A 52500-nucleotide genomic window follows, 5' to 3' on the forward strand; every position below is an offset into this window, starting at 1 on the left:
CGGGCCGTGGCGAGGAGCCGCGCGCCGGCGGCGGTGAGCGCGACGCCCCGGCCCTTGCGGCGCACGAAGAGCTGCTGGGCGAGATGGTGTTCGAGCTCGTCCAGCGCCAGGGCCAGGGCGGAGGCGCTGACGTGACAGCGCTCGGCCGCCGCCGCGAGGGAGCCGCCGCTGGCGATCGCGTCGAAATATTCCAGCTGCCGGAGCGTGAAGGGGAGGATGCGCATAACCCAGCTTAGCCTGGGTGTTACGTCAAGAAAACATGTTTTACATCGGACTTGCCGCGCTCCAGACTGACATGCCGTCTTTTGAAGACCGGATCTGGGAGGAACTGACCATGGCACGAAATCTGGAAGAGGCGATCGCACAGGCGGGGAGCCCCGTGAAGCTGTTGTGGGAATCGCAGACGCCGCCGGCCGTGGTGCCGCGGCTGGTGCAGGAATTCACCAACTGGCGCGACGAGCAGCTCGCCTGGCGCCGCACCGCGGTGCTCTACGACCAGTCGCACCACATGGCGGATCTCAACATCAAGGGGCCCGACGCGCTGAAGCTGATCTCCAGCCTGGCGGTCAACAGCATGGCGACCTTCCCGGTCGACATGGCCAAGCAGTTCATCGCCGTCAATCACGACGGCCATGTCATCGGCGACAACATCCTGTTCCATCTGGACGAGGACGAGTACCAGGCCGTCGGCATCCCGCCGTCGATCAACTGGCTGCACTATCATGCCGAAACGGGCGGCTACGACGTGCAGATCTGGCGCGACGACAACTCGCTGGTGCGCAAGGGCGATCCGGTGCTGTACCGCTACCAGATCCAGGGCCCCGGCGCGCTCGACGTCATCCGCGACGCGACCGGGCAGGAGCCGCCGAAGCTGCGCTTCTTCCACATGACGCGGTTCACGATCGCAGGCAAGGAGGTGCGCGCGCTGCGGCATGGCATGGCCGGGGAGCCGGGCTTCGAGATCTGGGGGCCGTGGGAAGACAACGACGCCGTGCATTCGGCGATCCTCGAGGCGGGCCGTGCGCACGGACTGGTCCAGGTCGGCGGCCGCGCCTATCACACCAACGCCCTGGAATCGGGCTGGCTGCCCCGTCCGCTGCCCGCGATCTACACCGACGAGCGCCTGGCCGACTATCGCCGCTGGCTCAAGGGCAATGCCTACGAGACCATCTCCCCGCTGGGCGGCAGCTTCCACTCGCCGAACATCGAGGACTATTACTTCACGCCCGACGAGCTCGACTACGGGCGGATCGTCGCCTTCGACCATGACTTCATCGGCCGCGAGGCGCTGGAACGGCGCGCGGCGGATCGTGCCGGCGCGCGCCGCAAGGTCACCTTCGTGTGGAACGGCGAGGACACCGCGAAGGCCTACGGCTCGATGTTCCACCCCGGCCCGGGCGCCAAGTTCATCAACCTGCCGATGGCGCTCTACGACACCTTCCACTTCGACCGGGTGGAGGCGAACGGCAAGACCGTGGGCCTGTCGACCTGGACGGGCTACTCCGCCAACGAACGCGCCATCCTGTCGCTCGGCGTGGTGGAGCCGGAATTCGCCGAACCGGGAACCGAGATCACCCTGGTCTGGGGCGAGGACACGCCCTCGTCCAAGCTGCAGGTCGAGGACCACGTCCAGGTGAAGATCCGCGTGACCGTCCAGCCGGCGCCCCTCGTCGAGAAGGCGCGCACCGTCTACCGCGCCAACGCCTGACGGCGGGCCTCCTTCGACCGATCGAACGAAAGCCGCCCGCGCCCTCGATGGGTGCGGGCGGCTTCGTCATGGACGGATCGTCTTCAGGCCTTGGCGAACCGGCCGGCGGCCAGGAAGTCGGGGTTGCGCCGCGCTGCGAAGGCCTGCATGGCCTCCACCACCTCGGCGCCGCCGACGAGCGAGGCCTGCGCGTCGCGCTCGGCATCCAGCTGGGTGTCGAGGTCGCTCACGAAGGCCCGGTCGAGCAGGCGGCGGGTCGCGACCTGCCCGGCCACCGGCCCGGCGGCGAGGGTCGCGGCAAGGTCCAGCGCCTGGCCGAGCAAGGCCTCGTCTTCGGCAACCGACCAGATCAGCCCCCAGTCGAGCGCCTGTCCGGACGAGAGCGGCTGGCCCGTCAGGAGCACACCCAGCGCCCTTGCGCGGCCAAGCGTGCGCGCGAGCTGCCAGGAGGTTCCGAGGTCGGGCACCAGACCGAGCCGGGACGTGAAGGTGAGGACGAAGCGCGCCGACCGCGCCGCGATGGCGATGTCGCCCGCCAGCGCCAGCCCGACACCGCCGCCGGCCGCCACGCCGTTCACCGCCACGACCACCGGAAACGGCGCGTTGCGGATGTCCCGGATCAAGGCGTGCATCAACCCGTCGAGCACGGATGCGCAGGCTTCGCCGCGCTGTTCCGGCGGCAGGTGGCCACCCATCATCGGGTCGGACAGATCCGCGCCCGAGCAGAAGGCGTTGTCGCAGCCGGTCAGCACCATGGCGCGCACGTCCTGCCGCGCCGACAGCCCCGCGATCACGGCGCGCAACTGCTCCAGCGTCTCGCGACGCAGCGCATTCTTCGTCTCGGGACGGACGATCGCGACGCAAGCCACGTTGCCGTGGTCGGTCACAGCCAAATCCGAAAACTGCATCTGCGCTCCTCTCGCAATTCCACCGTGCGTGTGCCGCGCGGCGCCTGTCACCCGCTGCCGATGCCGGGCGGGCAGGCGGCGCCCACGACTTTCGTTTGATTAACAGATTTATTAATTTCAACCACCCTCCCGTGCAACTTGATTTTCCGTCCGCCTTGCGGGAAGACGGTTGACAGCAATCATCCGGGCGGCATGAGCATGGCGGCATACGAGCGCAGGAAGAAACCGGTCCAGGCGCATCTGACGCGGGAGCAGGTGGTCGAAGCCCTGCCGCTTTCGATCGTGCGCGCGCGGGAAAGCGTGATGGGCAGCTTCCGGTCCGTGCTGCACAAATATGGGCTGACGGAGCCGCAATGGCGGGTGATCTGGACCATCGAGACGCTCGAGGAGGTCGAGATGACCGAACTCGCGCGCATGACGGCCATCCTGTTTCCCTCGCTGTCGCGCATCGTGCGCGAACTCGAACAGCGCGAGTACATCAACCGCCGCAACGATCCGTCCGACCTGCGCCGGATGCTCGTTTCGCTCAACGATCGGGGTTCGGGGCTGTTCGAACTCGTGGCGCCCGAAGCGCGCGCGGTCTATCGCAGCATTCGCGACGTCATGGGGACGGAAAAGCTGCGCCAGTTGCAGAACCTTCTGGTCGAGCTGGACGAGAAGGTGTCGGGCCTGACCTTCTCTCCATCCGAAATCCAGGGCCTGCCGGCCGATCTCGTCCCGCAAACGCCGCTCAAGGCGCGGGGGCGTCCGCGCAAGGTCGCGAGCTGAGGCATCGCACCCGGTTCCTTTCCGGCATGTGGCGGCGCCCCGGGCGCGGAGTGTCGGACATGGAAACCGGGCCGGCCGCCAGCGGGCAGGGCTCCGGCGGCCGACGCAATCTTGTCCTACGGCGATTGACCTTCGTTATTTAACTTGTTTAATATCAACTCCATTCCGACCAGCGATGGCGCCCGCAGAGGAGAGGCGCCGTCCTGCCGGCCGGTCCGGCTACGGATCGGACGGCGGCAGTCAATCGGAACGGGAGGAGATCGATGGCAGCCTATCTCACGCAGCCGCTCAAGCGCGCCGCGCTCGTCAACAGGAACGGCCTCGCCACCGTGGACGGCGACCGACGACGCACCTGGACGGAGGTGCGCGACCGCGTGGCGCTGGCCGCCGGCGGCATCGCGGCCCTGGGCATCGGACGAGGCGAGCGCGTCGCGCTTCTGGCGCTCAACAGCGACCGCTATTTCGAGCTCGAATTCGCGCTGCCCTGGGCCGGCGCCGCGATGGTGCCCATCAACACGCGGCTGTCGCCCGCCGAGGTGGCCTATGTCCTGCGCGACAGCGGCGCGGTGGCGCTCATCGTCGACGCCTCGCAGCGCGAATGCGCCGAGCAGCTGGGCGACATCCTGTCGGGCATGAAGGCGGTGATATCGCTGTCGGGCGAGCCCCGGGCGGGCTGGGTCGACTACGAGGCCATGCTGGCCGGGGCCGAAGCGCTTCCCGACCAGATGCGCGGCGGCAGCGAGATGGCCGGCATCTTCTACACCGGCGGAAGCTCCGGCCGCTCGAAGGGCGTCGTGCTGACCCACGACAATCTCTCGACCAACGCGCTGAACGCGGTGGCGCTGATCGGCTACGGGCGCGAAAGCGTCTATCTCCATGCCGCACCGATGTTCCACCTCACCGATGGCATGTCGACCTATTCGCTGACGATGGCGGGCGGCACCCATGTCTTCATGCCGCGCTTCGACGCGCGCCACTGCCTGGAACTCATCCAGGCCCATTCGGTGACCCACATCTGCCTCGTTCCAACGATGATCGAGATGCTGGTGAACCTCGCCGAGACGGAGCCTTTCGACTGTTCCTCGCTGCGGCAGATCCAGTTCGGCGCCGCGCCCATGCCGGAGGCGACGCTGGCCCGGGCGATCAGGCTCTGGCCCGATCTTCTTTTCCTGCATGGATGGGGCATGACGGAAATTTCGCCCCTCGGCATGCTGATGCCGTTCGAATGGCGCGATCCGAAGACGGCCGGCCACCGGATGCGCTCCTGCGGCATGCCGGTCTACAACGAGGAGGCCCGCATCGTCGCGCCCGACGGCAGCGACTGTCCGCCCGGGGAGGTCGGCGAACTGGCCGTTCGCGGTCCCATGGTCATGAATGAGTACTGGAACCTGCCCGAGGAGACGGCCAAGGCGCTGCGCGATGGCTGGATGCACACGGGAGACGCCGCCTATGTCGACGAGGAGGGCTTCTTCTACATCGTCGACCGCATCAAGGACATGATCATCACCGGCGGGGAAAACGTCTATTCCCTCGAGGTCGAGAACGTCATCGGCCTGATGGAGGGCGTGAAGCAGGTGGCCGTCATCGGCGTGCCGGATGCCTTCTGGGGCGAGACGGTGCATGCGGTCGTCGTGCCGGAAGCCGGCGCCTCGCTGGACCCGGACGCCATCATCGGCTTCTGCAAGGACCGGATCGCGCGGTACAAGAGCCCGCGCACGGTCGAATTCCGCGACAGCCTTCCCGTCACCGGCGCCGGCAAGATTTCCAAGAAGCAGCTGCGCGAGGAGCACGTCGCCCGGACGGCTGCATCCTCCGTTCCAGGAGAAAGCGCATGAACGTCATTCCCCCCCGGCTCGAATTCGTCTTCCGCATCCGCCTGAAGCTCGGGATGCGCCAGAAGATCGGCGAACTGCCGTCCGGCGGCGTCCGCGGCTTCGTCGCGGCGGCCGGCGGCGAAATCGAAGGGCCGCGCCTCAACGGACGCGTGGTGCCGAACTCCGGCGGCGACTGGGCGCTCTACCGGCCGGACGACACCGTGGCGTTTACCGCCCACTACATGCTCGAGGCAGACGACGGCACCCAGATCTACATGCGCAACAACGGCTATCGCCACGCGCCGCCCGAGACGGCCCGCAAGATGGAAGCGCTCGAACCCGTGGGTCCCGACGACTACTACATGCGACTCTCGCCGACCTTCGACACCCCGCGCGGTCCGCATGACTGGCTGACCCGCACGGTCATCATCGGCCGCGCCGAGCGACACGCGGACCACTCGGTCTTCGACTATTTCGCCGTCCTGTAGACGCGAGCAGCCTCTCCGATGGTCGCCGTCGCCCCGATCCAGAGGGGCGGCAACTGGACAAAGTCGATGCGAAATGTTTAATTTGTTATAGAATTTGCGCCGAATGCCTCGGCGCGTTCTGGGAGGAGACCCAATGAAGAACCTGTTCCTATCCGCGGCCCTGGCGACGACCATGCTCGCCGGAGCGAATGCCGCGCATGCGGTCGACATGAAGCTTTCCCTGTGGATTCCGCCGATGCATCCGCTCGTGGCGGGTCTCACCGAATGGGGCAAGGACGTGGAGGCCGCTTCGGGCGGCGAGATCGCCGTGAAGCTCTTCCCGGCCGAGCAGCTCGGCAAGGCCGGCGATCACTACGACATGGCCCGGGACGGCATCGTCGACATGGCCATGGTGGCGCCGGGCTATTCCGCGGGCCGCTTCCCGATCTGGAGCATCATCGAGCTGCCGTTCACCTTCAAGAACAGCACCGACGGCGCCAAGGCGCTGCACGAATGGTATGCGGCCTATGCCGACCGGGAAATGCCGGACGTGAAGGTGTGCCTCGTGACGATGCACCATCCGGGCACGCTGCACACCACGAAGACCGAAGTCCGCACGCCCGACCAGCTGAACGGCCTTCGCATCCGCCCGGCCGGTCCGGTCACGTCGGCCTTCGTCACCGCCCAGGGCGGGGCGACCGTGCAGGCAGCCCTTCCCGAGATCCGCGAACTGGCCGAGCGCGGCGTCGTCGACGGCGTCACCTGGCCGCCGGACATCTTCGTCATCCGGGCCGAGAGCGCGCTGAAGTACCATATGGGCGAGCCCTTCTACATCACCGCGCAGGCGCAGGTGATCAACAAGGACTTCTATGCGGGCCTTTCGGATTCGCAGAAGGCTGTCATCGATGCCCATTGCACGCCCGAATGGTCGGCCAAGGTCAACCAGGGCTGGGCCGATGGCGAAATGGCCGCTCTCGAGCGTCTTCGGGGGCTGGAAGGACACACCGTCTACTCCCTCTCGGAGGACGAGTTCGCCAAGTGGAAGGACGCCGCGGCGCCGCTCGTCGACCAGGTGCTGAAGACCGCGGGCGACCGCTACGGCATCGACGCGACGCAGGTCCAGGCGGAGTTGTTCGAGCGCCTCGACGCCAACGACGCCCGCTACTGATCTCCGAAGCCGCCGACGCCCTCCTTCCGGGCGTCGGCGGTTTTCACCCTGACCCCTCCAAGCAAGGAGCAGCCATCGTGCCGATGACGGATGCGAACTGGGCCGACTACCCGAAGATCCAGACCCTGATCGCCGATTATGTCTGGGCGCTCGACACCGCCGACATCGACGGGCTCCTCGCGACGTTCACGGACGACGCCGTCTTCGAGGACAGCGCCGGCAATGTCTACGAGGGACGGACGGCCTTCGAGGGCTATTTCCGCAAGCTCATGGCCAATCCGGTCTTCCGTGGCCGCCAGCACCACATCGACAATCTTCGCCTCAGCCCCACCGATTGGGGCTACGAGACGCGGTCCTACTGGACGGTCACGAAGTGGCACGCCGAAGCCGGCAAGAAGATTTTCGAGGTGATCGGCTATTCGACCGACAATTTCCGGCGCACCGAGTCCGGCTTCCTCTTCTGCGAACGGCGCGTCCATTACTGGCGCGACGCCGATTGCCCCTGGACGCCGGACGGCACGGGCTTCGCCTGAGCCGATGGGCGACATCACCGGCACCGCTCAGGATGGCGTTCTCGTTCTGCGCCTCGTCAACGGCAAGGCCAATGCGCTGACGTCGGCGATGGCGGCGCAGCTGATCGCGATGCTGTCGGACATTCCAGACGACATCGGGGCAGTGCTGGTGACCGGGACGGCCGGAGGCGCGTTCTGCGCCGGCTCGGACATCCGCGAACTCGCGCGGCTGCAGGACACGCCGGACGGTCCGGCATCGATGCTGCGCATCGAGAGCCGCGCGCTGCGGGCGCTGGCCGGGCTGCCGCTTCCCACGATCGCCGCGATCGATGGCATCGCCTTCGGCGGCGGCATGGAACTGGCGGCCGCCTGCGACATCGTCCTGGCCGGCGACCAGGCCCGCTTCTGCCTGCCCGAGGTCAAGCTCGGCGTCTTCCCGGGCATCGGCGGAACGGTGTGGATCCCGCGCCGCATCGGCCATGTCCGCGCGCTCGAGATGATGCTGACCGGACAGGAGATCGACGCGGCGACCGCCCACCGCTGGAATTTCGTCAATCGCCTGGCCGGCGCCGCTTCGGCCGAAGCCGACGCGCTCGATCTCGCCCGCGCGCTCGCGGCCGGCCCGCGCGGGGCTGTGGCGATGATCAAGCGGTCGCTGCGCGACGCGCTGGCGCTTCCCGAAGACGAAGCCCTCGATGCGGCGCTCGATCGAGCGGTCTCGCTGGGGCACGCGCCCGAAAGCCGCGAGGGCCTGCGCGCCTTTCTGGCGCGCGAGGCGCCGGACTTCGCCTCCGCCCGCAGGCGCCCGGCCGACGAGACGCGCTGAGCGACGCTTCCGGGATCTGGCCGGCTAGCCGATCCGGGATGCTTGCGCGGCGCGTCCTGCCGCCGATCAGTACATCGAGTTCGGGATCACGAGCGACAGCCACGGCACCGCGCAGAGGATGACCAGCCGCAGCACATCCACCGCGATGAAGGGCGCGACGCCGCGAAAGATGGTGGTCAGCGACACGTCCCGCGCGATCGAATTGATGACGAAGACGTTCATGCCGACGGGCGGCGTGATCAGGCCGAGCGTCACGGTCATGACGATGATCACCCCGAACCAGATCGGATCGAAGCCGAGCGCGACGATGACGGGAAAGATGATCGGCACGGTCAAAAGGATGATGGCCAGTTCGTCCATCACCGCGCCGAGGAGAATGTAGACGAGCAGGATGATCGCCAGCGTGCCATAGGGGCCGATCGGCAGCGCCACCAGCATCTCGGCCAGCGCCTGAGTGGTCTGCGTGATGGTGAGGAAGTAGCCGAACAGATAGGCGCCGATCGCGATGACGAAGATGGACGCGGTGGTGCGCAGCGCTTCCACCAGGCACTCCATCACCCGCGCCGCGCTCAGCCGTCCCCGCAGAACGCCGATCGCGAAGGCGCCGGTCGCGCCGATGCCGGCGGCCTCCGTCACCGTCACGAACCCGCCGTAGATAGACCCGATGATGACGGTGAAGAGCAGGAGCGTGGCCCAGATGTCCCGCAGCGAGTTCCAGCGCTCGCGCCGGCTGGCGCGTTCGCCCACGGGGCAGAGGTCGGGGCGGCGGGCCACGATGACGCGCACGACCAGGACATAGAAGAGGATGCCGAGTAGGCCGGGTATCACGCCCGCCATGAACAGCCGCGCGATGTCCTGCTCGGTGAGGATGCCGTAGATGAGCATCGCCACCGATGGCGGGATCATGATGCCCAGCGTCCCGCCGGCCGCGATCGTGCCGGCCGCAAGCCCCGGTTCCATGCCGGCCTTGCGCATCTCCGGCAATGCGACGGTCGTCATCGTCGCGGCGGTGGCGACCGACGACCCGTTGATGGCCGCGAACCCGCCGCAGGCGAGGATGGTGGAAATGGCGGTTCCGCCTCTCAGGTGGCCGAACCAGGCGCGGTTGGCGCGAAACAGTTCGCGGCTCATGCCGGAGGCGCTGGCGAAGACGCCCATCAGCACGAACATCGGGATGACGCTCAGCGTGTAGTCCGAGGCGGTCCTGAGCGGCGAGTTCATGAGCAGGTTGAGCCCGGGCTTCCAGCCGCTGACGGCGGCGAAGCCGGCAACGCCGGCGATGCCCATCGCGAAACCGATCGGCACCCTCAGGATGATGAGGACGAAGAGCCCGACGAAGCCGCCGACGGCAATGATCGAGTCAGTCATGGATCTCACCGGTGCGGTTGCGGGCGATCTCCACCAGTCGCAACACGGCCAGAAGGAATGCGGTGGCGATGCCGGCGGCCGCCGCCGCGATGAACGGCCAGATCGGCCAGTGCAGGACGCTGGTGATCTCGAAGCTGCCATGGGCGCGTTGCACCTTGGCAAACAGCATCCATGTCATCGCGCCCAGGAACAGCGCGCTGAACAGCGTGGCGACGAGATCCAGCATGCGCCGGCCATTCCGGCCCAGATACTCCCACAGAATGTCCACGGTGATGTGCCTTCCGGCATAGGTCGCGCTGCATACGCCCCAGAAGATCGCGATGGCCTGGGCATAGCCCGACAAGGTGTAGGCATCCGGTATCTGGATCGCGAACAGATAGCGAAGCGTCGCCTCACCGAAAGTGGTGAGGGCGATCAAGGCCAACAGAAACCCAGAAATCAGATCGACGACGCGCGTCACCAGGCTCATCGCCACCTCCCAGCCCCGCGTGCTCCCCCCGCTCCGGCCGCCGGACATCGTCCCGGCTTCGCGGACGGAGACGAGGGTAGGGGCTGGCCACGGAGGCTGTCAATGTTTATCATATTAAATAATATCGGCAACGTGGAGGTGCTGCCTTGGGAGGAGTGACACGGGTCGGGCTCGTCGTTCCGCCGGAGCGTGGCCGCGTTCCCCCGGACGCGCAGGCGATGTTTCCGGACGTCGACTTCCTGGTCGAGGGGCTGGGCGTGGCGGGCCTGTCCGAAGCCGGATATGCCGAGGCGCTCGCCAGGCTCGACGCCGCCTGCGCCTCGCTCGCGCGGCGCGGCGCGACGGCCATCCTCCTGTTCGGCACCTCGCTGAGCTTCTTTCGCGGGCCGGCCTTCAATGCGGACATCGAGCAGCGGATGAAGGACGCCAGCGGCCTCCCCTGCACGACGCTCACCAGCGCCCTCGTCGAAGCCCTGCGGACGGTGTCGGCGCGCCGTCTCGCGGTCGCGACCGCCTACAGGGGCGACGTCAACGCCCTGTTCGCGTCCTATTTTTCGGCCGAGGGCTTCACCATCGACGCCATTGCGGGCCTCGACATCGTGTCGTTGTCCGACGCCGAAGAGGCGAACCCCGAGCGGATCGCGCGCCTGGCGCGCCAGGTGCGCGAGCAGGCGCCGCTGGCCGACGCGGTGGTGATCTCCTGCGCCGGGCTCTCCACCCATACCATCTGTCCGGGGCTGGAAGACGCCTTCGGCCTGCCGGTCCTGTCCAGCGCCATGGTCGGCGCCCGGGCGGCTGTTCGATTGACCGGCCAAGCCGGCCGGGCGCCAGGCTTCGGCCGTCTCTATCAGGCGTGAATTCCAAGGGAGGTGCGGACGTGAACATCGGAATGATCGGGCTGGGCCACATGGGGAGCGCCATGGCGCGGCGGATGATCGAAGGCGGCCACGACGTGGTCGGCTTCGATACGTCCAGGGAGGCGATGGACCGGCTGGCGGCGGCGGGCGGCCAGGGGGCGGCGCATCCCCGCGAGGTGGCCGACCGCGCCGAGCTCGTCCTTGCCTGCCTGCCGGGCAAGCAGGCGAGCTTCGACACCGCCTTCGGCGAGCACGGCGTCGTTCACGGCGCTCGAATCAGGACCTATGTCGAGATGTCGACGCTCGGGCGCGACGCCATGACCCGGATCGCCGGATCGCTCGCGGCGGCCGGCATCGGCTTCCTCGACGCGCCCGTCAGCGGTGGGCCGCGCGGCGCGGCCGAGGGCCGGCTGACGGCGATCGTCTCGGGTCCGTCGGAAACCATCGAAGCCGCGCGGCCCGCGCTGGCGGCGGTCGCCTCCAACATCTTCGTCATCGGGCCGGAGCCCGGCATGGCGCAGGTCTGCAAGCTGGTGAACAACATCCTGTCGATCACCGCCATGGTCGCGACCTGCGAAGCGGTGTCGATGGGCGTCAAGGCGGGCCTCGACGCGCGCACGATGATCGATGTCATCAACGTGAGCACGGGGCGGAATTCCGCTACGATGGACAAGTTCCCGAAGTCGATCCTGCCCCGCAGCTTTAGCTATGGCGGACCGCTGGCGATCGGTCTGAAGGACATCGACCTCTATCTCGAACTCGCACACGACATGCGCATGCCGGCCGCGATCGGCACGACCGTTTCGGGCGTGTTCAACCACATCGCATCGCGGCTCGGGGCGGAGTCGGACTACTCCACGATGATCAAGGTGTTCGAGGAGTGGGGCGACGTGGTCGTCGGCGATGACCCGGACACGACGTCCGGCGGCTGAGATTGAAGCTTGCAAAAATATAACAAGTTAATTAGTTTTGATCGGCCGACACAGGGAGGAGCTCGACCGACGCACCGTCCGTCAGTCCTGCGTCCGGCGAAAGAGACCTCGGGAGGATTCCATGACTGAGAACCGAAAAGCATTCGCGCCTGGCCATTCCCTGCGGGCGCTCGCGCTGGCGGCGGCGGTCGCCCTGGCGGCGCCGGCCATTGCCCAGGACACCCAGACCGTGACCATCGCCACGCCCGGCGCGGCCCTGCACTTCTACCCCTTCTACGTCGCCGAATCGGAAGGCCTCTTCGAAAAGGAGGGGATCCAGATCGACTGGGTGGATGTCGGCGCTGGATCACGCCAGATTGCCGCCGTTGCCGGCGGCAGCGCCGATTTCGCGGTCGTTGGCATGCAGCCTGCCATGACCGCGCGCCAGAACGGCGCCGATCTCGTCTCCGTGGGCAGCCTGTTCAATGGCTATGCCATCCAGCTGGTGCTCTCGAACGCGGCGCTGGAGAAGACGGGGATTTCTCCCGAGATGTCGATCGACGAGAAGGTCGAGAAGCTCGAGAACGTCGCCATCGGCGTCACCGGCATCGGCAGCACGACCGACGTCCTCCTGCGCAGCTGGCTCAAGCAGCGGGGCAAGGATCCGGAGCAGCGCCTGACCATCCAGCCGCTGGGCAGCCCGCCCGCCATGTTCGCCGCCTTCGAGCAGGGCGCCGTCGACGGCTTCATGCTCGGATCGCCGTTCCCGCAGCAGGCGGAAGCCGCGGGCCTCGGGAAGATCGCCATCGATCCCCTGACCGAAAGCATTCCCGAACTCGAAGGCGTGCCCTACACTGCCATCATCACCCGCAGTGCGCTGACGAAGGAGAAGCCGGAGCTGGTCCAGCGCATGGTCAATGCTCTGACCAAGGCCATGATGGCCCAGGCGGCCGATCCGGACGGTGTCGGTTCCAGGCTCAAGAGCTACTTCCCGGACACGGATGAGGCGATCTTCGCGGGGTTCGAGCCGGACTTCCGCGGCAAGTCCGCGACCACGCCGGTCACCTCCAGGGAGGGCTACCAGAGACTGCTCGACTGGGCGGCCATCGCGTCCCCCGAGCCGCTCACCGTTCCCTACGAGGAATTCGTCGACGACAGCTTCGCCGAAAAGGCCGCGGCCGAGTTCCTGAAGTAGGTCGGACCAGTGACCGATTCGTCCAGGCTCTGGCTGCAGCGCGCCATCCTCCTGGTTGCGATCCTCGCCGCATGGGAGGCGTGTGCGCGCCTCGTATCGGACCGCTGGATCAGCAGTCCGGTGGCCATCGCCGAGAGGCTCGCACAATGGATGGCGGGCGACCTCTGGTACCACATGATGATCACCGGCACCGAGATCGGTGCAGGCCTGGCGATCGGCATCCCGCTCGGCGTTCTCACGGGAATGCTGCTGGGACGCTCGAAAAGGATGGCGGCCGTCTTCCGGCCGTTCATCGTCCTGATGAATTCGCTGCCCATCGTGGCGCTGACGCCGTTGCTGATCATGTGGTTCGGCCTCGGCATGCAGCCCAAGATCGTGCTGGTGGCGTTCGTCTCGTTCCTGCTGATGTTCTTCAATTCGTTTTCCGGCGCACGCGCGGTGGACGAGGAGCTGATGGACACGCTGGCCCTGATGGGCGCCAGCGCCAAAGAGCGTTTCGTCAAGGTCGTGGTGCCGTCCTGCCTCACCTGGACCATCGCCGGACTGAAGAACGCCCTGCCCTATGCCCTGATCGCGGCCGTGATCGGCGAGATGATGCTGTCGCGCAACGGGCTTGGCCATCTGATCACCCGGTCGGCCCAGCAGTTCGACATGACGGGAATCTACACCGCGCTCTTTGTCCTGATGGTCGTCGGAGGACTGATCAACGAGGGAACGACGCAACTGGAGAACCGGCTGCTTCGCTGGCGCCACCTGGAAACCCGAGGAAGATGACCATGTCCCATCTGCAACTCATCCGCCCCGAGCCCGCCACGGGCGCCACCCCGGCGCGTCGGCGAAAGATCAGCCTGGACAAGGTCGCCGTCGATTTCACCACGCGCGGCAAGACCTTCCGCGCCGTCGACGACGTCACCATCGAGGTGCCCGAAATGCAGTTCCTCGCCCTCGTGGGGCCGAGCGGCTGCGGCAAGTCCACCGTGCTCAACATGGTGGCCGGACTTCTCGCGCCGAGCGAAGGCTCGGTGACGTATGACGGCGCGCCGGTCGAGGCCGCCAACACCCGCGTCGGCTACATGACGCAGAAGGACACCCTGCTGCCCTGGCGCAGCGTGGCCGACAACATCGGCATCGCCTTCGAACTGCGCTGCCGCAAGGCCAACGCCGCCGAGCGCCGCGAGCGCGTCGCCGAGATGATCGATCTCGTCGGCCTGAAGGGTTTCGAGCGCCACTTCCCCGCCGAGCTGTCGGGTGGCATGCGCAAGCGCGCCGCCCTTGCCCGCATGCTGATCTACGAACCGGAAACCCTGCTGCTCGACGAGCCGTTCGCCGCGCTCGACGCACAGCTTCGCATCCTGATGCAGCAGGAACTGCTGCGTCTCGTCGAGCGCCGGCAGATGACCGTCATCCTCGTCACGCACGACCTGGAAGAGGCGGTGCTGATGGCTGACCGCGTCATGGTCTTCACCTCCGGGCCGGGCCGCATCCGGACCGAGCGCGACATCCCCTTCGAACGTCCGCGCAACGCCATGGAACTGCGCTTCCGGCCCGAGTTCAGCGCCATCCACGAAGAGCTGTGGAGCGAGCTCAAGGACGAGTTCGCCGCCAGTGTGGAAAGGGAGCGTCGTGCGCAATAGGCAGAAGGCCCTCAATCCACGCGTGGTGCTCGTCCAGCAGCTCGCGTTCCTCATCCTGCTGATCGGCGCCTGGCAGTTCGTTTCGGGTCGGCTGATACCGCCTTTCTACATCAGCAACCCGCTCGACATCGCGGGCGTGATCTGGAAATGGCTGGCCGACGGCTCGATCTGGGTCCATGTCCGATCCACCATCGTGACGCTCTTCATGGGCTATCTCGTGGGCGCGGCGCTGGGCATCGGGCTTGGTCTCGCGCTCGGCCTGTCGCCCAGGACGGAGCGGATCGTGGCGCCGTTCATCGCCGCGCTCTACGGCCTGCCGAAGGTGGCCCTGCTGCCGCTGTTCGTCATCTTCTTCGGCATCGGCCTCGTCTCCAAGGTCGCGCTGGTCGCCTCGGTGGTGATCTTCCTCCTGTTCTACGCCACGCTCGCCGGCGTGCGCGACATCGATCGCGACATGATCGACGGGCTTCGGCTGATGGGCGCCAGCGGCGAGGAGATCACGCGCAAGGTGCGCATGCCGGCCATCCTGCCCTGGCTCTATACCGGACTGCGAACGTCGCTCGGCTATGCGCTGACGACGACCGTGGTGTCGGAGGCCCTGTCCTCCAACCGCGGGCTGGGGTTCCTCATCGAATACTCGGCCTCGCAGTTTCATTCGGCCGGCGTGTTCGCGGCGGTGGTCGTGCTTCTCGTGCTCTCGAGCGCCATCATGGTTCCGCTCGGCATGCTGGAGCGGCGGTCGAAACCGACGCGCCTTTCGCACTAGTGCTCGCCCGAGCCCGACGGACTCTGGTCGCACGTCAAACATCACTCCCGGTCCCGACACATGCCGCCCCGTGCGTCGGACCCTCCTGGATCCGCAGGGAGACGAAACGTGCCTGATGCCTACATCTTCGATTCCGTGCGCACGCCGCGTGGCAAGGGACGAGCGTCCGGCGCGCTGCACACGCTGTCGCCGATCGATCTCGGCGCGACCGTTCTGTCCGCGCTCGACGAGCGGACGCGGTTCTCCCGCTTCGGGCCCGAGGACGTCATCTTCGGCTGCGGTGACGGCGTCAACGACCAGGGCGCCAACATCGCCCGCTCCTCGGTGCTGCATGCCGGCCTTCCGGACACCATTCCCGGCAGCACGGTCAGCCGCTTCTGCGCCTCGGGTCTCGATGCGGTCAACGCGGCCGCCGCGCGGGTGATGGCCGGCCAGGCCGACCTCCTCGTCGCCGGCGGCGTCGAGATGATGTCGATCATCCCGATCGCCGGGACCGGCGGCCCGAACGGCACCGACGCGATCTTCAACGACGAAGCGCATTTCACGCCGCTCGGCGAGGCGGCCGACCTGCTGGCCACCCTGTGCGGCCACACCCGCTCGGACGTCGATGCCTTCGCGGCCATGTCGCAGGCGCGGGCCGCCGCGGCCTGGAGCGAGGGTCGCTTCGACCTGTCCGTCGTTCCGGTCCATGACGCAAACGGCGTCCTCATGCTCGATCACGACGAACACATGCGCCCCGGCACGACGGCCGACGACCTTGCGAAACTGCCGGCCGCGTTCAAGGCGATGGGCGAGAAGGGCGGCTTCGATGCCGTCGTCCGCCAGCGCTATCCGCAGGTGGCGAAGGTCGCGCACGTCCACACGGCCGGCAATTCGTCGGGCATCGTCGACGGCGCGGCGGCCATGCTGATCGGCACCGCGGAGGCCGGCCGGCGCCTGGGGCTTAAGCCGCGCGCCGTCATCCGCTCCTTCGCCAATGCCGCCATGGACCCTTGCCTGATGCTGGCCGCCCCGGCGGACGCGACGACACGCTGCCTGGCACGCGCCGGGCGGACGCTCCGGGACGTCGATCTCTTCGAGGTGAACGAGGCCTTCGCCTCCGTCGTGCTCCACTTCATGGAGAGAACCGGCGTGGGATCGGACCGCATCAACGTCAATGGCGGCGCCATCGCCATGGGCCATCCGATCGGCGCGACCGGCGTCATGCTGCTCGGCACGCTGCTCGACGAGCTCGAACGGACCGGCCGCGAAAGCGGGGTCGCGACGCTCTGCGTCGGCATGGGCATGGGCGTCGCCACCTGCATCGAACGCGTGGGAGGCGGGTCATGATCAGCCGCACCGACCTGGGAGGCGGGGTCGCCCTCCTGACCATCGAAACCGCCGGCCCCGTCAACACGCTGACGAAGGCCTTCAACCACGCCCTTCTCCGGCTGGTCGACGAGATCGTCGCGGATGACGCGGTGACTGGGATCGTCATCACCTCGGCCAAGGATGGTTTCGCGGCGGGCGGCGACCTCGACGAACTGCGCGCGGCACGGACGCCGGCCGACATCACCGCGATCGTCGCGCCGTTCCTCGCTGCCATCCGCAAGCTGGAGACCTGTGGTCGTCCGGTGGTCGCCGCGCTCAACGGCACCGCGCTCGGCGGCGGCTACGAACTCGCGCTCGGCTGCCATCGCCGCATCGCCGCGGATCGGCCGGACGCCGTCTTCGGGCTTCCGGAAGCCGGGCTCGGGCTGATGCCCGGCGCGGGCGGAACGCAGCGCCTGCCGCGTCTCATCGGCATGCAGGCGGCGGCAGACCTCATCCTGCCCGGCCGCACCCTCGACACGGCGGCCGCGCTGAAGGCCGGCCTCGTCGACGCCGTGGTCCCGGCCGGCGAACTGCTGAAGGCGTGCACCGACTGGATCGCCGCCAACCCCGGGGCGACCCAACCCTTTGACCGCAAGGGCTGGACGTTGCCGGGTCTCGATCCGAACACCGTCGAGGGCCGCCACTTCCTGACCGGCGCCTGGGCCAGGATCCGGGCGAAGTCGGCCGCGACGAACGAAGCCGCCACGGCGATCCTGCATGTCCTGCATCATGGCCTGGAGCGGTCGCTCGACGCCGGCATCGCGGTCGAGACGCGCCAGTTTGCGCGCCTGGCGGTCTCCACGGGCGCCCGCAACCGCATGCGCGTCCTCCATTATGGCACCCGGGCCGCGCGGCCATCGGTGAAGCCCGACCGTTCGCTTCGCAGGATCGCCGTGGTCGGCGGAGGACAGATGGGCACGGGCATCGCCTACGCCGCCGCCCTCGCCGGCCTGTCCGTGGCCCTCGTGGAAGCCTCGCGGGAAAAGGCGGACGAGGCGCGCGGGCGCATCGCCGCGCTGGCGGAGCGGCAGGTTGGCCGCGGCCGCCTTTCCAGCGACGAGGCCGCCGCGCTCGTCGGGCGGATCGAAACCTCGGACAGCTACGACGCGACGGCCGATGCCGACATGGCCATCGAAGCGGTCTTCGAGCGGCTCGACGTCAAGCAGGACGTCCTGCGCAAGCTGGACGCGGCGATGCGTCCGGGCGCGACGATCGCCAGCAACACCTCGACCATCCCGATCGGCTCGCTGGCGACCGCCCTCGGCGACCCCTCGCGGATGGTGGGCATGCATTTCTTCGCACCGGTGGAGGTGATGAAGCTGCTCGAGATCGTGCGGGCCGACGCCACGTCGGAGAAAGCCCTGCGGGACGCCCGGATGATCGCGTCGGCAATGCGTAAGACGATACTTACCGTCAATGACGGGCTGGGCTTCTACACCAGCCGGGTCGTGTCCAGCCTGTCCAGCGAAGGCATGACCCTCGTTGCCGAGGGCGTTCCACCGCAGGTGATCGACAATCTGATGACCACCGCGGGTTTTGCCATCGGCGCCGCGACGCTGGCCGACCTGACCAAGATACCGCTGCTGAAGGACATCCTGACATCCATGAGCGGCGCCGGCGCGCCGACGTCGATGCAGGGATCGAAGGCGGTCGACGCGCTGGCGAAGCTCGAAGCGGCCGGCCGCGTCGGCCGACCGACCGGGCAGGGCCTGTTCGACTATGCCGAGGACGGCGCCGCGCCCTGGCCGGGTCTGGCGGCGATGTTTCCCGCCGCCTCGACCGTGCCGCACGAGGACGTCCGCTCGCGCCTTCTCGTCACGCAGTCGCTGGAAGCCGTGCGCGCGCTGGAGGACGGGGTGCTGAACGATCCGCTCTCGGGCGACGTCGCCGCCGTGCTCGGCTGGGGCTATCCCGTCCATCTCGGCGGCCCGTTCGCCTATATCGACGGGGTCGGCGCGTCGACGATCGTCGATCAGGCGCGCCAGCTGGCACGAGACTATGGTCCGCGTTTCGAACCACCGGCGCTGCTCGTGCGCATGGCGCGGGACGGCGACCGCTTCCACGCCCTGTGACGAATGCCGAAACAACGAGGAGACAAGCCATGAAAGCTGCACTGGTCGAACCGATGGGCATCGACAATCTGCGCGTCGTCGAGATCGACGAGCCGGAACCCGGCCCGGGCGAGGTGCTCGTCGCCATCCGCGCGGCGTCGCTCAACTATCGCGACATCCTGGCCGTCAAGGGCGGCTATGGCCGCATGCAGAAGCAGGACAGGCTCATCCCCCTGTCCGACGCCGCCGGCGAGGTCGTGGCCGTCGGCGCCAAGGTCCGCGCCTGGAAGGTCGGCGACCGCGTGCTCAACTGCTTCTTCCCGCGCTGGCAGGCCGGGCCGCTCCGGATCGAATGCGTCAGCGAGGATCTCGGCGGCATGTTCGACGGCGTGGCGGTCGAGAAGCGCGTCTTCCGGGAGGACGCGCTGGTGCGGATGCCGGCGTCCTTGTCCTTCGCCGAAGCCGCCGCGCTGCCATGCGCGGCCGCGACGGCCTGGAACGGCCTGATCGAGCGCGGCGGCATCCGGCCCGGCCAACGCGTCCTGACGCAGGGAACCGGCGGCGTTTCGCTGTTTGCCCTGCAATTCGCGAAGCTGGCGGGCGCGGAGGTCTACGCCACCTCGTCCAGCCCCGAAAAGCTGGAGCTTCTGAAGCGTCTCGGCGCCGACCACGTGGTCAACCATCGCGAGGACGCCGAATGGGGGAAGACCATCATGGGCCTGACCCGCGGCGCGGGAATCGATCACGTCATCGACATCGGCGGCGCGGAAACGCTCAAGCAGTCCATGCGCGCGCTCAAGCCGGCGGGAACCATCACCCTGATCGGCGTGGTGACCGGCACCAAGGCGGAGCTCAACCTGCCGATCGTCGCCATGCAGGCGCTGCGGCTGGAAGGCGCCAATGCCGGAAGCCGGCTGATGCTGCAGCATATGGTGGACGCGATCGCCACCAACGGACTGAAGCCGGTCATCGACGAGAAGCGGTTCGGCCTGTCGGACCTCGCGGAGGGGCTGCGCTATCTCGAGGCCGGCCGGCACGTCGGCAAGGTCTGCATCGAGATCGGCTGAGCGCGGCGCGATGAACCCCGATCTCGTCCTCGTGCGGCGTTTCATGGCCGGCGGTGGTGTCGGCCTGCCGGTCGACAGCAGCGCACTGGCCGTTGCGCTCGGCGCACGCCTCGAGGCGTGGAGCCCCGAGCGCCGCGAGCTGGTCATGGGCTACGAGCCGGACGCCACCTTCAGGCAAGGGGCCGGCGTCCTGCAGGGCGGGGCGGTGGCTTCGATGCTCGACTTCGCCATGGCCTTCGCGGGGTTCACCCAGTTGGCCGACGGCGCGGGGCTGTCGACGCTGACCATGAACGTCGTGTTCCAGAAGGCGGCGCGCGGTGGTCGCTACACCGTCCGCGGCCGCATCGAAAAGCCGGGGCGGCGGGTGATGTTCGCCGCCGCCGAAATCACCGATGGCGACGACGTCGTCGCCACCGCCACATCGACGCTGCTGGTGCTGCCGGCGGCCTAGGCCTTTCCGCATCTTGCCGAGGAGACGAATCATGACGAAACAACTCGACGGACAGGTCGTCCTCGTCACCGGCGCCGGACGGGGCATCGGCGCGGCGATATCGCTGCTCCTGGCCGAACGCGGCGCGGCTGTCGGCGTGCTCGACATCGATCGTGGTCTCGTCGACGAAACGGTCGCGCGGATCGCCGCCGTCGGCGGCCGGGCGCTCGCCTTGCCGTGCGACGTGGCCAGCCGGGACGCCGTTCTCGATGCCGCCGCGCGGCTGCGGGCCAATCACGGCGCCCTCACCAGCGCCGTGGCCAACGCCATGTGGATCAACTACGCGCCGCTGCGACAGGTGTCCGAAGACATTCTCGACCGAATGCTGGCGGTGGGCATCAAGGGCGCCTTCTGGGCTGCGCAGGCCCTGCTCGAACACCGCGACGATCGCCCGGGAACGATCGTCAACATCACCTCTCCGGTCGCCGATCTCGGCTTGCCCAACACGTCCTGCTATACCGCCACGAAAGGCGCACTGGTGGCGATGACGCGGCAGATGGCGGTGGAACTCGGACCACTGGGCATCCGCGTGAACGGCGTCACGCCGGGCGCCGTGCCAACCCCGGGCGCCAGGGCCATGGTCGACGAGACGGGCTACGAGAAGCGGCGCCAGCAGTCTCCGCTCGGCCGCCTCGGCACCGAGGAAGACGTCGCCCGCGCCGTCGCCTTCCTGATCGGCCCCGAGGCCCACTTCGTCACCGGGGAAATCCTCCACGTCGATGGCGGCGTCACCATCAAGGCCATCTGACCCGCGGCATCGCGCACGCTTGCCGGCCGGTCGACGGCGCAAGGTCGTCTGCCGTCCGGTCGACGCCTGACGGCGTGTCGCCGTCCGGGCGCGGCGTCGTCCCCGAATCGACCGGGCCGGCGCAGCGTCCAGGCGGGGCACTCTGCCGCCGTGACGCTCCGCCCGAGGCGTCCTGCTACGGCATGGTCATCGGCAGCCACAAGGCCAGGGCCGGAAACAGGATCAGGATGATCAGCCGCACCACGTCGGCGGCGACGAAGGGCAGCACGCCGCGGAAGATCTTGACCAGGTTGATGTCGCGCGCCAGCGAGTTGATCACGAACACGTTCATGCCCACCGGCGGCGTGATGAGCCCCAGCTCCACCGTGACGACCACCAGGATGCCGAACCAGATCGGGTCGAACCCCATTCCGACCACGACCGGATAGACGATGGGCACCAGCAGGATGACCATCGCCATGCCGTCCATGATGCAGCCGAGCACCAGGAACAGGCCCAGGATGAGCGCCAGCGTGCCGTAGCTGCCGAGTTCCAGGGCGACCAGCCAGGCCGTGATCTTCTGCGGTGTCTGGGTGACTGCGAGGAAGTAGCCGAACAGGATCGCGCCGATCAGGATCGTGTAGATGGCGACGGACGTGCGAAGGCCTTCGACGAGGCAGCTCATGAGAATGCGTGGCGTCAGCCTGCCCCGGGCAAAGCCGATCACGGCGGTGAGGAAAGCGCCGACCGCCGCGGCTTCGGTCGGCGTCGTCAGCCCGAAATAGATCGACACCACGATCGAGAGGAACAGCAGCATCACCGCCCAGACCCCCGACAGCGAGACGATGGCCTTGCGCAGGTCGAAGGGGCGTCCGTCCGGGAGGCGGCGGCCATAGGCGAGGCGGACGGCGACCATGTACATGACGACGGCGAGCAGTCCGGGGATGAGACCGGCGATGAACAGCTTGCCGATGTCCTGCTCCGTCATGTACCCGTAGACGGCGAGCATCACCGACGGCGGAATGAGGATTCCAAGCGTGCCCCCCGCCGCGACCACGCCGGCGGCGACCTCGCCGGGATAGCCGGCGCGGCGCATCTCGGGGAGCGCGATCTTGGTCATGGTCGCGGCGGTGGCGGCCGAGGACCCCGAGATGGCCGCGAAGCCGCCGCAGGCGCCGATGGTCGAAATCGCCATTCCGCCCTTGATGAAGCCGAACCAGGCATCGCCGGCCCGAAACAGCTCGCGCGAGAGGCCCGACCGCGTCGCGAGAACCCCCATCAGGACGAAGAAGGGGATCAAAGAGAGGTTGAAATCGGTCGCGGTTCGCAGCGGCGACATGGACAGGGTCGACATCGCCGGCCCCAGCCCGACCACGGACGCGAATCCGGCCACGCCGACGATGCCCATCGCGATGCCGATCGGCACGCGAAGCATCATCAGCGCGAACAAGGCGGGAAACGCCATGATCGCCAGCACGTCTGTGTTCTGCATGGCCTAGTCCTGCTTCGTTTCCGGGATTTCGATCGGGTCGAAATCGTCGAGATTTCCCCTGCCCGTCGCCACGAGGACGAGCCGCGTGAACACGGTGACGATCGAGACGACGACTCCGAGCCAGATCACGGCGAAGAACGGCCAGAGCGGCAGCCGCAGCTCCATGGTGACCTCGCCGCTGCGCGCGGCGTTCATCACCGGAAAGGCGAGCCGGTAGGCGACCAGGCAGGTGAAGCCGAGAAGGACCGTCCAGGCAAAGCTGTCGACCCATCGCCGGAGGCGCGGCGGGAGGAACTCCGACAGCAGGTCGACCTTGATGTGATTGCCGCGGAAGCCGACGCTTGCCAGACCCCACATGACGGCCGCACCCATCAGCAGGCGCGACAGGTCGAAGGCGTCCGGCAGCGGGTAGCTGAACAGGTATCGCGACGTGGCGGAAGCCACGACCGTCAGGGTGATCAGCGCCAGCAGGCCGCCCGCCACCATCTCGATGGCGAGCGACACCCGTTCCAGCGTTCTCGAGATCCGGTCCACGGACTTCCGCCCTTGCTACGCCAGTGCTACTCGGCCTCGTACAGGCTGTCGTGGCGCTTCAGCGCTTCCCTGTAGCTGGCGAGGACCTCGTCCGGGTTCCAGCCGGCGGCCGTCGCGTCTTCGCGCCACTTGTCCAGAAGCGGGGCGGCGGCATCCCGCCAGGCCTGGACCTCCTCGGGCGAGGGCGCATGAAGCGTGTGCCCGGCGTCGATCGCCTTCTGCCGGCCCGACTGTTCGTTCTCCGCCCAGCCGCTCGACACGCGCTTGGACCATTCCGGCGTGCAATGGTCGTCGATGACCTTCTTCAGGTCGTCCGGCAGATTGGCGTAGGTCGCCTTGTTGAACAGGAGAAAGTTGGCGCCGGTGTAGATGGGCATGTCGAGGTGGTTCTTCAGGACGCTGTCGATCCCGAAGATGAAAACGGAATTCCACGGGAAGGTGACGGCGTCGACCAGCCCCTTGGTGACCGCCTCGCGCGCCTCCGAGGCCGGAACCTGCACCGGGCCTGCGCCCAGCGAGCTGACGAAACGGGAGATGGTGGCGTTGGCGGCGCGGATGTTGATCCCCCGCAGGTCGCCCGGCAGGCGAACCGGATTCTTGGAATGGATGGTCGCGGGATCCGGCGGATTGGCGACGCAGAACTTCACGTCCGCCATCTCCTTCTCCGCGTAGGGCGCGTACCATTCGTGCACGGCCATGGCGCCGTCGGTGGCGTTGGTCACGAAGAACGGCACCTCGTGCAGCGCATACACGGGGAAGCGGCCGGCCTGGTATCCCGGCGCCACATAGGCGATGTCGGTGACGCCATCGCGGGTCATGTCGTAGTGATCGGCGGGCGCACCCAGCTGGCCGGCGGGGAAGATGGTGATGTTGATCCGCCCGCCCGACGCCTCCTTGATGGACTCCGCCCACGGCTCGATGACCATCGTGTGTATCGGATGGGTCGGCGGCACCCAGTGCCCCAGACGCATGTTGACCTCCTGCGCCACGGCTCCGCCGGTCGACGCCCACAAGGCCGCAGCACTGATTACGAGATGTCGAATGCCCATAAATTCCTCCCTTCGTGAGCGTCGTTTCCGGCCTGATGCGACCTGTCGCTCCGCGCGGAAGATAGTGACGGGGGAATCCGCCATGCACAAGGGGCATTCTAACAAATGGAAACGAATTCTACTCAGTGATTGCGTGGTCGGCACGACCGTGCAAGATGGAGGTCGATCCGGCAATCGCCATCCGGGCAGGTGAGGTCGGTTGCAACCGGGTGCAGGGCCGTGGAGAAAGAAGACTTGCCGATCGGGAAGGAGACAGGCGCGCCGGGCCAGGAACGAGCCGCGGCGTCGCCGCATCCAGCCTCGCCGGCGGCCGATGCGCGACCGGACGCTGCCGCGGGGAGCCCCTTGCGCGTCGCCGCCATGTCCGGGCTTCTGACGGGGCTCGGCTACGGTTTCGTGCAGATGTCGGTCTCGGCGCTGCTGAAGCCGATCGCGCTCGACCTGTCGCTGAGCCGGTCGAGCGTATCGGCCGCGATCTCGATCGGCGCCCTCCTGCAGGGCGCCGTCGCGCTCTTCGCCGGCTATGCCGCCGACCGCCTCAATGCGCGCGGCGTGGTCATTGCCGGGACGATCGTCATGGCGATTGGTCTCCTGGCCATGTCCTCGATCGAGGGGCCGGTGGGGCTCTATCTGGTGTGGGGCGTGCTGGTTGCCGGAGGCGCGTCCTGCGCCTTCACCGTGGTCATGGATCGCGCCGTGCTGCTTCACTCGGACGACCGGCGCGGCATTTCGCTCGCCGTGCGCTTCACCGCGGTGGCGGTGACGACGACCTTGCAGATGCCCGTCATCGTCCTGCTGATCGAGACCGTCGGCTGGCGCGCCACCTGCGTCATCTGGGCGGTGCTGATGCTGCTGACGCTGCCGGCCGCTGCGTTCCTCTTCACGGCGCGCCCGCGCGAGGTCGGGGGCTCCCTTCTCGCCCTGTCGCAGTCCGCCACGTTGCGGGAGGCGGTGCGGTCTCCCTTCTACTGGGCGCTGGCCTTCGCCTACATGGCCACGACGGGCGCCGCCAGCGGGGTCACGGTGCATGCCGTCGCGATGCTGACCGATCGCGGCTGGTCGGCCATGGCCGCAGGCTCCATCGTCGGCGCGCTCGTGCTGCTCTCGATTCCGTCGCGGCTGGTCACCGGGCACTTCTCCGATCGCCAGCCGGCGCGGCGGCTGCCGCGGTTCCTGGCCGCGGTCCTGATCGTGGAAAGCGTGTGCTTCCTGGCCGACGCGGGCCTTCAGACCGGCGCGTCGCTGTTCGTTCTGCTCTTCGCCAAGGGGATCGCGACCGGTGTTCCCACGGTGCTGATCGTCGTCATCGCGATCACCAGCTTCGGCAAGGACAGCGTAGGCGCCATCCAGGGCAGCCTCCTGTTCCTGATCGTCCCCGGCACGATGGCCGGCCCCTTCCTGGCCGGTCTGGCCTTCGATCGCACCGGCAGCTACGCGAGCGCGATCGCCTTCTTCGGCGTGGTCATCCTGCTGGCCGGGGCCATCCTCCTGTTCGTGCGTCCGCTCCCGGTTCGACACCCTGCGGACCTGCGCGAGGGAGCGCCCGGCCATGGGTGACGTCGATCCGCGAGCGGGGCTGCCGGTGCCGGGGCCCGGCGGTCCGGACCGCGACGGACGGGCGCGCGCAGCCTGGTCCCGGTCTGGCGCCGGGCATGGCGGCCGACCCCTGCCCATCGATGCCTTGTGGCCCGTCCGGGCGGGCGATAAGACGTCTCCGGGAAGGTGTCTCACGGAACCGATGTTCGACAGGCTCGACGAAACGTCTCCCCGCATTCGCGGGAACCGCCACGCGGCAGGCTTGACACGCCTCGCCAGCCTTTCATCCTAAACCTCGAAACCTCTGGCTCGAAAATGACGCGAAAGCCCGGCAAATCCACTCTGGCGCGAGCCTCCGGCGGCGATGAAGGCGACGGGGAACAGTTCGGTCCCGTCGTCCGGGCGATCCGGTTGATCTCGGCCCTCGTCCGGGCGGATCAGCCGCTGACCGGCAAGGAAATCTCGGAGCTTCTGGACCTGCCGCCCAGCACCGTGCACCGGCTGCTGCAGCTTTTGTCCAGGATCGGCATCGTGGAGCGGAAGGGAGACGGCCTTCGCTACCATCCGGGTCCGGAGATCTATCAGATCGCCTATGAAGTGATGCGGCGGCAGGATGTCCTGGCCCGCGCGCAGCCCTACCTCCAGGCCATCGTCGACGAGTTCAACATCACTGGGGCCTTCTGGGTCTACGCGCCGTCGGTCAGCCTGCTCACGGCGGGAATCGTTATCAATTCGAGCCATCCGCTCGATTTCCGGCCCATCGCCTTCGCGCCACGGGGACTGGCCTGGGGCTCGGTGGGCTGGTCGGTCCTCGCCCACGTGTCGGCGGCCGAGGTCGACCGCGTGGTCGCTGCGGCGACGCTTTCGCCGACCGGCCGGGTGATGCCGCCGCGCGGCGAACTGGAACAGGAACTCGCCGAGATCAGGCGGGTGGGCTGCGCGTTCTCCGACAGCCAGACGATCTCGAGCGCCCTCGGCTTCGCGGCAGCCGTCTTCGACTATCGCAAGGAAGTCGTCGGCTGCCTGAGCGCCACCATCCCCTCCATGCGATACGACCCGCGCGACAAGCCTCGCTACATGTCGTTCATCGCCGGAAAGGCCCGCGCGCTGAGCGAGGATCTGGGCAACCTGTCCTGATGTCCGCCGCGGCTGCGGCCCTGAGCGGTCTCAGATCGCGGTGCCGTCGGGCGCCCAGGGGCAATTGTCGTCGCGCCAGTGATGCACCCGGCGCGCCGCGATGCGGAACCCGTCCGGGCTCCTGACGAACTGGTCGGTGGAGTACCCGACGCTTTCGATCACCTTGGCATTTTCCGCCGTGCGCCAGCGCGTGACGGTCCAGTAGCAGCGGGCGGCGTATCCGTCGCCGTCCGGCTGAAGCCAGAGATTGTCGAGGTGATGGCGGCGGCCTCGAAAGGCGGGAAGGGCGGTCAGCTCCGTGAAATATCCGCGTATCGCCGGTTCGCCGACATACTCCTTGCCAGCGGTGTCCTGAAACAGGGCGTCGGGCGTGAACAGTCCCATCAGGCCGTCCAGGTCCGCCATGTCGAAGAGCCAGACATAGCGGGCCAGCAGATTGCTGACGCGCAGGAAATCACCATTCTCGTACATGTCCGCCACGTTTCGTCTCCCGATGCGATGTCCGCGCGCCGGGAACGGCGCGCCAGATTGCTCCAGCGCATTCTAATCATCGAAACAGGATTTTATCCAACGGAATTTTGAATGTCTTCGGTTTGTGTCTTTCCGGCTTGCAGGATCGGGGAGGCCGGGGGCCCGTAGAGCATTTCGATCAAGGGGGCCCGCGCCCGCAGCACGCCCTTCTGGCTGATGGAACCCTTGTCGGTGATCTCTCCCTGTGCTGCCGATGGCGGGCTTCCGATCAGAAGCGCTCGTGCGATGTGGGTCGAACTCGCCGGGGCGCGCTGCGCCAGCGCATCCAGCGCCTCCGCGACGATGGCGCGGATGGCCGGATGCCGCTCCAGCGCCTGCGCGTCGATCGCGTCGACACCCAGATGGCGAGCGCAGTCGACCGGCGAGAGAAAGACCAGCGCGCCAGGCATGTCGCGGCCCTCGCCGGTGATCACCACGTCCGCCACCAGAAGCCCCGCCTCCCGCAGGAAGGCGTCGCGAAGGCCGCCGACATTGACCCACGTGCCGGAGGTCAGCTTGAAATCCTCCGCGATGCGCCCCTCGAACGCCAGGCCGGCGTCCGGGCGTTGCGGGTCGACCATGCTCAGCGTGTCGCCGAGGCAGAGATATCCCTCCTCGTCGAACAGCGCGGCCGACATCTCCGGCGCGCGCCAGTAGCCGGGCGTCACGATGGGCCCGCGCACGCGCGCTTCGTACTTGTCGCCTTTCGGCACCAGCTTGAGATCGACGCCCGGCAAGGGCAGGCCCGCCAGACCGGTGCGGTTCGCCGGCCAGTTCTGCACCAGCGCGAAGGGCGCCGTCTCCGTGGCGCCATAGGCCGAAAGAATAGGGACGCGCAGGCCGGTGGCCGCGACGGCCGTCCTTTGAATGCGGCGCTCCAGCTCACCCGGCATCCCGGCGCCCGAGTAGAACAGCATCGACACGGAGCCGAAGAAGCGGCGCGCGAGGCCGGGATCCGCTTCCAGATGCGGCATCAGCTCGGCAAAGCCGCGCGGCACGCTGAAATAAGCGCTGGGGGCGACGTCCCGCAGGTTTCGGACCGTTCGGTCGATCCCGCCGGGCACCGGGCGGCCATCGTCGACATAGAGCGTGCCGCCGAGCTGGAGGACCAGTCCCAGAATGACGTTGGCGCCCGAGGCATGATGCCAGGGCAGCCAGTCCAGCAACTCCAGCGGCCGGTCGGCGAGGAATGGCAGCGCCTGAAGGAGCATCTGCTGGTTCGCGCACCACATCCGGTTGGTGACGACGACCGCCTTGGGGCTGCCGGTGGAGCCGGAGGTGAAGAGGAGTTTCGCGACCGCGTCCGGCGTGACGGCCGCCGCCGCGCGAGCGACCTCCGCTGTCGCACGCGTCTCCAGCAAGGCGCTGAAGCCAGTGTGCGCGGTCGCCTCCGCGCCCTTCGCCACGACGAGGTCCGCCCCGTCGGGCAGGTGCGGGAGGATCCGTTCGGCCTGGTCCGGATCATCCACCAGGACCAGGCCGGGGGAGAGCAGCGCGAGCAGGCCGGAGAGCCGGGGGCCGGCGTCGCGGTAGTGCAGAAGCGCCGGATTGACGGGTGCTGCGGGCACGCCCACCTCCGTGCAGGCGAGCATCAGGAGCGCGTGCTCGGGCGTGTTGCCGCTGAGGATGGCGACAGGCCGTTCCGGGCCGAGCCCCCGGTCGAGCAGGGCCTGGCCGACCGCCGCCATGGCGCGCTGCGCCTCGCCGTAGGTCACGCTCCGCCACCCGCCGGCGGGGTCGCGTGTCTTCAGGAAAGGGCGCTCGGGCGAGATGCGGGCCGTTTCGTGCAGGCGATCCGTCATTTTCAGCGGAAAGGGGCCGAGTGGCTCGGCCGATGCCATCACGACCGTTCCGTCCTTCGCGCGCGCCGTTCGAACCGTCCGCGACCCGACGCGGAGGGAGGCAAAGGGCGCTTCGGTTGCCGGGGTCATGGGCGATGGACTCTGGTGTTCATGCACGTCCCGATGATGCCAGAAACGGTCCCGTCTCGCCCGCGGATCCGGGACGAGCGATGCAAAGACCGGGATTTCTCCCATTCAATAGAATTTAATTCCGTTCGTTGCAACCATCGACTGCCTGTGCAAGTCTTCGGCATGCGCGGCGGCACCGAAACCAGGCGGTGCGTCCATGATGGGGAGGGTAGCAGATGTCGGATCGGACGGGTCGTATCGTGGCCATAACGGGAGGTGCCGGCGGGATCGGCGAAGCCGCGGCGACGAAGCTCGCCGCCGAAGGATGGCGGGTGGTCGTGCTCGACCGGAACATGGACGGCGCGAGGCGGGTCGCGGACCTCTGCGGCGGCACGGCACGCGAGATCGACCTGGCCGATCGCGACAGCATCGAGGCGGCGGCATCCTTCGTCGAACGCGAGATCGGCCCTTGCTATGGACTGGTGACCGTCGGTGCGCTGCTGGAAGACCCGCACCGTCCCGAAGACGTCGCGCCGGACGCACTGCGCGAGATCCTGACGGTCAATGTCGATGGCACGTTCCTGACCGCGACGGCGTTCGGCCGGGCGATGCTGGAGCGCAAGGCCGGCTCGATCGTCACGCTGGGGTCGATCGTCGGGCTCAATTCCACGCCGCTCTTCGCCTATGGCACGAGCAAGGCCGCGGTGATCAATCTCAGCCGCAGCCTGGCCGTGGCCTGGGGACGGGCGGGCATCCGGGTCAACACGATCTGCCCCGGCCCGACGCTGACGTCGGCGCTGCTGGCGAGCTATGCCCGTGGCGACCGGGATCCGGCGGCGCGCATTCGCCAGACCGCGCTCGGCCGGATCGTCGAGCCGTCCGAGGTGGCTGACGGCATCTGCTTCCTGCTGTCGGACCGCGCGAGCGCGATCACCGGAACCGAGCTCACGGTGGATTGCGGCATCACCGCCGCGCAGATGTGGAACCTCTACAACGGCGTGCCGGAAGCCCGCGCCTGAGCATCGTCGACCCGGCCGGCCTCGTCCGCCGCGACGAATGTCTCGGCGATGGCCAGCACGGCGGCATGGATCGGCCCGGCGGTCAGACCTGGCATGACCGAGGCATCGACGATGAAGAGGTTGTCCAGTCCGTTGAGCTGGAGCCGAGCGTTCACGACGGCGTTGCCATCCTTGCCCATGCGGCAGGTTCCGCTCGGGTGGTGGTGGGTGATGACGGCCTTGGCGACGAAGGCGTCGATCTCGGCCGGCGAACCGAGAGGGCCCGGCAGCATTTCACGCTCGCGCCATTCCGACAGGTCCTGATGGTGGCCGATCGCGCGCGCAGCCTCGAGAGCCGCGCGGAACAGGGTGCGGTCGCGCTGTGTCCGAAGGTAGGCGGGATCGATGACCAGCCGATCGCCGAGGTCCGGTCCGCTGATGCGCACGGTGCCGCGGCTGGTGGGATGGGTGATGCCGAACAAAAGCGAATAGGCCGAGCCCGCCTCGGGCGCGTCGAACTGGTCCGACACGATCGGCGCCACGCCGCAGCCGACGACGATCTCGGGCTGGCCCGTGCCCGCGAAATCGCCGGCCCGCATGTAGGCCATCGATTCCGAATGCTGAAGGCGCGACGGCGGCACGGGCCGCCTGGCCTGATAGAGATTGCCCGCGCCGAGCAGATGATCCTGGAGGTTTGATCCGACGTCCGGGCTGTCGAGCACGCAGGCCACGTTCGCTGCGGCCAGAACCGCTTGCGGACCGATGCCGGAGCGCATGAGCAGGGCCGGGCTCTCCAGCGCGCCCGCGCAGAGGAGAATCCGCTCCGCCGAGACGGTCGTCTCCCCGGCCGGGGTGAGCATTTCGACGGAACCGACCCTGCTGCCCGACAGGACGAGCCTTCGAACCTGCGTGCCGGTGAAAATGGTGAGGTTCTTCCGGGCTCGAACCTCGGGCGTGAGCCAGGCATCGGCTGCCGTCACCCGCCGTCCGTCGCGAATGTTGAGCGAATTGGGGGTGACGCCGATCATCTGGCCGCTGTTGTGCCCCGGGATCCGTGCCAGGCCGAGCGCGGCGCCCGCCTCGATGAACGCCCGCGCGACGAGGCTGACCTCCTCGCCGGGCATGTAGACGGGCATGGGTCCGCCCTTGCCGTGGATTCCGTCGCCGCCGAGCGGATGGTCCTCGATGGCCTGGAACGCGGGCTGGAGCGAGGCCCAGCTCCACCGTTCGTCGCCCGTGGCCTCGACCCAGGCCTCGAAGTCGGCCGCATGGCCGCGCATGTAGCCCATGGCGTGGAGGCAGCTCGACCCGCCGACGACCTTGCCGCGCGCCCAGTGATGGACACGCCCCGCGGTGCCGGGCTGCGGCTCCGTGCGATAGTCCCTGTCATAGCTGCGCCCCTGCAGCGCCGGCCAGGCGGCGGGCTTCCAGATGTCGGGATCGCTCGCCTCCTCGCCGGCCTCGACCAGCAGGACACGCCGTCCGGGTTCCTCGCTCAGGCGCGCGGCAAGCAGGCAGCCGGCCGAGCCGCCGCCGACGATGATGACGTCGAACGTCGTGGCAAGGTCGGGTTCGGGGGTCTGGATCATGTCCACTCCATGTCTTGGCGGCGGGCGCGTCGGGGATCGATCCGATGGACGGGCCCGGTGCTCCCTCGGCGGCGGCCCGATCCCGGACCCACCCGGCGCCGATTCTTCAGGTGCCGGTTTCCATGGCGATCTTCGCCGCGGCGCGGGCGCGCAGGACATGCCTCTTCGCCGCCTTGCGCGCCGCTTTCGGATCTCGGGCCGCGATGGCCTCGAAGATGTCGCGCATTTCGCGCAGGCTGTTCTGCGCCCTGCCCTCGAGCGACATCGAACGGCCACGGAAGAAGCTGATCCGCGCCAGAAGACCCCGGTGCACCTCCTCGAGGACGGGATTGCCGCAACTGGCCAGGATGATGGCGTAGAAGTCGGCCGCCGTGGTCACCTGCGCCATTCCGTCATGGCTGGCGGCGGCCGCCTCGAAGGCGTTGAGCGAGGCTTCGAGCGCCTGCAGGTCCTCGGGTGAAATGCGCAAGGCGCAGCGGCCGGCGGCCTCGGCTTCGAGAAGCTCGCGCACCTCGTAGATGGCCATGGCCCGCTCCCAGGAAAGAGCCGGCACCGACGGCCCCTTGTTGGGGACGATCTCGATCAGTCGCTCGGCCTCCAGACTGCGCAACGCCTCGCGCAGCGAGGGCCGGCTCACGCCGAGCTGGGTGCAGAGCTGGCTTTCCACGAGCCGGCTGCCCGGCTGGAACAGTCCGGTGAAGATGGCCATCCGAAGCTTGTCGACGGTCCCCTGCTGAACCGTGCGAGGCGAAACGCGCAAATTCATTTCCGACATGGGTTTTCAACTCATCGATGTGCTGTCCGACCGGACTGACGGGGCGTGGCACAATACACCCCGATGCATCTTGATAGCCTGCCAGCGAAGGCTTGTCAGCCGCGAAGATTCCCGGATCGCCAAATTGAAAGATTGCCAGATTGCCAGACAATCGGTGTTGACGGCCCGCGCGTTTCTGTGCTCCATTCCTCGGCAGGGAACAAAAAAACGCGAGGATCCGAACGTGATCTCGGAACCGAATTCTGGCCAGATGAGCGCGAGGCGGGTCGATACCGGTCGTATCACGCTGCACGTGCGGGAGCAGGGGCGCGGCCCCCTCATGCTCTTCTTCCACGGCATCACGTCCAATTCCGCGGTGTTCGCGCCGTTGATGGAACAGCTGTCCCACCGCTTCCGCACGGTCGCGGTCGACCAGCGGGGCCACGGCCTGAGCGACAAGCCGGAAACCGGCTACGACGCGGACGACTATGCCGCCGACATCGCCGGCCTCATCCGCTCGCTGGACGCCGGTCCGGCCATTCTGGTCGGCCATTCGCTCGGCTCGCGCAATTCGGTGACGGCGGCTGCAAGCTATCCGGATCTCGTGCGCTCGGTCGTCGCGATCGACTTCACGCCGTATATCGAGACGGAGGTCTTCGATGCGCTGGAGAGCCGGGTGAACGCCGGCGACCAGCTGTTTGCGGACGCGGCGGCGGTCAAGGCCTATCTCGCCGCCCGTTACGTGAACCTTCCCCGGGCGGCCATCGATATCCGGGCGGAGAGCGGCTACCGCGCCGTCGACGGCGGACTTCGCCCGCTGGCTTCCCCCACCGCGATGGCGCAGACCGCGCGCGGGCTGCGCAGGGACCTCGTGCCGGTGTATCGCGCGGTCTCGAAGCCCGTCCTCCTCGTGCGCGGCGCAGACAGCAAGCTCGTCTCCGCCGATGCGCTGGCGAAGACGAGCCGGCTGCGCCCCGACCTTCCCGTCGTCGTGGTCCCCGGCGCCGACCACTATGTCAACGAGATCGCGCCCGACATCACCGTGAAGGCGATCACGAATTTCGTCGACGCCTGACGGCTCCACCCAGGGTTTCCGTACGCTTCAGCAGGATCGAGACAGATGGCAAACTTGAACTCAACTCCAGGCAAGGCCCGCCGCGCCGAAGTCGCCGGTGGCGGATTTGCCGGCCTGACCGCGGCCATCGCCCTGCGGCAGAACGGCTGGGACGTCCGGCTGCATGAACGCAGCGCCGAACTGCGCGCCTTCGGCGCCGGCATCTACCTCTGGCACAATGGCTTGCGGGTCCTCGAAGGGGTCGGTGCGCTCGAGGACGTGCTTCAGGGGTCGCACACGCCGCCGACCTACGAAACCTGGATGCAGAACAAGTCCGTCTCCAAGGAGACGTTTCACGGCCTCCCCTGGCGGGTGATGACGCGCAGCCATCTGCACAATGCACTGGTCCGCCGCGCCAAGGCCGTCGGCGTGGAATTCCGGGTGAACTCGGAAGCCGTCGCGGCCGACCCCGAGGGACGCCTGACCCTCCAGACCGGCGAAGTGCTGGAAGCCGACCTGATCGTCGGCGCCGACGGCGTCGGCTCCAAGGTCAGGGACTCGATCGGCTTCAAGCAGGAGCGCTGGGCCGCCACCGACGGGATCATTCGCCTGATCGTGCCGCGCAAGAAGGAAGAGCTCGGCGAGGGCGAGTGGGACAACACGATCGACATGTGGAACTTCAGTCCACGCGTCCAGCGTATCCTCTATTCGCCCTGCAACGACCAGGAACTGTACCTCGGCATGATGGCGCCCGCCTCCGATCCGCGCGGGTCGCGCGTGCCGATCGACCTCGAGGTCTGGGTCGAGATGTTCCCCTTTCTGGAGCCGTGCCTCGTCGAGGCCGCCAAGCTTCAGTCGGCCCGCTACGACAAGTACGAGACGACGAAGCTGGACAGCTGGGCGAAGGGCAAGGTGGCGCTGATCGGCGATGCCGCGAACGCCATGTGCCCGGCGCTGGCCCAGGGCGCCGGATGCGCCATGGTCAACGCGTTCAGCCTGGCGCAGGACATGGCGACGGCCTCCTCCGTCGAGGACGCGCTGCCCCAGTGGGAAAAGCGCATCCGTCCGATCACCGACCGCTGCCAGGCGATTTCCGCCGACTATGCGGCCAATCGTTCGCTGTCGAATGGAAACATGTTCACGCCGGCCGCGCTCGAAGCGGCCTGCTACGACCCGATCCGCCGGGTCTCCTCGTGGCCGCAATAGACCGACCCCCGGGTTGCAGAATTCGGGCGCGCGGAAGCTGCGCGCCGTTCAGGAGATGAAAATGGATTATTCGCTCGAAGTCGAAAACAGCTACGCGGTGCGGGGTTGGTACTCCGTCGTCCACGAAGTGCTGCATGACGGCGGGAAGCCCGGGGAACCGCTGATCAAGGCCGCCGTGGGTGTCGTCATCCGCAATCCGTTCGCGGGAAAGTTCGTCGCCGACCTGGCGGAACTGATGAAGCCCAGCCCGGCCATCGGCCATGCGCTCGGCGCCCGCGCCGCCGCCCTGCTTCGCGGCCGTCCGGTCGAAAGCTACGGCAAGGGCGGCATCGCCGGCACGTCGGGCGAGCAGGAGCACGTGGTGGCCTGCATCACCACCGCGTTCGGCGATCCCCTGCGCGAGCAGGTGGGTGGCGGCAAGGCCTGGATCTCCTCGGCCAGCAAGGTCGCGGCCGCCGGGACGGCGATCGACATTCCGCTCGCCCACAAGGACGAACTCTACATCCGATCGCACTACGACGCGGTGACGTTTTCGGTGCCCGACGGTCCGCGTCCGGACGAACTGCTGATCTGCGTCGCGGTCGCGACCGGCTCGCGCGTTCACCAGCGGGTCGGCGGCAAGACCGTCGCGGACTTCGCCGTGTCCGCCTGAAACACACGAGAACTGGAAGGACATCGAAATGCCCCTGAACATCAAGGATCTGAAGATCACGTCGTCGGACTTCGAGCCGCTCGGCAAGCTGCGCGACGAGCACGCAGGCGACAAGGGCAACAAGCTGCCGCGCCTGACGGTGAGCGGCGTTCCGGCCGAGGCGAAGGAACTGGCGGTGATCTGCCACGACCCCGACGCGCCGCTGGCGAACGGTTTCACGCACTGGACTGTCTACGGCATCGACCCCAGGGCCACCGACCTGTCGGACGCTCAGGAGAAGTACCGGGTGGGTCCGAACGGCGCGGGCGCCATGCAGTACTACGGACCTCAGCCGCCGGCCGGCCACGGCATTCACCATTACTACTTCTGGGTGTATGCCCTCGACACGAGCGTGGAGGGAACGCCGACTCGCGAAGAGTTCCTGCAGCGGTACGCCGACAACATCATCGAGCAGAACCGCATCGTCGGGCTCTACGAGAACAAGTGATTTCGAAGGCTTCGGCGGCCAACAAAAACAACAACATCGCCGTCGTTGCCGAATGGGAGACCAAGACATGACCGACTACAGCTCCGTCCATCGGCAGCTTTTCCAGGATCTCGTGACGGCGACGAAAATCCTGGTGCACGAAGGCGTCATGGACGTCTTCGGCCATATCAGCGCCCGCGATCCCGAAGATCCGGGCAGCTTCTTCCTGGCCGGGAAGCTCGCGCCCACCGTCATCACCACGGACGACTTCCTGCGCTTCAATCTCGACGGCGAAACCACCGACAACCGTCCGTCCTACCTGGAACGCTACATCCACAGCGAGATCTACAAGGCGCGGCCGGACGTCCAGTGCGTGCTCCACACCCATTCGCCGGCCGTGCTGCCCTATTGCTTCACCGACACGCCGCTGCGGCCGGTGACGCACATGGGCGCGTTCATGGGCGAATCCGTGCCTGTCTACGAAATCCGCGACAAGCTCGGCGACGCGACGGATCTGTTCGGCGGCAGCCCGAGCGTCTGCGCCGACATCGCCGAAAGCCTCGGCCAGGCGCCTGTGGTGCTGATGGCGCGCCATGGTGTCGTCAACGTCGGCAACTCCGTCCGCGAGACGGTGTTCCGCGCCTACTATCTCGAGCAGGAAGCCGCCGCGCTGACGGCCGGCCTGCAGGTCGGCAACGTCAAGTATCTGTCGCCGGGCGAGGTCAAGACGGCCGGCAAGCTGGTCGGCGCCCAGATCGATCGCGGCTGGAACCACTGGTCGCAGCGGCTGAGGGAGGCGGGCCTGCTGGCGTGACGTCCGCAAGGACAAGTCGGGCCATTTGACGCAACACCAGAGCGGGAAGGCAACCAACGCAGATGCCGCACGCTGAGAGCTACGATTACGTCATCGTCGGGGCAGGGTCTGCCGGGTGCGTGCTCGCCAACCGGCTGAGCGCGGACCCGGCCTGCAAGGTGCTCCTGCTGGAAGCCGGCGGCTGGGATCGCGATCCGATGATCCACATCCCGCTGGGCTGGGGGAAGATCCTCACCGAACGCCGTCACGACTGGATGTATTTCTGCGAACCCGAGCACAATGTCGGCGGCCGCAGGGTCGAATGCGCCCGCGGCAAGGTGATCGGCGGTTCGTCCTCCACCAACGCCATGGCCTATGTGCGCGGCAATCGCGGCGACTACGACCGCTGGGCGGCCGCAGGCCTGACCGACTGGTCCTACGAGAAGGTGCTTCCCTATCTGCGCAGGCAGGAAAGCTGGGAGGGCGGCGAAAGCGCCTATCGCGGCGGCTCCGGTCCGGTCAGCACGCAGTTCTGCCGCTACAAGGACGAGTTGATCGACGCCTTCGCGGAAGCGAGCGTGCAGGCCGGCTATCCCCAAACGCCGGACTACAACGCGGAGCAGCAGATCGGTTTCGGCCGTCTGCAGATGACGATTTCGAAGGGACGCCGCGCCTCGACCGCCACCGCCTATCTGCGGCCGGCGCTGAAGCGTCCCAACCTGACGGTGCTGACCAGGGCGACCGCCACGAAGATCGTGCTCGAGGGCACCCGCGCCACGGGCGTGACCATTCGCCATCGCGGCACGGAACGCACGGTGCTCGCCCGTCGCGAGGTGCTCCTGTCCGGCGGCGTCATCAATACGCCGCAGCTCCTGATGCTGTCGGGCATCGGCGCCCCCGACGAGCTCGCCGCGCATGGCATCCAGACCCAGCTGAACCTGGCGGGCGTGGGCAAGAACCTGCAGGACCATGTGTCGGTCATCCTGATGTATCGGCGCCGGAAGCCCGGACCGTTCCTCAAGATGATGCGCGCCGACCGCATCGGGCTGGACTTCATCAAGACCTTCCTGTCCGGGACGGGCTTTTCGGGCGATGTTCCGGGCGGCGTGGTGGCGTTTCTGAAAAGCGGGCCGGAGCGCCCGTTGCCGGACGTGCAGCTGCTGTTCACGGCAGCTCCGCTGGCGGCCTGGCCCTATTTCGAGCCGTTCAAGGCGCCGTTCCCGGACGGTTTCGCGACGCGGGTCGTGGCGACGCAGCCCGAGAGCAGGGGCGAGGTCAGGCTGGCCTCGGCCGATCCCTCGGCCGCGCCCCTCATCCACCAGAACTTCCTGGCGTCTCCGAAGGACTGGGCGTCCCTGCGCGCCGGCTTCAGGGTCGCGCGCGACCTGGCGGCGCAGCCGTCCATGCAGCCCTTCGTCGCGGCCGAGTTCTTCCCGGGACCCAAGTGCCAGACCGACGAGGAAATCGACGAGCACATCCGCCAGACGTCGATCACCGTGCATCACCCGGCCGGCACCTGCCGCATGGGCGCCGATCCGGAATCCGTGGTGGATCCGCAGCTGCGCGTCCGCGGCCTTGCGGGTCTGCGCGTGGTCGACGCCTCGGTCATGCCCGACCTCGTGTGCGGCAACATCAACGCGGCGGTGATCATGATCGCCGAGAAGGCCGCCGATCTCATCAAGGAAGCGAGTTCGTGATGCGCGATCCTGAACGCCGTCATCGCGACAGCAAGCCGGCCGGCGCATGCGCTCTACGCGCCTTTCAACCGACGCCGGAGGTGGCACGATGATACGACGGGTTGCAATCCTGGGCCTTGGCACGATGGGGCCGGGAATGGCCGCGCGGCTTGCGCGCGGCGGTCTCGACGTGGTGGCCTACGACGTCGCGCCGGCAGCCATCGAGCGCGCCCGGGCGGCGCTGACGGTCGCCGACGGCGTTCTCGACTCGCTTGGGATCGCGCCGCCTTCGGGCGGTGCCGGAACCATCCGCTTCACCGAGGTGATCGCCGATGCCGTGTCCGGCGCCGATCTCGTCATCGAGAACGTGCCGGAAAAGGAGGAGATCAAGGCCGAGGTCTATCGGCAGATCGACGGGCTGATCCCCGCCGACACGATCGTGGCGTCCGATACCTCGGGCATCCCGATCACCCGGCTGCAGGCGCATATCTCCAATCCTGCCCGCATGGTGGGAATGCACTGGTCCAATCCGCCGCACATCATCCCCATGATCGAGGTCATCGCGGGCGAACGGACGGCGCCGGCGACCGTGCAGCTCATCCGCGACCTCATTCGCTCCATCGGGCTGCTTCCGGTGGTGGTGAAGAAGGACGTGCCGGGTTTCGTCGAGAACCGGGTGCTCTACGCCCTGCTGCGCGAGGTGGTCGATCTGGTCGAGCGCGGCGTGATCGAGCCGGAGGACATCGACACCTGCGTGTCCTGGGGCATCGGCTACAAGCTCGCGGTGATCGGGCCCGTGGCGCTGCTCGATATGGCGGGCATGGACATCTACCATTCGGTCTCGTCCTTCCTCAACGCCGATCTCGCGGACCGGAAGGACGTCGCTCCGCTCGTCAGCACGCAGATCGCCTCGGGCAAGCTCGGCATCAAGTCCGGCGAGGGGCTGTACAGCTACACCCCCGACCGGATCGCCGCGCTTCAGCGCGACCGGGCGCGGAAGCTCGTCGCCATCCGGCGCATTCTCGAAGGGGGCGACTAGGTCCATGGCCCATGTCGAGCGCCAGCCCCTGAACGAGGCCGACCGGCAGTCCGCGCCGTCGCGCGTCGCGGGCTTGGCCATGAATGGGCTTCACACGCTGCTCGGTCTGGCGCTGCTTCTGGTCGTGGGCATCAACTTCGTCAACGCCGTCAGCCGGTACCTGCTCGGCGTGTCGCCGCTGGGGGCGGACGAGCTGATGGTCTACATCGTGATCTGGGTGGTCATGGTGGCGGCGGTGCTGTCGCTGATCATGCGGTCGCACATCAACGTCAATCTCCTGCCGATCTACACGTCGGGGCGAACCCGCCACCTCCTTCACGTCATCCATGATGCGGCCGCGGTGCTGGCCTGCGGCTATGCCACCTATGCGTCCTGGCTGTTCATCGGCCGGATCTCGCGGCTCGGCGTCACCTCCATGGGGCTCGGCGTTCCCATGACGGTGCCGCACGCGGCGCTGCTCGCCGGCTTTGCGGGGCTCACCGTCGCCGGGGCCTTCATGCTGGTGCGGGACGTCATCGCGCTGGTTCGCAACGCACCGCACACCAGGATGGCGCCATGATCGCGTCGCTCGCCATCCTGCCGCTGGTTCTGCTTGCCGTCGGTACGCCGATTTTCCTGGTGTTCCTGACCGCCGTGGTGGTGACGATGATGTTCGTCCTGCCCTTGCCGCCGGTGGCCCTCCAGCAGGTGCTGTTCGGCGGCTTCGACAATTATGCGCTGCTCGCCATCCCCTTCTTCGTGTTTGCCGGCGAACTGATGAGCACGAGCGGCATCGCCAATCGCCTGATCAACTGGGCGATGGCGATGGTGGGGCGCGTCCCCGGAAGCCTCGGCGTCGCGACGGTCGGCGCCTCGACGGCGATCGGCGCCATCAGCGGATCCAGCGTCGCGGCCGTCGCGGCCATGGGCAAGACGCTCTACCCGAAGCTGGTCGATGCCGGCTACGGCAAGGCGCGGGCCGGCGGCCTGATCGCGTCGAGCGGGGCGATCGACATCGCCATTCCGCCCAGCATCGCCATGATCCTCTATGGCCTGGCGGCGGAGCAATCGATCCCGCGGCTTTTCATCGCCGGGGTCCTGCCGGGGCTCCTGATGGCGCTGATGCTGGCCGGCTTCATCGTCATCGTCGCCGTGAGGAACCGCATTCCCAGCCAGGGGCGTTTCGAGCCCGGCATTGCCTTCAAGGCGACGAAAGACGCGTTTTGGGCGCTGCTGATGCCCGTCTTCGTGCTCGGCGGCATCTACAACGGATGGTTTTCGCCGACCGAGGCGGGGGGCTTCGCCTGCGTCTACGCCATCGTGGTGGCGTTGTTCATCTACCGGACCATGACGCTGCGCGAGGTGGTGCGGGCGGCCGGCAACGCCGCGATGCTGACGGGCCAGATCATGATCATCGTCGCGGCGGCGAGCGTGATCACCTGGATGCTGACCACGCAGGGGGTTCCGCAGGCGATCATCGCCTGGATCAACGCGCTGCAGCTCACCCCGTTCATGTTCCTTCTCGCCATCAACGCGGTGCTCTTGGTGATCGGCTGCTTCCTCGACCCGACGTCGGCGATCCTGGTCTTCGCGCCCTTGCTGGTTCCCATCGCGGTCTCGCTGGGCATCGACCCGATCCACTTCGGCATCGTCATGACGGTCAATCTGGCGATCGGCATGTTCACGCCGCCGTTCGGCCTGAACATCTTCGTGGCGCAGTCGGTCACCGGGCTGCCGGTCCATGCGCTCTACCGCGGCGTCGCGCCCTTCGTGGTCGTGCTCATCCTGGCACTGCTGATCATCACCTACGTGCCGGCCCTGTCGCTGGCACTCGGCCAATCTCTCTAGCAAAAAAAAGGGAACACCATGCTGTCGAAACTCCTCAGAATCGCCGCGGTCGGCACCGCCCTGGCCCTGGTCTCGCTGGCGCCGGCTGCCGCGCAGAGCACGATGAAACTGGCCAGCGCCACCATCAACGACGTCCAGCACGAGTGGCAGAAGGTCTTCGCCGCAGAGCTGGAGGCCCGGATCGGCGACGCCGTGAAGACCGAGATCTATCCGGCGAGCCAGCTCGGGGCGATTCCCCGCATGGCCGAGGGCGTGCTGCTCGGAACGATCGAGGCCTTCACGACCCCGACGTCCTTCATGACCAACGTCGATCCGCGCTTCCAGGCGTTCGACGTGCCGGGGCTGTTCAAGTCTCCCGACGACGTGCGGGCGGCCATCCATGATCAGGATTATCGCGGCCATCTCGAAGAGCTCTTCCTCGACAAGGGGCTGCGCGTCATCGGCGCGATCTACAACAGCCCGACGGTCGTCTTCACGAAGGCCGACGTGACGACGCTCGAGGGACTGCGTGGACTGAAGATCCGCACCTTCGCATCGCCGCTCCAGATCAAGCCGATGGAGCTGCTGGGCGCCACGCCGCTGCCGCTCGCGCTGACGGAGGTCATCCCGCAGCTCGAATCCGGCGGCCTGGACGGCATGCTGGTCGGCATGCCGATCCTGACGGCGTTCAAGTATTACGACGTCGGCAAGAACATCCTCGACCTGCGTTTCGCCGAGATCGTTTCGGTGACCGTCGTCAACGAGGAATGGTTCCAGGCGCAGACCGACGAGGCCAAGGCCGCCATCGTCGAGGCAGGCCGCGCCGCCGAAGAGCAGGTCTTCCCGTGGGGCGTGGAGAACGTCGAGAAGACCTACAAGGTCTGGACCGACAATGGCGGCAAGATCAACGAACTGTCGGCGGAAGACCAGGCGACGATGGAAGACGGGTTCTCCAGGCTCGCCGCCGAGCTTCTGGCCGCCGACCCGGCGGTCAAGGCCGAATATGACCGTCTTCAGGCGCTGGTCGCCGCCAGGGCAAACCAGTGAGCGGGCTGACCGGCCCGGGTTCAGCGGCAGGTCAGGCCGGCGCCTTCGGCCCGGCAGTCGAGCCGTCGCGCCTGCGGCTGGTCACGACCCAGGTCGAGATCGAAGCGCGTCTCGTAGGTGCGGCCTTCCACGCCGCACCAGGCGCGCTCGAGCGGAAGCGCCTCGCCATGCACGTTCATCGTCGCCCAGGCGCCGCTCACCGTGTCGTAGCGCAGGTCGAGGCTGGCCTGCTGGCCGGGCTCGATGCTCGCCAGGTCGGCGGCGAACCAGTGCGCGATCTCGGCCTGGCAGCGAATGACGGCATCGCCGGAATTTCGAACGTCGACGGGGAGGCGAACCAGCCCGCGAGGGTCCACCGTCTCCGCGGCGGCGACGGGAAACATGAACACCGCACAGGCGGCTCCAGCAAGAAGGAGATGTGAACGCACGAAAACAGACCTCCGGTGCAAGTGTCTCGGAGCAATAGCAAAATTACGTGGAACGTCATCGTCAAAACTCAAAATGGGAGACTGAAATGACAACCAACCTGATCAAGCGCGGCGTTCTCGCCGCAGTGACCGCGGTGTTCATGGCCGGAACGGCGATCGCCGCCGACGTGAAGTCCATCGCCATCATGACCCCGGAAGAAGGCACCGATTTCGGCTGGAACCAGCAAGGTGTCGACGCGGCCAAGGCCGCGGCCGAAGCGGCCGGCATCGAGGTGATCGTGGCCTCGGGCCTCGGTTATGGCGATGTGCGCCCGGCCCTGCGTGAAATCGCCGCCGACGGCGCCAGCCTCATCATCGCGCATGCCAGCGGCTATGCGACGTCGGCGCCCGAAATCGCCGAGGAGACCAGCGTGCCGGTCGCGATCGTGGATTCGCCGCAGGCGCTGAAGGCCGGCCTGGTGGCCGACTACACGCTGAGCGGACACGAGGGCGCCTATCTGGCGGGCCGCATGGCCGCCAAGATGAGCCGGTCCAAGCATGTCGGCATCGTCGTGTCCGGCGAGCCGCCGTCGTGGAACTCGCAGTCGGCCGGCTTCGCGCAGGGCGTCAAGGCGGAGAACCCCGAGGTGAAGATCACCTACGCCGTGATCGGGCCCGCCGCCTACAGCGATGCGGCCGGTGGCCGGCGCGTGACCGAAAGCGTGATCGCGGCCGGCGCCGACATCATCTTCGGCCAGGGCAACGGTTCCAGCTTCGGCATGCTTCAGGCGGTCGAGACGACCGCGGCCGCCGATGGCGGCAAGGTGCTCTTCATCGACGTGATCGGCGACAAGACCTCGGTCGGCAAGGGCTTCCTGCTCTCCTCGGTCGTGTGGGACATCACCCCGGTCTATGCGGCGATGATCAAGGATCTGCAGGACGATACCTTCGGAACCAAGCGCTATGCGATCGGTCTCGCCGACGATTCGGTGAAGCTGCTCAAGACCGACGAGATCCCGGACGACGTCTGGACCGATGTCCAGGCGATCCGCGAGCAGATGCTCTCGGGCGAGATCACGATCGAGCCGGTCTTCGAGGCGACCGCGGTTCGGGCATTGATGACCGACGTGTCCGCGGCCGCGCAGTAGCGGGCGCAGACAGGCGGGAGGGGCGAACTGCTCCTTCCGCCACCAAGCCAGCAGAACAGGATTACCGATCACCATGTTGCAGCCGCAGCAACCGGCCCCGCCCATCATCGTGCTGGAAGGCGTCACGAAGCGATTTCCGGGCATCGTCGCCAATGACCGCGTCGACCTCGCCATCCGCGCAGGCGAGGTGCACGTGCTGCTGGGCGAGAACGGCGCCGGCAAGTCCACGCTCATCGGCATGCTGTCGGGACTGCAGCAGCCCGACGGCGGACGGATCCTGATCGACGGCAAGGAGATCGCCATCCGCTCTCCGAGCCATGCCCTGTCGCTCGGCATCGGCACCGTCTTCCAGCACAACATGCTGGTGCCCACGCTCACCGTCGCGGAAAACCTGGCGCTGGGCGGACCCTGGTGGCAGCGCCCGAAGATCGCCGAACTGAGCGTCCGCGTTGCCGAAATCGCGCGGCCGCTGGGCATCGAGATCAATCTGAGCGCTCAAGTCTCCGAACTGTCCCTCGGCGAACAGCAGCAGGTCGAGATCGTGCGTGCGCTGCTGCGCGACAGCCGCGTGCTGATTCTCGACGAGGCGACGTCGATGCTGACGCCGCAGGGCGCAGCCGAGCTTGGAGCGCTGATGCGCCGCCTGGTCGAGCGCGGCCTCGCCGTCGTCTTCATCACGCACAAGCTGGGCGAAGCCGCCGATTTCGGCGACCGCGTCTCCGTGCTCAAGCTCGGCCGCAAGGTGGGCGACATCGCGCCGGAACGGCTTGGCGCGCTTGGCCGCGAAGCGCTGGTCGACGAGATCGTGACCCTGATGTTCGGCCGTCAGGCCGACGGCGATGCGGTCTCGATTCCGCCCCGTGCCGCCAATGACGACACCTTGCTAGAGGTACGCGACCTGAACGTCGCGTCCGTGTCGGATGCCCCGGCGCTGGAGGCGATCTCCTTCAAAGTCGGACGCGGCGAAATCCTCGGCATCGCCGGCATCGACGGAAACGGCCAGAAACAGCTCGCGGAAGCACTGGCGGGTCAGCTTTCGGCCAGCAGCGGCAGCGTGATCCTGGCGGGGGAGCGTTTCGATGGGCTCGACGTCGGCGGACGCCGCCGCAAGGGCCTGCGCTACCTCACCGACGACCGTCTGGGCGAGGGGACCGTCGGAACGTTCCCGGTCTCGATCAACTATTTCCTGAAGCAGATCGGCGATCCGCCCTTGTGGAGGTCCGGCATGGAACGGACGCGCGAGATCGAGGGGCGGGCCAGGGAACTGACACGACAGTTCGATGTCAGGACGCCCGGCGTCGCAACGCCGATCGGCCGCCTGTCGGGCGGCAACATCCAGAAGGTGCTGATTGCTCGCGAACTGGCGGACGGGGCGCAGGCGGTGATCTTCAACAAGCCCACCTACGGCCTCGACCTCGCCAACACGCTCGCGACGCGGCAGCGCATTCGCGACATCGCCGGGCAGGGCCTGGCGGTGCTCCTGATCTCGACCGATCTCGAGGAGCTCCTGTCCATGTGCCACCGCATCGCCGTGATTTCCCAGGGCCGCATCGTCGGCACCGTCGAGAATGGCGAGGGTGCGGGTGAGCGGGTCGGCCGTCTCATGATTGGACTTGCCGCATGACCGACAACACCAGCCCCGCAACCAGCCGTGCCGTGGACGTGGTGGCCGCCGAGCCCGTCGGGCGCGAGATCGGCCGCCGCCTTCTCATCACGCTGGGGCCGATCCTGATATCCCTCGTCCTGGCGGGCGGCGTGCTGGTCGCCGTCGGCGTCGATCCGCTCGCCTATTACGGGCTCGTGGTCGAGCGCGGGCTCCTGTCGCCGCTGGGGCTGCAGCAGACGCTGACGCGCATGGCGCCGCTGCTCTTCATCGCGGCGGGCCTGATCGTCGCCTTCCGGGCCGGTATGTGGAATCTGGGCGGCGACGGCCAGTTCCTGCTCGGCGCCGTCAGCGCGGCGGCGAGCGCGCCCTTCCTGGTGCAGGCGCTGCCCGGCTGGCTCGCGCTTTTCGCGGCCTTCCTGATCGCCACGGCGGTCGCCATGGTCTGGTCGCTCGTTCCGGCGCTCTTGCGCGCCTATCAGGGCGTGAACGAGATCATCACCACGCTGATGATGTCGTTTCTCGGCGTGTCGCTCGCCAACGTGCTGGTCAAGCTCGTCTTCCTCGACCCCGGCACGACCGTGCCGCAGACCCGCACGCTGGCGGTGGCCGACCGCCTGCCGCGCCTGTTCGAGACCACCATCACCAGCGGCCTCGTCTTCGGGCTCGTCGCCATCGTCGTCGTCCACCTGATGATGACCCGCACGGCCTTCGGTCTGCGGTTGAGGATCGTCGGCGCCAATCCGCGCGCGGCGGTGCATGCCGGCCTCGACGTGCCGCTGCTGACGGTCGCCGTCTTTGCGATCTCGGCCGGGCTGGTCGGCATGGGCGGGGCGATCGACATCATCGGCATCCAGGGCAACGTGCGGGCCGACTGGAACCCGGCCTACGGCCTGGCCGTGATTCCCGTCGTCTTCCTGGCGCGCATGAACGGCTTTGCGGCGATCGGCTTCGTGTTCCTGCTGTCGGTGCTGTCGATCGGCGGCGAGAGCGCGGCGCGGCGTCTCGGCGTGCCGCAGCATTTCACCCTCGTCCTGATCTCGATCGTCCTGATCACGCTGGCGATCGCGGAGTATCTGGACAACCGGCTGAACCAGGCGCGGAGGGCTTGAGCGATGAGCGGATTTCTCAGTGACACCTTCCTGGCGGCCCTGCTCTTCGGCGCGGTGACGGCGGCCATCCCCCTGCTCCTGGCCGGGCTCGGCGAGCAGATGTCGGAAAAGGCCGGCGTGCTCAACATCGGCATCGAGGGCATGATGATCACGGGCGCCTATCTCGGCTTCGTGGGCGCCTACTATTCCGAATCGCTCTGGCTCGGCTTCCTCACGGGGGCCGTGGGCGGCATCGCCGTGGCCGCCCTCATGGCGCTGCTGTGCGTGCGCATCGGCCTCAACCAGATCGTCATCGGCATTGCCCTGACCCTCGGACTGGAAGGCCTCACGGCCATCCTCCACCACTTCCAGTTTTCCCGCTCCTATCCGCGGCTGCCGGCTGCCGAGGTGACGGCGATCCCGTTCCTCTCCGACATCCCGGTGCTGGGACCGGCGCTGTTCCGGCATCACCTGATCGTCTACCTCGCGGTGGCGATGGTCGTGGTGATGGTCTGGGTCTACCGGCGCACGCAGCTGGGGCTCAACCTGCAGGCCGCGGGCGACAAGCCGGCCGCACTCGACGTCGCCGGCATCGACGTCATCCGCACACGCACCGTGGCGGTGCTGTTCACCGGCGGCATGGCCGGACTGGGCGGCGCCTACCTCGCCAATGTCGGGGCCGGGCTGTTCATTCCCTTCATCACGAACGGGGCCGGGTTCCTCGGCATCGTTCTGGCGATGCTGGCGCGGGGCCGGCCGCTCTGGGTGCTCATCGGCGCGCTGATCTTCGGCGCCAGCCTGTCGCTGACCACCGCCGCGCAGGTGGCCGGCATCAACATTCCCACCGACCTCATCCAGATGCTGCCGTTCCTGGCGGTGATGGCGATGCTGGTTCTCTTCGGCCGCCGGGCCAGCCTCCCGGCTGCCCTTGGAATTCCCTACGAGCGCGGAGCGCGCTGACAGAGCAACGACGCGGCGGGAACCCGCGCAAAAGAAGGAGAGTGAATCATGACGGACACCAAGGTCTACCTGCTCGATGGGGGTTCCCTCGTCATCGACGGCTATCACGTCTTCTGGAACCGCGGCCCGGCCGGCGAGGTGCGTTTCCCGGTCTATTCGATCCTGGTCGAGCACGCGGAAGGCCGCTTCCTGTTCGACACGGGCTTCGATTACGACCATGTCATGAAGGTACTTCCCTTCGAAAAGCCCATGCAGACGAAGGAGCAGACGATCCCCGGTGCGCTCGGCCTGATCGGGCTCGAGCCGAAGGACGTGAACGTCGTCTTCAATTCGCATTTTCACTTCGACCATTGCGGCGGCAACAAGCATCTCCCGGATGCCAAGAAGATCTGCCACAGGCTGGAAGTGCCACAGGCCTGCAACCCGCAGCCGTTCGAGCATCTCGGCTATTCCGACGTCAGCTTCTCAGCCGAAGCGGCCGAGGCGAGGGGGATGACCGACCAGCTCATGGCCGGCACGACCCGCGCCAATTCCACCTTCGAGGGCATCGAGGGCGATGTCGAGCTCGCCAAGGGCGTCCATCTGATCTTCACGCCGGGGCACTCGATCGGACACTACAGCCTGCTGGTCGAGTTCCAGACCCGCCGCCCGATCCTGTTCACGATCGACGCCGCCTACACGCAAAAGAGCCTCGAGACGCTGTGCCAGGCCTCCTTCCACATCGATCCCGTCGCTGGCGTCGCGTCCATGCACCGTGTCCGGAAACTGGCCGAGGAGAAGGACGCCGAGCTGATGTATTCGCACGATATGGAAAACTACAGGACCTACCGCACCGGCACTCAGTTCTACGGCTGAGGTGGGATCATGCGCTATTCAGACCACGCCGAGCCGGTGCTCACGCTCACCTCCGGGCCGGTCAACGCCTATCCGGACGTGCTGCGCGGCCTCGGGCGAACCGTCCTCTACGACTACGACCCGGCCTTCCAGGCCTTTTACGAGAAGGTCGTCGACAAGACCCGGAGGGCCATGCGGCTCTCGACCCGGCCGGTCATCCTGCACGGGGAGCCGGTGCTGGGTCTCGAGGCCGCGGCTGCGTCGCTGATCACCCCTGGCGACACCGTCCTCAACCTCGCGTCGGGCGTCTACGGCAAGGGCTTCGGCTACTGGGCGAAGCGCTATTCGCCCAATCTGCTGGAGATCGAGACGGCCTACAACGAGGCGATCGATCCGCAGGCCGTCCGCGACATGCTCCGCGAGCATCCGGAGGTATCGGTCGTCTCGGTCTGCCACCACGACACGCCGTCGGGCACGATCAACCCGATCGACGAGATCGGCGCGCTGGTCTCGGCGCATGGCGCGTATCTGATCGTGGATGCGGTGTCGTCGTTCGGCGGGATGAAGACCCATCCCGAGGATTGCAAGGCCGACCTCTATGTCACCGGGCCGAACAAGTGCCTCGGCGCGCCGCCGGGACTGACCATGATGGGCGTCAGCCCGCGCGCCTGGGACAAGATGAAGGCGAATCCGGCGGCGCCCCGCGCCTCGATGCTGTCCATCCTCGACTGGGAGCAGGCCTGGTCGCGCGCGGAGCCGTTCCCGTTCACCCCGTCGGTCGCCGAGATGAACGGCCTCGACGTGGCGCTCGACCTCTATCTGGGCGAGGGGCCCGAGGCGGTCTGGGCGCGCCACGCGCTGACCGCCAAGGCCACGCGCGCCGGCATCCGCGCCATGGGACTGTCCCTGTGGGCCGCGCGGGAGGCGATCGCCTCGCCGACGACGACGGCGGTCAGGACGCCCGACGGCATCGATGAAGCCGCGCTGCGGCGCGCCGTGCGCGCTCGCTACGGCGTCGTCTTCTCGTCGGGTCGAAGCGAGACGCTGGGCAAGCTCACCCGCATCGGACACATGGGACCGACCGCCCAGCCGATCTACGCCGTGGCCGCGCTCGCGGCCCTCGGCGGCGCGCTGCGGGCCGAGGGATACGAGGCCGACGTCGGGGCCGCCGTCGCGGCGGCGATGGCCGTGAGCGACGCAGACGCATGATGAACCAGTTCAGGACAAGAGGAGAGCAAGAATGAGCGGAAGACTTTCAGGGCGCACGGCGCTGGTCACCGGTGCGGCCCAGGGCATCGGCAAGGCGATTGCGGCGCGTCTCGCCGCCGATGGCGCCAAGGTAATCGTCAGCGACATGAACGGCGAGGGCGCGACGGCCGCCGCGGCGGAGATCGGCAAGGGGGCGTTCGCCATCACGGCCGACGTCACCGACCCCGAGGCCGTCGCGGCGATGCTCGCCGAGATCGACGGCAAGACGGGGGGCGTCGACATTCTCGTCAACAACGCGTCCATCGTGCCTTTCGTGGCGTGGGACGACGTCGACCTCGCCCACTGGCGCAAGATCATCGACGTGAACCTGACCGGAACCTTCATCGTCACCCGCGCCGCCACCGACCAGATGCGGGCCAGGAACAAGGCCGGCCGGGTGATCTCGATCGCGTCGAACGCCTTCTTCGCCGGCACCCCGAACATGGCCGCCTACGTGGCCGCGAAGGGTGGCGTCGTCGGCTTCACCCGCGCTCTGGCGACCGAGATGGGCAAGTACGGCATCACGGCCAACGCCCTGGCGCCCGGCCTGGTCGAGAGCGACGGCGTCAAGGTGAGCCCGCCCAATGATTCCTTCGATTTCGTGGAGATGCTGCAGGCGGTGAAGGGCAAGGGCCAGCCCGAGCACATCGCCGACGTGGTGGCCTTCCTGGCCTCCGACGACGCGCGCTGGATCACCGGCCAGACCATCAACGTCGATGCGGGCATGGTGCGCTACTGAGGTCCGGATCGCGAACGGCCGGCCCGGGGAACACCGCTACGCCGGGACCACGGGCTGGCCGACCTGGGCAAGGAGCCAGGACAGGAACGCCTGCGCCAGGGCGTTGTCCTGCTTGGCCTCGGGCAACACCACGTAGTAGCCGAGATCGGTGGTCATCGGCTGGTCGAACAGCACCTCGAGGCGGCCCGAGGCGATCTCGTCCTCGATGAGGTACAGCGGCAGCAGCGCGTGGCCCATGCCGCGCACCGCGGCCTCGATGATCATGGCGAACTGGTCGAAACGGTGGCCCCGATAGACGTGCTCGAGGCCCAGCCCGGTCATCCGGGACCAGTCCGCCCAGAGCTTTGGCCGCGTCGCGAGGTGCAGCAGCGGTTGCCCGTCGAGGTCTTCGGGCACCGCGACCCCGCTCGACGCGGCCAGCGCGGGGCTCGCGACCGGCAGGATCACCTCGCTGCACAGATAGGTGCAGGTCGCATGGGCCCAGATCGGCTGGCCGTAGTGGATGGCGAGGTCGAAATCCTCCGCTTTGAGGTCGAAGGGCTGGGCGCGCGACGCAATGTCCACGGCCACCCCCGGATGCCTGGCCAGGAATCCCGGCAGGCGCGGCAGGAGCCAGCGGCTGCCGAAAGTCGGCAGCGTGGCCAGCTTCAGCGCCGTCCGGCCGTCGGCGCTGGAACGCGCCCTGAGCACCATGTCCTCCGCCTGGGTGAGCAGCCGCCGGACCGCCGGCAGCAGCCGATGGCCGGCGCCCGACAGCAGGACGCGCTTGCGGACGCGCTCGAACAGAAGCACGCCGAGCTGCTGTTCCAGGGTCTTGACCTGCCGGCTCACCGCGCTCTGGGTCAAGTTCAGCTCCACTGCCGCCTTGGTGAAGTTGCCGTGCCGCGCGGCTGCCTCGAAGGCTTGCAGGATCGTGAGGTCGGGGATCAGCGTGCGGCTCAGGTTCATTCCGTTCTCGCATCAAGACAGGCCAAGATGGCATGATACGACCCATATGGCCTGGCTTATCATCAAATGCCAGAATGACGACCGGCGATGCCTCGACGGCCGGCGTCGACCGGTGTTGAATTCAGCGCCACCCCGATGGATTGAAGGACGGAGACAATCGATGAGCGCCAGCGTCGACGTGAGACAGGAAACGGCGGAATTGCTCGACAGGCTGGGCGTGGCGCGCGCGGCGTGGACCGGCGGCGACATGGCCTCGTTCAGCCCGGTCAGCGGCGAGCCGATCGCGCAGGTGACGACCGCCTCGGCGGCGGACGCCAACGCCGCGATCGATGCCGCGCACGAGGCCTTCAAGGCCTGGCGGCTGGTGCCGGCGCCGCGGCGCGGCGAGCTGGTGCGGCTGCTGGGCGAGGAGCTGCGCGCGGCCAAGGCCGATCTCGGCCGGCTGGTCTCGATCGAGGCCGGCAAGATCGCCTCGGAGGGGCTCGGCGAAGTGCAGGAGATGATCGACATCTGCGACTTCGCGGTCGGCCTCTCGCGCCAGCTCTACGGCCTGACCATCGCCACCGAGCGCCCCGGCCACCGGATGATGGAGACCTGGCACCCGCTCGGCGTCGTCGGCATCATCTCGGCCTTCAACTTCCCAGTCGCGGTGTGGTCGTGGAACGCGGCGCTGGCGCTCGTCGCCGGCAACAGCATCGTCTGGAAGCCGTCGGAGAAGACGCCGCTGACCGGGCTTGCCTCGCAGGCCATCCTGGAGCGGGCGCTGGCGCGCTTCGGCGACGCGCCGAAGCACCTGTCGCAGGTGCTGATCGGCGACCGCGCGGTGGGCGAGGCGCTGGTCGACCATGAAAAGGTGGCGCTGGTGTCGGCCACCGGCTCGACGCGGATGGGCCGCGAGGTCGGCCCGCGCCTGGCGAAGCGCTTCGCGCGCTCGATCCTGGAGCTCGGCGGCAACAATGCCGGCATCGTCTGCCCCTCGGCCGATCTCGACATGGCGCTGCGCGCGGTGGCCTTCGGCGCCATGGGCACGGCCGGCCAGCGCTGCACCACGCTGCGGCGCCTGTTCGTGCACGACAGCGTCTACGACCAGCTCGTGCCGCGCCTGAAAAAGGCCTATGAGAGCGTCTCGGTCGGCAATCCTCTGGAGACGTCGGCGCTGGTGGGGCCGCTGATCGACAAACAGGCCTTCGAGGGGATGCAGAAGGCGCTGGCGGC

Annotated in this window: 52 protein-coding genes; 39 read left to right on the top strand and 13 right to left on the bottom strand. The window is 67.7% G+C overall.

The features are described from left to right. On the bottom strand, positions 1 to 224 hold a 224-nt coding region (locus EJC49_RS17655), incomplete at its 3' end, for a helix-turn-helix domain-containing protein (RefSeq protein WP_148106311.1). Between the two features lie 110 nt (positions 225 to 334). On the opposite strand from EJC49_RS17655, the gene EJC49_RS17660 reads away from it, so the two are divergent. Further along, the gene (locus EJC49_RS17660; protein ID WP_126701257.1) at positions 335 to 1708 is read left to right on the top strand and encodes an aminomethyl transferase family protein; all 1374 of its coding nucleotides are present in this window, start codon (positions 335 to 337) and stop codon (positions 1706 to 1708) included. Positions 1709 to 1791: 83 nt separating this feature from the next. On the opposite strand, the gene EJC49_RS17665 is transcribed toward EJC49_RS17660, so the two are convergent. Continuing rightward, complete coding sequence (locus EJC49_RS17665) at positions 1792 to 2616, bottom strand: enoyl-CoA hydratase-related protein (RefSeq protein WP_126701258.1); 825 nt, start codon at positions 2614 to 2616, stop codon at positions 1792 to 1794. A gap of 198 nt (positions 2617 to 2814) precedes the next feature. Between EJC49_RS17665 and hpaR the strand changes: the two genes are divergently transcribed. The 6 genes from hpaR to EJC49_RS17695 all read left to right on the top strand — a co-directional run bounded on the left by hpaR (position 2815) and on the right by EJC49_RS17695 (position 8171). Continuing rightward, positions 2815 to 3384, top strand: a complete 570-nt coding sequence (hpaR, locus tag EJC49_RS17670) for a homoprotocatechuate degradation operon regulator HpaR (RefSeq protein WP_170314775.1) — start codon at positions 2815 to 2817, stop codon at positions 3382 to 3384. Between the two features lie 263 nt (positions 3385 to 3647). Continuing rightward, positions 3648 to 5219, top strand: coding sequence for a class I adenylate-forming enzyme family protein (locus EJC49_RS17675; RefSeq protein ID WP_126701260.1), 1572 nt, complete (start codon positions 3648 to 3650; stop codon positions 5217 to 5219). Next, the gene (locus EJC49_RS17680; protein ID WP_126701261.1) at positions 5216 to 5686 is read left to right on the top strand and encodes a DUF3237 family protein; all 471 of its coding nucleotides are present in this window, start codon (positions 5216 to 5218) and stop codon (positions 5684 to 5686) included. The genes EJC49_RS17675 and EJC49_RS17680 overlap by 4 nt, the downstream gene beginning before the upstream one ends. Before the next feature lie 133 nt (positions 5687 to 5819). Beyond that, positions 5820 to 6833 (top strand): TRAP transporter substrate-binding protein, encoded by a 1014-nt coding sequence (locus EJC49_RS17685; RefSeq protein ID WP_170314776.1) that lies wholly within the window; start codon positions 5820 to 5822, stop codon positions 6831 to 6833. Between the two features lie 83 nt (positions 6834 to 6916). Next, complete coding sequence (locus EJC49_RS17690; protein WP_245453456.1) at positions 6917 to 7366, top strand: nuclear transport factor 2 family protein; 450 nt, start codon at positions 6917 to 6919, stop codon at positions 7364 to 7366. A gap of 4 nt (positions 7367 to 7370) precedes the next feature. Further along, positions 7371 to 8171 carry an enoyl-CoA hydratase/isomerase family protein gene (locus EJC49_RS17695; protein ID WP_126701264.1) on the top strand — a complete coding sequence of 267 codons (801 nt, stop codon included), beginning with the start codon at positions 7371 to 7373 and terminating at the stop codon, positions 8169 to 8171. Positions 8172 to 8237: 66 nt separating this feature from the next. On the opposite strand, the gene EJC49_RS17700 is transcribed toward EJC49_RS17695, so the two are convergent. Then, positions 8238 to 9539, bottom strand: a complete 1302-nt coding sequence (locus EJC49_RS17700) for a TRAP transporter large permease (protein WP_126701265.1) — start codon at positions 9537 to 9539, stop codon at positions 8238 to 8240. Beyond that, the gene (locus tag EJC49_RS17705) at positions 9532 to 10008 is read right to left on the bottom strand and encodes a TRAP transporter small permease (protein ID WP_170314777.1); all 477 of its coding nucleotides are present in this window, start codon (positions 10006 to 10008) and stop codon (positions 9532 to 9534) included. The genes EJC49_RS17700 and EJC49_RS17705 overlap by 8 nt, the downstream gene beginning before the upstream one ends. A 155-nt stretch (positions 10009 to 10163) precedes the next feature. Here EJC49_RS17705 and EJC49_RS17710 point away from each other — a divergent pair, with 155 nt between their 5' ends. The 11 genes from EJC49_RS17710 to EJC49_RS17760 all read left to right on the top strand — a co-directional run bounded on the left by EJC49_RS17710 (position 10164) and on the right by EJC49_RS17760 (position 21080). Next, positions 10164 to 10865 carry an arylmalonate decarboxylase gene (locus EJC49_RS17710; RefSeq protein WP_245453457.1) on the top strand — a complete coding sequence of 234 codons (702 nt, stop codon included), beginning with the start codon at positions 10164 to 10166 and terminating at the stop codon, positions 10863 to 10865. 20 nt (positions 10866 to 10885) lie between these two features. Further along, on the top strand, positions 10886 to 11797 hold the full coding sequence (locus tag EJC49_RS17715; RefSeq protein ID WP_126701268.1) for an NAD(P)-dependent oxidoreductase: 912 nt from the start codon (positions 10886 to 10888) through the stop codon (positions 11795 to 11797). 121 nt (positions 11798 to 11918) lie between these two features. Next, positions 11919 to 12971 carry an ABC transporter substrate-binding protein gene (locus EJC49_RS17720; protein ID WP_126701269.1) on the top strand — a complete coding sequence of 351 codons (1053 nt, stop codon included), beginning with the start codon at positions 11919 to 11921 and terminating at the stop codon, positions 12969 to 12971. 9 nt (positions 12972 to 12980) lie between these two features. Next, the gene (locus EJC49_RS17725; protein ID WP_126701270.1) at positions 12981 to 13745 is read left to right on the top strand and encodes an ABC transporter permease; all 765 of its coding nucleotides are present in this window, start codon (positions 12981 to 12983) and stop codon (positions 13743 to 13745) included. A 2-nt stretch (positions 13746 to 13747) separates the two neighbouring features. Further along, on the top strand, positions 13748 to 14605 hold the full coding sequence (locus EJC49_RS17730) for an ABC transporter ATP-binding protein (RefSeq protein WP_126701271.1): 858 nt from the start codon (positions 13748 to 13750) through the stop codon (positions 14603 to 14605). Then, entirely contained in the window at positions 14595 to 15371 is a 777-nt protein-coding gene (locus EJC49_RS17735) for an ABC transporter permease (protein ID WP_126701272.1), read from the top strand. The genes EJC49_RS17730 and EJC49_RS17735 overlap by 11 nt, the downstream gene beginning before the upstream one ends. 108 nt (positions 15372 to 15479) lie before the next feature. After that, complete coding sequence (locus tag EJC49_RS17740; RefSeq protein WP_210211818.1) at positions 15480 to 16700, top strand: acetyl-CoA C-acetyltransferase; 1221 nt, start codon at positions 15480 to 15482, stop codon at positions 16698 to 16700. Next, on the top strand, positions 16697 to 18796 hold the full coding sequence (locus EJC49_RS17745; RefSeq protein ID WP_126701274.1) for an FAD-dependent oxidoreductase: 2100 nt from the start codon (positions 16697 to 16699) through the stop codon (positions 18794 to 18796). Before EJC49_RS17740 ends, EJC49_RS17745 begins: the two co-directional genes overlap by 4 nt. Before the next feature lie 29 nt (positions 18797 to 18825). Further along, positions 18826 to 19842 (top strand): zinc-dependent alcohol dehydrogenase family protein, encoded by a 1017-nt coding sequence (locus tag EJC49_RS17750; protein ID WP_126701275.1) that lies wholly within the window; start codon positions 18826 to 18828, stop codon positions 19840 to 19842. A 10-nt stretch (positions 19843 to 19852) separates the two neighbouring features. Further along, complete coding sequence (locus EJC49_RS17755; protein WP_126701276.1) at positions 19853 to 20293, top strand: PaaI family thioesterase; 441 nt, start codon at positions 19853 to 19855, stop codon at positions 20291 to 20293. Positions 20294 to 20324: 31 nt separating this feature from the next. Then, on the top strand, positions 20325 to 21080 hold the full coding sequence (locus tag EJC49_RS17760) for an SDR family NAD(P)-dependent oxidoreductase (RefSeq protein ID WP_126701277.1): 756 nt from the start codon (positions 20325 to 20327) through the stop codon (positions 21078 to 21080). Positions 21081 to 21255: 175 nt separating this feature from the next. Here the strand turns inward: EJC49_RS17760 and EJC49_RS17765 are convergent, their stop codons facing one another. Genes EJC49_RS17765 through EJC49_RS17775 form a run of 3 tightly spaced genes read right to left on the bottom strand, consistent with a single transcriptional unit; the run spans position 21256 to position 24134 of the window. Then, complete coding sequence (locus tag EJC49_RS17765; RefSeq protein WP_126701278.1) at positions 21256 to 22551, bottom strand: TRAP transporter large permease; 1296 nt, start codon at positions 22549 to 22551, stop codon at positions 21256 to 21258. Between the two features lie 3 nt (positions 22552 to 22554). After that, positions 22555 to 23085, bottom strand: coding sequence for a TRAP transporter small permease (locus EJC49_RS17770; protein WP_210211819.1), 531 nt, complete (start codon positions 23083 to 23085; stop codon positions 22555 to 22557). A gap of 26 nt (positions 23086 to 23111) precedes the next feature. After that, positions 23112 to 24134 (bottom strand): TRAP transporter substrate-binding protein, encoded by a 1023-nt coding sequence (locus EJC49_RS17775; protein WP_126701279.1) that lies wholly within the window; start codon positions 24132 to 24134, stop codon positions 23112 to 23114. Positions 24135 to 24368: 234 nt separating this feature from the next. Between EJC49_RS17775 and EJC49_RS17780 the strand changes: the two genes are divergently transcribed. Beyond that, the gene (locus EJC49_RS17780; RefSeq protein ID WP_126701280.1) at positions 24369 to 25691 is read left to right on the top strand and encodes an MFS transporter; all 1323 of its coding nucleotides are present in this window, start codon (positions 24369 to 24371) and stop codon (positions 25689 to 25691) included. A gap of 294 nt (positions 25692 to 25985) precedes the next feature. Further along, entirely contained in the window at positions 25986 to 26807 is an 822-nt protein-coding gene (locus tag EJC49_RS17785) for an IclR family transcriptional regulator (protein WP_126701281.1), read from the top strand. 30 nt (positions 26808 to 26837) lie between these two features. Here the strand turns inward: EJC49_RS17785 and EJC49_RS17790 are convergent, their stop codons facing one another. Continuing rightward, positions 26838 to 27278, bottom strand: coding sequence for a nuclear transport factor 2 family protein (locus EJC49_RS17790; protein ID WP_245453458.1), 441 nt, complete (start codon positions 27276 to 27278; stop codon positions 26838 to 26840). A gap of 92 nt (positions 27279 to 27370) precedes the next feature. Beyond that, positions 27371 to 29158, bottom strand: coding sequence for an AMP-binding protein (locus EJC49_RS17795; protein WP_170314778.1), 1788 nt, complete (start codon positions 29156 to 29158; stop codon positions 27371 to 27373). A 305-nt stretch (positions 29159 to 29463) separates the two neighbouring features. Here EJC49_RS17795 and EJC49_RS17800 point away from each other — a divergent pair, with 305 nt between their 5' ends. Next, positions 29464 to 30246, top strand: coding sequence for an SDR family NAD(P)-dependent oxidoreductase (locus EJC49_RS17800; RefSeq protein ID WP_126701284.1), 783 nt, complete (start codon positions 29464 to 29466; stop codon positions 30244 to 30246). On the opposite strand, the gene EJC49_RS17805 is transcribed toward EJC49_RS17800, so the two are convergent. After that, complete coding sequence (locus tag EJC49_RS17805) at positions 30216 to 31814, bottom strand: GMC family oxidoreductase (protein ID WP_126701285.1); 1599 nt, start codon at positions 31812 to 31814, stop codon at positions 30216 to 30218. The genes EJC49_RS17800 and EJC49_RS17805 overlap by 31 nt on opposite strands. A gap of 106 nt (positions 31815 to 31920) precedes the next feature. Further along, positions 31921 to 32589, bottom strand: coding sequence for a GntR family transcriptional regulator (locus EJC49_RS17810; RefSeq protein ID WP_126701286.1), 669 nt, complete (start codon positions 32587 to 32589; stop codon positions 31921 to 31923). Here EJC49_RS17810 and EJC49_RS17815 point away from each other — a divergent pair. The 10 genes from EJC49_RS17815 (at position 32588) to EJC49_RS17860 (ending at position 42307) form a co-directional block, all read left to right on the top strand. Beyond that, on the top strand, positions 32588 to 33643 hold the full coding sequence (locus tag EJC49_RS17815; RefSeq protein ID WP_280960049.1) for an alpha/beta fold hydrolase: 1056 nt from the start codon (positions 32588 to 32590) through the stop codon (positions 33641 to 33643). The two genes, EJC49_RS17810 and EJC49_RS17815, sit on opposite strands and share 2 nt — an antisense overlap. Positions 33644 to 33688: 45 nt before the next feature. Beyond that, positions 33689 to 34828, top strand: coding sequence for an FAD-dependent oxidoreductase (locus EJC49_RS17820; protein ID WP_126701287.1), 1140 nt, complete (start codon positions 33689 to 33691; stop codon positions 34826 to 34828). Positions 34829 to 34889: 61 nt separating this feature from the next. After that, positions 34890 to 35480, top strand: a complete 591-nt coding sequence (locus EJC49_RS17825; protein ID WP_126701288.1) for an amino acid synthesis family protein — start codon at positions 34890 to 34892, stop codon at positions 35478 to 35480. Positions 35481 to 35508: 28 nt separating this feature from the next. Next, positions 35509 to 35967 carry a YbhB/YbcL family Raf kinase inhibitor-like protein gene (locus EJC49_RS17830; protein WP_126701289.1) on the top strand — a complete coding sequence of 153 codons (459 nt, stop codon included), beginning with the start codon at positions 35509 to 35511 and terminating at the stop codon, positions 35965 to 35967. 67 nt (positions 35968 to 36034) lie between these two features. Next, positions 36035 to 36760, top strand: coding sequence for a class II aldolase/adducin family protein (locus EJC49_RS17835; RefSeq protein WP_126701290.1), 726 nt, complete (start codon positions 36035 to 36037; stop codon positions 36758 to 36760). A 62-nt stretch (positions 36761 to 36822) separates the two neighbouring features. After that, positions 36823 to 38436, top strand: a complete 1614-nt coding sequence (locus EJC49_RS17840; protein WP_126701291.1) for a GMC family oxidoreductase — start codon at positions 36823 to 36825, stop codon at positions 38434 to 38436. 88 nt (positions 38437 to 38524) lie between these two features. Continuing rightward, a complete protein-coding gene (gene fhmpcd1, locus EJC49_RS17845) occupies positions 38525 to 39454 on the top strand; it encodes a 5-formyl-3-hydroxy-2-methylpyridine 4-carboxylate 5-dehydrogenase (RefSeq protein ID WP_126701292.1) in 930 nt (309 codons plus the stop codon). Between the two features lie 4 nt (positions 39455 to 39458). Then, on the top strand, positions 39459 to 40013 hold the full coding sequence (locus EJC49_RS17850; RefSeq protein ID WP_126701293.1) for a TRAP transporter small permease: 555 nt from the start codon (positions 39459 to 39461) through the stop codon (positions 40011 to 40013). After that, complete coding sequence (locus EJC49_RS17855) at positions 40010 to 41281, top strand: TRAP transporter large permease (protein WP_126701294.1); 1272 nt, start codon at positions 40010 to 40012, stop codon at positions 41279 to 41281. Before EJC49_RS17850 ends, EJC49_RS17855 begins: the two co-directional genes overlap by 4 nt. A gap of 18 nt (positions 41282 to 41299) precedes the next feature. Further along, positions 41300 to 42307, top strand: coding sequence for a TRAP transporter substrate-binding protein (locus EJC49_RS17860; RefSeq protein ID WP_126701295.1), 1008 nt, complete (start codon positions 41300 to 41302; stop codon positions 42305 to 42307). A gap of 20 nt (positions 42308 to 42327) precedes the next feature. Here EJC49_RS17860 and EJC49_RS17865 read toward each other — a convergent pair whose 3' ends face one another. Then, positions 42328 to 42735 carry a hypothetical protein gene (locus EJC49_RS17865; protein ID WP_126701296.1) on the bottom strand — a complete coding sequence of 136 codons (408 nt, stop codon included), beginning with the start codon at positions 42733 to 42735 and terminating at the stop codon, positions 42328 to 42330. Between the two features lie 86 nt (positions 42736 to 42821). Between EJC49_RS17865 and EJC49_RS17870 the strand changes: the two genes are divergently transcribed. The 7 genes from EJC49_RS17870 (at position 42822) to pldH (ending at position 50337) form a co-directional block, all read left to right on the top strand. After that, the gene (locus tag EJC49_RS17870; RefSeq protein WP_126701297.1) at positions 42822 to 43862 is read left to right on the top strand and encodes a putative B6 ABC transporter substrate-binding protein; all 1041 of its coding nucleotides are present in this window, start codon (positions 42822 to 42824) and stop codon (positions 43860 to 43862) included. A 73-nt stretch (positions 43863 to 43935) separates the two neighbouring features. Then, positions 43936 to 45486, top strand: coding sequence for a putative B6 ABC transporter ATP-binding protein (locus EJC49_RS17875; RefSeq protein ID WP_126701298.1), 1551 nt, complete (start codon positions 43936 to 43938; stop codon positions 45484 to 45486). Then, a complete protein-coding gene (locus tag EJC49_RS17880) occupies positions 45483 to 46577 on the top strand; it encodes a putative B6 ABC transporter permease subunit 2 (protein ID WP_126701299.1) in 1095 nt (364 codons plus the stop codon). The genes EJC49_RS17875 and EJC49_RS17880 overlap by 4 nt, the downstream gene beginning before the upstream one ends. A 3-nt stretch (positions 46578 to 46580) precedes the next feature. Beyond that, positions 46581 to 47516, top strand: coding sequence for a putative B6 ABC transporter permease subunit 1 (locus tag EJC49_RS17885; protein WP_126701300.1), 936 nt, complete (start codon positions 46581 to 46583; stop codon positions 47514 to 47516). Between the two features lie 48 nt (positions 47517 to 47564). Further along, positions 47565 to 48371 (top strand): 4-pyridoxolactonase, encoded by an 807-nt coding sequence (gene pldA, locus EJC49_RS17890; protein WP_126701301.1) that lies wholly within the window; start codon positions 47565 to 47567, stop codon positions 48369 to 48371. A gap of 9 nt (positions 48372 to 48380) precedes the next feature. Beyond that, positions 48381 to 49559: a pyridoxamine--pyruvate transaminase gene (gene ppaT / locus EJC49_RS17895; protein WP_126701302.1), complete on the top strand. Its 1179-nt coding sequence runs from the start codon at positions 48381 to 48383 to the stop codon at positions 49557 to 49559. 31 nt (positions 49560 to 49590) lie between these two features. Beyond that, complete coding sequence (pldH, locus tag EJC49_RS17900) at positions 49591 to 50337, top strand: pyridoxal 4-dehydrogenase, SDR-type (RefSeq protein ID WP_126701303.1); 747 nt, start codon at positions 49591 to 49593, stop codon at positions 50335 to 50337. A gap of 36 nt (positions 50338 to 50373) precedes the next feature. Here the strand turns inward: pldH and EJC49_RS17905 are convergent, their stop codons facing one another. Next, positions 50374 to 51285 carry a LysR family transcriptional regulator gene (locus tag EJC49_RS17905; RefSeq protein WP_126701304.1) on the bottom strand — a complete coding sequence of 304 codons (912 nt, stop codon included), beginning with the start codon at positions 51283 to 51285 and terminating at the stop codon, positions 50374 to 50376. Positions 51286 to 51445: 160 nt separating this feature from the next. On the opposite strand from EJC49_RS17905, the gene EJC49_RS17910 reads away from it, so the two are divergent. Next, positions 51446 to 52500, top strand: a 1055-nt coding sequence (locus EJC49_RS17910; RefSeq protein WP_126701305.1) for an aldehyde dehydrogenase family protein, incomplete at its 3' end; no start/stop codon positions are given.

The organism is Aquibium carbonis, from assembly GCF_003970795.1.
GTDB lineage: Bacteria > Pseudomonadota > Alphaproteobacteria > Rhizobiales > Rhizobiaceae > Aquibium > Aquibium carbonis.

Bases quoted from the DNA above. Each gene is read 5' to 3' on its own strand.
- fhmpcd1 (WP_126701292.1), top strand. From the start codon at position 38,525: ATGATACGACGGGTTGCAATCCTGGGCCTTGGCACGATGGGGCCGGGA.
- EJC49_RS17690 (WP_245453456.1), top strand. From the start codon at position 6,917: ATGACGGATGCGAACTGGGCCGACTACCCGAAGATCCAGACCCTGATC.
- EJC49_RS17745 (WP_126701274.1), top strand. From the start codon at position 16,697: ATGATCAGCCGCACCGACCTGGGAGGCGGGGTCGCCCTCCTGACCATC.
- EJC49_RS17800 (WP_126701284.1), top strand. From the start codon at position 29,464: ATGTCGGATCGGACGGGTCGTATCGTGGCCATAACGGGAGGTGCCGGC.
- EJC49_RS17875 (WP_126701298.1), top strand. From the start codon at position 43,936: ATGTTGCAGCCGCAGCAACCGGCCCCGCCCATCATCGTGCTGGAAGGC.
- EJC49_RS17700 (WP_126701265.1), bottom strand. From the start codon at position 9,539: ATGACTGACTCGATCATTGCCGTCGGCGGCTTCGTCGGGCTCTTCGTC.
- EJC49_RS17695 (WP_126701264.1), top strand. From the start codon at position 7,371: ATGGGCGACATCACCGGCACCGCTCAGGATGGCGTTCTCGTTCTGCGC.
- EJC49_RS17685 (WP_170314776.1), top strand. From the start codon at position 5,820: ATGAAGAACCTGTTCCTATCCGCGGCCCTGGCGACGACCATGCTCGCC.
- EJC49_RS17760 (WP_126701277.1), top strand. From the start codon at position 20,325: ATGACGAAACAACTCGACGGACAGGTCGTCCTCGTCACCGGCGCCGGA.
- ppaT (WP_126701302.1), top strand. From the start codon at position 48,381: ATGCGCTATTCAGACCACGCCGAGCCGGTGCTCACGCTCACCTCCGGG.
- EJC49_RS17790 (WP_245453458.1), bottom strand. From the start codon at position 27,278: ATGTACGAGAATGGTGATTTCCTGCGCGTCAGCAATCTGCTGGCCCGC.
- EJC49_RS17870 (WP_126701297.1), top strand. From the start codon at position 42,822: ATGACAACCAACCTGATCAAGCGCGGCGTTCTCGCCGCAGTGACCGCG.
- EJC49_RS17765 (WP_126701278.1), bottom strand. From the start codon at position 22,551: ATGCAGAACACAGACGTGCTGGCGATCATGGCGTTTCCCGCCTTGTTC.
- EJC49_RS17730 (WP_126701271.1), top strand. From the start codon at position 13,748: ATGTCCCATCTGCAACTCATCCGCCCCGAGCCCGCCACGGGCGCCACC.
- EJC49_RS17720 (WP_126701269.1), top strand. From the start codon at position 11,919: ATGACTGAGAACCGAAAAGCATTCGCGCCTGGCCATTCCCTGCGGGCG.
- EJC49_RS17775 (WP_126701279.1), bottom strand. From the start codon at position 24,134: ATGGGCATTCGACATCTCGTAATCAGTGCTGCGGCCTTGTGGGCGTCG.
- EJC49_RS17805 (WP_126701285.1), bottom strand. From the start codon at position 31,814: ATGATCCAGACCCCCGAACCCGACCTTGCCACGACGTTCGACGTCATC.
- EJC49_RS17860 (WP_126701295.1), top strand. From the start codon at position 41,300: ATGCTGTCGAAACTCCTCAGAATCGCCGCGGTCGGCACCGCCCTGGCC.
- EJC49_RS17810 (WP_126701286.1), bottom strand. From the start codon at position 32,589: ATGTCGGAAATGAATTTGCGCGTTTCGCCTCGCACGGTTCAGCAGGGG.
- EJC49_RS17885 (WP_126701300.1), top strand. From the start codon at position 46,581: ATGAGCGGATTTCTCAGTGACACCTTCCTGGCGGCCCTGCTCTTCGGC.
- EJC49_RS17825 (WP_126701288.1), top strand. From the start codon at position 34,890: ATGGATTATTCGCTCGAAGTCGAAAACAGCTACGCGGTGCGGGGTTGG.
- EJC49_RS17840 (WP_126701291.1), top strand. From the start codon at position 36,823: ATGCCGCACGCTGAGAGCTACGATTACGTCATCGTCGGGGCAGGGTCT.
- hpaR (WP_170314775.1), top strand. From the start codon at position 2,815: ATGGCGGCATACGAGCGCAGGAAGAAACCGGTCCAGGCGCATCTGACG.
- EJC49_RS17905 (WP_126701304.1), bottom strand. From the start codon at position 51,285: ATGAACCTGAGCCGCACGCTGATCCCCGACCTCACGATCCTGCAAGCC.
- EJC49_RS17835 (WP_126701290.1), top strand. From the start codon at position 36,035: ATGACCGACTACAGCTCCGTCCATCGGCAGCTTTTCCAGGATCTCGTG.
- EJC49_RS17820 (WP_126701287.1), top strand. From the start codon at position 33,689: ATGGCAAACTTGAACTCAACTCCAGGCAAGGCCCGCCGCGCCGAAGTC.
- EJC49_RS17705 (WP_170314777.1), bottom strand. From the start codon at position 10,008: ATGAGCCTGGTGACGCGCGTCGTCGATCTGATTTCTGGGTTTCTGTTG.
- EJC49_RS17855 (WP_126701294.1), top strand. From the start codon at position 40,010: ATGATCGCGTCGCTCGCCATCCTGCCGCTGGTTCTGCTTGCCGTCGGT.
- EJC49_RS17785 (WP_126701281.1), top strand. From the start codon at position 25,986: ATGACGCGAAAGCCCGGCAAATCCACTCTGGCGCGAGCCTCCGGCGGC.
- EJC49_RS17750 (WP_126701275.1), top strand. From the start codon at position 18,826: ATGAAAGCTGCACTGGTCGAACCGATGGGCATCGACAATCTGCGCGTC.
- EJC49_RS17680 (WP_126701261.1), top strand. From the start codon at position 5,216: ATGAACGTCATTCCCCCCCGGCTCGAATTCGTCTTCCGCATCCGCCTG.
- EJC49_RS17880 (WP_126701299.1), top strand. From the start codon at position 45,483: ATGACCGACAACACCAGCCCCGCAACCAGCCGTGCCGTGGACGTGGTG.
- EJC49_RS17665 (WP_126701258.1), bottom strand. From the start codon at position 2,616: ATGCAGTTTTCGGATTTGGCTGTGACCGACCACGGCAACGTGGCTTGC.
- EJC49_RS17755 (WP_126701276.1), top strand. From the start codon at position 19,853: ATGAACCCCGATCTCGTCCTCGTGCGGCGTTTCATGGCCGGCGGTGGT.
- EJC49_RS17830 (WP_126701289.1), top strand. From the start codon at position 35,509: ATGCCCCTGAACATCAAGGATCTGAAGATCACGTCGTCGGACTTCGAG.
- EJC49_RS17795 (WP_170314778.1), bottom strand. From the start codon at position 29,158: ATGGCATCGGCCGAGCCACTCGGCCCCTTTCCGCTGAAAATGACGGAT.
- pldA (WP_126701301.1), top strand. From the start codon at position 47,565: ATGACGGACACCAAGGTCTACCTGCTCGATGGGGGTTCCCTCGTCATC.
- EJC49_RS17850 (WP_126701293.1), top strand. From the start codon at position 39,459: ATGGCCCATGTCGAGCGCCAGCCCCTGAACGAGGCCGACCGGCAGTCC.
- EJC49_RS17660 (WP_126701257.1), top strand. From the start codon at position 335: ATGGCACGAAATCTGGAAGAGGCGATCGCACAGGCGGGGAGCCCCGTG.
- EJC49_RS17675 (WP_126701260.1), top strand. From the start codon at position 3,648: ATGGCAGCCTATCTCACGCAGCCGCTCAAGCGCGCCGCGCTCGTCAAC.
- pldH (WP_126701303.1), top strand. From the start codon at position 49,591: ATGAGCGGAAGACTTTCAGGGCGCACGGCGCTGGTCACCGGTGCGGCC.
- EJC49_RS17815 (WP_280960049.1), top strand. From the start codon at position 32,588: ATGGGTTTTCAACTCATCGATGTGCTGTCCGACCGGACTGACGGGGCG.